The following is a 57003-nucleotide window of genomic DNA, read 5'->3' as shown; positions in this document are numbered from 1 at the left end:
GACCCAAGTCGATATACCTCAGTTGGTGGTGAGGCGAAGCCAGACGGGTCTCATTGTTCTTGAAAATGACCGCTGGAGCGCACCACTGGCGGATGAGTTTCAAGCCGCCATCGCTGATCGGCTGGAGCGTCGGTTAGGGACAGGCAATTTGGCCGGCTTGCCCAAGGACAAACAACGTCCGATTCTTTCGGTTCAGATTGACGTACAGCGTTTCGATTCATTGCCAGGGCAATATGTTTTGCTGGATGCCATGTGGTCGCTGCGACTGCGTGGGGGAGGGGATCAGCCTGCACGCACACTGACGTGCAACAACAAATTGAGTCAGCCCGCCGGCCTGGCGTTGAACAACTTGGTATTGGCGCACCAGAAAGTGCTTGATCAGTTGGCTGAAGTTATTGCGAAGAAGGCTATCGATTGGGCGGCAAAAAATACGCTCAGTGAGTCGGCGCAGAAGTGCAGTTAAGCGCCATATCTGCGGGGGGGCTTTAAGCCGTTTCGGAGAGACGAGCTCCTGAGATGACCGCGTCTTGGGGGTGGTCCTTCAAAGATACCGTTTTGGCTGCCCATGATTGGCATGCGCGCCAGCTGATTATTATGATTTGGAGCAGGGCGACTTAAATTTTCTCCCATTGAGACGGGGATTCTTAATGCGCTGGTGAACATCGGTGACGAGGGTTTCTGCGCCGCCACAACGCCGCGCCGGATATTAATTTCAAACGCTTGGAGCGTGCGGATTAGGAACGTGTATTGGCCCGGACGGTAACTTTATAAGAACGCTCAGGAGTTGTTGCATGTCGTTAGCTACCTTGATTCACCGGGCCAGTTTGCCTAATCCTCAAGTGACCACACAGCAAGCTCTCGAGATACTCGAGGTTTACTACGACCTCAGCGGTACCTTGCATGTTCTGGGCAGTCAGCAGGATCTCAATTATTGTCTCGACACAGGTAAAGAGCGTTATGTCCTGAAAATTTGTCGAGGCGATTACGCGAAGCTGGAATTGCAAGCCCAGAACGAGGCCCTCATGCACTTGGCCGGGCATCCGGACCTGCGTGCACCGAGAGTGATCCCCGCCGCAGGTGGCGAGGAACTGCTGACTTTGAATATCGCCGGTCAGTTAATGCATGTGCGCGTGCTCGAATACATAGAAGGGCATCCGCTGGCAGACCTCAAGCACATTGGCAGCGAAGTGGTGGCCGAATTTGGTCGGCTCTGTGGGCACATGAACCTGGCCCTGGCAATGTTTCAGCATCCGGGATTGGAGCGCACCTTGCAGTGGGACCCGCGACACGCGAGTGCGCTAATCAGCAATTTGCTTCCTATCGTTGCCGACGCAAGTCTGCGCATACGGATAGCCGACGCCGCGCAAGAGGCCGACCGGCGCTTACAGCCGTTGATCGAAGCTCTTCCTATGCAGGCGATCCATTCGGATATTACGGATGACAATGTGGTTTGGCAGCGCGATGCCCACCGGCTTTGGCAGGTACAAGGGGTCATCGATTTTGGTGATGTGGTGCATAGTTGGCGCGTAACTGACCTGTCAGTCACTTGCGCCTCTTTGCTGCATCATGCCAAAGGCGATCCTTTCTATATTCTGCCCGCGATTAGGGCATTTCATGCCGTCAACCCGCTTAGCCACGCAGAGCTTTTAGCGCTCTGGCCGTTGATCGTTGCTCGCGCGGCGGTACTCTTGCTCAGCACTAAACAGCAGATCAGCGTCGATCCGGCTAACCAGTACAGTCGCGATAGTCTTGAGACAGAACTGGAAATCTTCCGCGTTGCCACCTCCGTGTCCTTTGAGCTGATGGAGGCGGCCATTCTCACTGCCGTCGGAGAGTCGTTGCCCGCTATTGCCAGCGAAGACTTCGCGCCCCTGCTGCCTGATCTGGCAAACAAGGCGTTCGCGATCGTTGATCTCGGTGTGCTGAGTCCTCACTTTGAGGCGGGTAATTGGGAGCAAGAGGGAATAGATGAGCGTCTGTTGGTCGAGACGGCTGCGATTCATGGTTTGGCTGCCAGTCGCTATGGCCAGTACCGATTGTCTCGCACGCGTCCAGACAGCGAGGTCGAGCCGGCAACCTGTCCGTTGCACTTGCAACTCCAGGTGCCGCTGGGTACTGCCGTCGAAGCGCCGTTTACTGGGGTGCTGGACATTGGCTTCGACGGAGTCCTTTACCTGAGCAGTGGGCAGTTAAGCTTGCGCCTTTGGGGAGTCAAGCCTCTGCAACCACTGGGTGCCGAGCTGGTCAAAGGCCGGCCGCTGGGTGAGGTGGTCGCTGGCCTGACAGTGCAAATGTGCCGGGTTGCACAGACCACCCCACCGTTATTTTGTACGCCCTCCCGGGCTTCTGCCTGGCAGGCTATTTGCCCTTCGCCGGCGCGAATGCTGCGCTTGGTTTGTGATCCCGAAGAAGCAGTGAACCCGCAAGACATGCTGGTTCGCCGCGACGCCAGCTCTGCTCGCATGCAAAAGTGCTACTACGCCGATCCGCCGCAAATCGAGCGCGGATGGCGCAATCACCTGATCGATATGCAGGGTCGTTCCTACCTGGATATGGTTAACAACGTTGCTGTTCTGGGGCACGGCCATCCACGAATGACTGCCGAAGTCAGTCGCCAGTTGTCGCTGCTAAATACCAACTCGCGCTTCCACTACGCTGCGATTACTGAGTTCTCCGAACGGCTTTTGGCGTTGGCTCCGGATTCGATGGATCGGGTGTTCTTGGTCAATAGCGGTACGGAGGCCGTCGATCTGGCGATTCGGCTGGCTTGGGCCTACAGCGGTGGACGCGATGTGGTAAGTCTGCTGGAGGCATATCACGGCTGGTCGGTGGCCGCTGATGCTGTGTCGACCTCAATCGCCGACAACCCCAAGGCTATTAATAGCCGGCCAGACTGGGTGCATCCAGTTGCCGCACCGAACACCTTCCGTGGCAAATTCCGTGGCCCTGAAAGTACACCGGATTACGTTCGTTGCGTAGAAGACAAGTTGGCCGATATTGCTGCTCAGAAACGTCAATTGGCAGGATTCATCTGCGAGCCGGTCTATGGCAACGCCGGTGGCATTTCCCTGCCGCCTGGCTATTTGGCCCAGGTCTATGAAAAAGTGCGCCAGCAAGGCGGTCTGTGCATCGCTGATGAGGTGCAAGTGGGCTATGGGCGAAGGGGGGATTCCTTCTGGGGCTTCGAAGAGCAGGGCGTTGTGCCGGATATCATCACAATGGCCAAGGGAATGGGCAATGGTCACCCATTGGGCGCAGTAATCACTCGCCGAGAAATCGCTGACGCGCTAGAAACACAAGGTGATTTTTTCTCCTCGGCGGGCGGTAGTCCGGTCAGTTGCCGAGTTGGGATCACCGTGCTGGACGTGATGAAAGAAGAAAAGCTGATCGAGAATGCTCGGGTTACGGGGGGGTATTTTAAGGCCCGCCTTGAAGCATTGATTGATCGTTTTCCATTGGTGGGGGCAGTGCACGGTTTGGGCTTCTATTTGGGGCTCGAATTGATCCGTAACCGCGAAACCCTAGAGCCGGCTACAGAGGAGACTGCGGCGCTGTGCGATCGCTTGCGCGAACTAGGCATATTTATGCAGCCGACTGGCGATCATTCAAACATCCTCAAGATTAAACCGCCGATGATTACCAACCGTTCGAGTGTGGATTTTTTTGTCGACATGCTAACCAGGGTTTTAGAGGAAGAACTCTGATCTGAGTTCTGACATGGTAAAATGAAGGGGGCTTTTGCTCACCTTCATTTTGTGCCATTTGTTGCGGATTCTTGATCAGTCGATATCACGAACCTTCATCACCGGATACCGTGAATTACCAGTTTCACTACGGCGGTCATGTGCGCCACACGAGTGTCAATGCAAAAATCACCAGACTGAACCTCCGAGCGGAATCTGGAGATGGCGTATGAATTAAGAACGCCAGCGACAAAGACGACATCAGTGCCTTGGTTTATTAGATTTTTTTCCTTTAGCGAGACTAGAACTTCAATAATCAGGCTAATGATTTTTTCGTTGAGTTTTGTTAACTGTAGCGGGGGTGAAATGCTCCATGCAGGTAGCACCTCTCGCCATACGTTTACTGGCAGAACCTCGCACTCATAGAGAGCTATCAGTCTGTCTACTTCGACTAGAGCCGTTACTGGGTCGTCCCAAAGCGCCTTTTTATTTCCGATTTGTACAAATGCTTGCTGGTCTGCGGCATCAATGACCTCAAGTAAAATATCGCTTTTGGTTTTGAAGTAGTTAAATACTGTAGCTGGTGAGACTTTCGCATCGGCGGCTATGGCGCCCACTGTTGTTCCCGCATAGCCATGGACTGCAAATAATTTAAGTGCCGACGAGCATATTGCCTTCCGACGACTTTCTTTATGCAGTTCTCTAAGTCCAGCCATAAATGCCTTCCAGTTATATCAATGTGAGACAAGCAGCCGCCCAATTCTAACAGGTCCGCTGAAACGCGTGAATTGTACCGTTCAGGAGACGCAGTAAGCCCGCAGCGCAACCGCGATCAGCCTTCAGCATTCATAAGATATTTTTAGGCGAGTATCCAAAAAACAACCTAGTCAGACGGTAATTTATTGATTCTAAACGTGTTTTAATGACATAAAATTAGAGTTGACTCTAAATATAGAGTGGTGTCAAATTTGTGCTGCCGTAGCAACAGCGCTCTTGGGATGCTACGGCGGGCGGCGTCGGCACCAGCTCGCACCTGGGCTGCCTTGCAGCAGGACTACAATCGGTGCACAAGACGCCGAAGCATGTTTAACAATTATTTCTGCCGTAACGAAACCACTCAACATGGGCGCGTCAGATGAAAAAAATAATGAAATATCTTCCTGCGTTATCATTTACTATTGGGATCTGCGTTGCGCAGCATAGCTATGCCGCTGGAAGTAAGTTGGCGGTATACAACTGGACTGAGTACTTGCCAAAGTCAGTGGTTTCGAGTTTCGAGAAAGAAACCGGTATCAGTGTCCAATATGACGTTTTTGACACAGCAGAGACGCTCGAAGCTAAACTCCTTACAGGAAACTCAGGGTACGATCTTGCATTCCCTTCCCATGACCGGGTACCGACGCTTGTCAAGGCCGGGGCGATACTTGAGATTGATCATTCGAAATTATCCAACTGGAAAAATCTCGATCCGGAGTTCCTCAAAAATCTGGCCAAGACTGACCCGGGTAACGCACATGCCGTGCCATACCTGTGGGGTACTACGTTGATTGGCTACAATAAAGATAAAGTACAAGCTGCCTTTAAAGGGGGGCCAATCCCGAATTCCTGGTCGCTTGTCTTTGATCCCCAGTACGCAAGCAAGGTCAAGGATTGCGGTGTAGCATTCATTGATGCGCCATCCGAAGTTTTTTCCATAGCCTTGCGCTATCTGGGCCTCGACCCAAACGCCACTGATCAGCCGAGTTTGGAAAAGGCCCGTGACCTGTTAATGCAGGCGAGACCTAACATTACGTATTTTCACTCTGCTCGCTGGTTGCAGGACCTCGCCAATGGCGATATTTGCGTCGTAGTTGGTTATTCCGGTGGGGTGGCAATGGCGAGAGATCTTGCTCAGTCGAACGGCAGTAAGGTCCAAATCGGATTGATCATGCCTGACGAAGGAGCATTGGCGTGGTCGGACGATATGGTTATTCCGAAAGGGGCGAAAAATATCGAGGAGGCCTATAAGTTTATTGACTATATACAGCGCCCAGACATCATTGCTCAGATCTCTAATGTAATCGGTTATCCCAACGCTAACCCAGCCTCCAGTGGAATGATTGATCCCGCCAGGCTAGCGGATGAAGCACTCTTCATTCCTGAGCCAAAGCGGGAGAAGTTATTTTTTCAGAACGTTCAAGCGTTCAGTGTGGAGCGCATGAAAACTCGTTATTGGAACACTGTGAAATCCGGTCAGTGATTACCGTGCACCCGGCTCCTTGTTCTATCGGTCATACGAGGTGTTGAACGTCGCTCGGCTCTGTGCTTCAAGGTTGTCGGGCGCATTAAATACTATAGGTACGATTTCTAGTCAAGAGTTCGGTTGTATTGGATTTTTATCCGTCTAATTTGAGAATCGCGCCTTCCATTAAAATGCGCGAAAAGGGAATTTACATGTCTGAAAACAAGGCTGTCACTCATGCTTACTTGGAAGCAAAGCGCGCTCGCGCGCTGCATGCTGATCGTTGGGACGTAATGAATGGATTTCCTCCCACCTTGGATAAGCTTGTCACTCATCAAAATTTTATGGCGCCGCCAAATAATCGCTGGGGCTTCAAACATCTCGAGAAGTTGACGCGAAGTACAACGGTTTCCAGAGGGGGCGGTTCCATCAGCCCGTTAATTAACACGTTGCAAGATCTGTCTGGAGTTGTTTTTAAAAGTAAAAGCGGCAGCACAGTCACAGTGAAAGAGCACTTGGCAGCAACGTTTACCGATGGCTTCATTGTCCTGAAAAATGGGGCGTGTTTGTACGAAGCATATTTTGATAATTTTCTGCCCGCCGATCGGCATATTATGTTCTCCGTGACCAAGTCGATTGTCGGTTTGTTGGCAGAGGATTTTGTTGCAAGCAAAGTTCTGGATGAGCTATTGACGGTGGGGGAGTATGTTCCGGAGCTTGCGGCCAGTGCGTTTGGCGACGCCACAATTCGTCAGGTTATGAATATGGTTGTCGGGGTGAACTACCACGAGAGCTATGAAGATCCGAACAATATTACGGCCCAGTATGCTTACGCTAGCGGTCTCTGGTCTCGGCCAGAAGGTAGTGATCATTCGGATAATATTTGTGACTATCTTAAAAAGTTGGAAAAGAAAGGTGAGCATGGTGTGTGTTTTGACTACATTACACCCTGCACCGAGGTGCTAGCGTGGGTTGTCGAGCGCGCCAGCGGTCGGTCCATCGCGGCGCATGTAGAGGAAATTTGGTCGCAATTGGGCTGTGAGCGGGATGCGTATTTCGTCAATGACGCTCAGGGTAGAGTGTGTTCGGGCGGCGGTTTTAATGCGACGCTCCGGGACATGGCCCGATTTGCATTGATGGTTTCGCAGAAAGGCGAATGGAAAGGGAAGCAACTCGTTTCATCTGCCGCTGTGGACCGCCTATTTGAGGGGGCTGATCCCGAACATTATGCTCGCAATGAAGAATATTCTTCATGGACGCCGGGGGCTTCTTATCGGAGTCAATGGTACGTGTACTCAGGCCAGTCGATCATGGCTGTAGGTATACATGGACAGATAATATATATAAATCGACTGAGCAATATCGTCATTGTGAAGCAATCATCCTCGCCTACCGCTGAGACACCGCTGAGTACAGACACTGTAGTGATGCTTCAGACGTTGGCTGATGTGCTGAGTTGAGCCCAAGGTGATGGGCTGGCTTTCCGGGCACTGAGGTTTCTGTCTTCCAATTTCTGCGAGCTTACATGATGAAATTTTCTGCTCACGAGTATCCCTATTCCTCACAACGGCAGTGTGTGTTCGCCCGGAATGGAATGGTTGCAGCCTCGCAACCACAGGCAGCGCAGGCAGGGATCGAAATGTTGCGCAGAGGCGGGAATGCTATCGATGCAGCTATTGCAACCGCTGCGGCATTGACGGTGGTTGAACCCACCGGTTGCGGTCTGGGGGGCGATGCTTTCGCATTGGTATGGGTCAAGAATCAGCTCTATGGGCTCGATGGCAGTGGTCATGCACCGGCGGTGCTTAGCATAGATGTTCTGGCCAGTGCTCACTCCACCATGCCGCAATACGGCTGGGAGCCTGTAACGGTGCCGGGGTGCCCATCTGCTTGGGCAGAACTATCCCGTCGTTTCGGCCGGCTGCCTTTTGCCGAACTGTTACAGCCTGCTATTCATTTGGCTAGAGACGGTTTCCCGGTGTCACCATTAGTCGCTTATCAATGGCGACTCGCCCTGCAGGAAATTATTCAGCATCGTCAGCCTGTTTTGGAAAACTGGTTCAGCACTTTCTTGATTGATGGGCGTTCACCCGAGGCTGGTGAGATGTTTCATAACCCCGCCCAGGCTCGAACGCTTGCCGAGCTGGCGACAACGCAGTGCGAAAGCTTTTACCGTGGCTCCCTGGCTGCCCGCCTGGCAGCGCACTCTGTGGACACCGGTGGTTACCTTCGTGCGAGCGATCTACATAACTACCGCGCCGAGTGGGTAGAGCCGATCAGCGTCAACTATCGAGGGGTTGATGTGTGGGAAATTCCACCAAGTGGTCAAGGCCTTATTGCGTTGATGGCGCTTAAGATTCTAGAGGGCTTCGAATTTTGTCAGCGTGATTGTCAAACTACTTGGCACCACCAGCTGGAAGCAATGAAGCTTGCCTACAGCGATGGCTTTCACTACATCACTGACCCCAAGCATATGCGCGTCACGATGGAGAAGCTGTTGAGTTCCGACTACCTTGATCGGCGTCGAGCGCAGATCGGTCACCGAGCTCTCCCGCCATTGCAGGGGGATCCGCATGCCAGTGGCACGGTGTATCTCGCCACCGCCGACGGCGAGGGTAATATGGTCTCGTTTATTCAGAGCAACTACCACGGTTTTGGCTCTGGGGTTGTTCTGCCTGACAGTGGTATTGCTCTACAAAATCGTGGCGCGGAATTTAGCCTCGATGTTGATCACGCCAACGCCCTGGTTCCGGGTAAAAAAACGTTCCACACCATTATTCCAGGATTTCTGACCAAAAACGGAGAGGCGCTCGGCCCCTTTGGAGTAATGGGGGGGTATATGCAGCCGCAGGGTCATGTGCAGATGGTTATGAACCTCGTGGACTTCGGTCTCAATCCTCAGGCTGCTTTGGATGCTCCGCGTTGGCAATGGTTGGGCCAAATGAAGGTTGGTATAGAGCAAACTGTACCACGTGATCTCGCGTGTTCATTGGCGAGCCGTGGCCATGAGGTAGAAGTGGCTTGCGACCTGACCGATTACGGACGTGGTCAAATCATCTTGCGTGATCCACGAAGCGGTGTTCTTTGTGGAGGCACAGAGCCTCGAGCTGATTCGCACATAGCTATTTACTGAAGGTCGGCATTTATCATCGGGCAGAATCTTAATGTGATCCGGTAAGCCATCGGGGTAAATGGGCTCCTAATTAAGGCGGTCGGAGCGCCGTTTCCGAAGAGGTTTATTGCATCGTTCCGTCTGTGGAAGTACCGGTCATTGCCTTAGCGTCAGCCTATGAGTTTCGGAGTAAAAACGTATGACATTTCACACGACGAATCGGTCGCTGGCTAACGCTCAGCCTCATCCTGTCTGGCAGGAAACAAAAATACCTGCGACCGCCGCACCACGGCTCACGGGCGAAGTGAAGTGTGATATTGCGATTGTGGGTGGCGGGTTTGTCGGGTTGTGGACTGCGTTGATGGCCCGTCAACGCAGGCCTGAAGCAGCTATCGTGGTGCTTGAGGCCGGCCGCTGCGGTAGCGAGGCGAGCGGACGCAATGGCGGATTCTGTGCTCCGAGTATTTCCCACGGTGTTTCCAATGCGCTGAAACGCTGGCCCAAGGAAGCAGAGCAATTGGTGCGACTGGGTAAAGAGAACCTTGTGGAATTTGAAAGGGATCTTCGGCGTTTCGGCATGGACGTAGAATTTGAGCGCTCCGGAAAATTGACTGTCGCCAGTCAGCCCTGGCAGGTTGAAGGGCTAAGGTCGATGAAGCGTAACTACGAGCGTTTTGGTATTTCTTGCGAATATCTGGATGGTGAGAGGCTGAAGTCACTCCTCGATTCGCCGGCCTATGTTGCAGGTATGTTCGAGCCCAATTATGCCTTGCTGAACCCGGTCAAGATGGTCTCGGAACTGCGACGCGTATGCCTTGCGCAAGGTGTGCAGTTGTTCGAGCATTCGCCAGTGACCGCCTTACGCCAAGACGGTCTTCATCAGGTGCTGGAAACCGGTCTGGGCGCAGTCAAAGCAGCAAAAGTTGCGCTCGCCACTAACATCGCGCCGCCATTGTTGGGATCGCTGAGGTCCAAGGTTATTCCCGTTTTTGACTACGCCCTGGCGACCCGCCCTCTCGACGATGCTCAGTTGCGCGCCATCGGTTGGAGCGGGCGCTACGGTATCGCCGACTGTGGTAACCAGTTTCATTACCTGCGCAAAACCGAGGACAACCGCATTCTCTGGGGCGGTTACGACGCTATCTATCACTTCGCAAGCCGACGGGATGAGGCGTTGACGCAACGTCCGGAAAGTTTCGCGGCATTGGCTCGGCAATTTCAAGCGACTTTCCCGGCGTTGGCTGATATCACGTTCAGCCATGCCTGGGGCGGCATCATCGACACCTCCGCGCGCACCACCTTCTTCTGCGGAACATCGTCTAATGGGCGCGTTGCTTATGCCCAGGGGTTCACCGGGCAGGGCGTGTCCGCCAGTCGTTTCGCGGCATTGACCATGCTTGATCTGCTCGAGGGCAAATCAACCGAGCGCACAAAGCTGGCAATGACCTCAACGGCTCCTTTCCCGTTTCCACCCGAGCCCTTGCGCTACGTGGGCGTGTCGCTGGCGCAGCGCTCGTTGGCCCGTGAAGACATCACTGGGCACCGCGACTGGTTGCTCAAAGGCTTCGATGCGCTAGGCATCGGTTTTGATTCTTAAGTAGGAGTGAGCATAGTAATGAATAAACCCGAATGCGTTATCGATTTCGCTAACCCGGACTTACCGTTTGTTGAGTCGGAAACCAGCGATCCGGACCTGGTCGACATCCCGTATCGCAGCCGGATCTGGGAGCATTTTGCAGACCCGCAGAAAAAGGCCGCCGCCGGTATCTGGGAGGCCCCCGAGCACCTGGAGCGCTGTGAATGTGACTTTGACGAGCTCTGTCACTTGCTCGAAGGAAGCGTTCGTCTGACTGACAGCAACGGCGTCAGCCAGGACTTCAATGCCGGCGCCACGTTCGTGGTTGCCGCTGGGTTCAAGGGAACTTGGGAGAACCTGACACCGGTCCGGAAGGTGTTCGTGGTCCTGGAAGGCTAAGTAAGGGAGGGCAGCGCCATGATCGCTCGTGCGGAAATGTCAGTGCCGCGAGTCGCCTGCATGTTTTCGCTGAACGTTTTGAGGCGCTGTTTCATCGATTGATCGCTCAGCAGCTGTTCGAGGGCGGCGGGTAGTGCGGGCAGTGGTTCGGCAAAGCGCGGCAAGTAGCGACCGACACCGACTTCCTCGGCGCGTGCGGCGTTGTCGTGGCCGTCCCAGCAGTAAGGAATGATCAATGACGGCAAGCCGAAGTACAGCGCTTCGCAGAAACTGTTGTTGCCGCCGTGGTGGATGAACAACTGACATTCCTTGAGCACGGCCGGCTGTGGAAACCAGCTGTCCAGGTACACGTTGTCCGGGACGGTGGTGTACATGTCCCGATAGGCGCCAACATTGATGAGGAAGCGATAGGGCAGATGTTCGATGGTACCGATCAGGCGCTTCATCATGTCGGTGTCGGCGGCTCCGAGGCTGCCGAAACTGACGTAGATCAGAGGCGCGTCGTTGTGCCGTGGGAAGTCGGGAACGATGTAAGGCGCCTCGCGACGTACACAACCGTCGAGGTATACATAGCGCTGAGGATCCAGCGGCGACTGGCGTTCATAGCGCACCGGCGTTGGCGACAGTAGCAGGTTGAGCCACGGTGAGTCGATGAGGAACTGGCCGGTTGGGCAGGGCGCGGTGCCGTTGTTCGCGAGAAACTGCGAAAAGCGTGCATGGGCCGGTGCGACGGCTTTGCGGTAATGCTCGGCAAAGCGTTCGCGGGCCTCTTTGTCGCCAGCCAGGCAGCCTGACAAGTACGGCGGTACGGCGGCATCCGGCAATTCGGTTTCAGCGCACGAAACCATCCGCACCCACGGGCATCCAGCGTTGGTGATGGCGGGGAACATGACCACGTTGTCGAGGACGATGACGTCCGGTTTAAGGCGGTCGAGTAACTGTCGCAGCGGTTTTTCGGCTTCGATAGCAGTATCGATAATGGCTTCCCAGGCTGGTGCCACATAGCTGTCGATCTGCGCAAATGGCGTCTGGTCGAAGTAAGGAATATTGCGCTCGATGAAGCGCTCCCAATAATGCTGGTGCTCCGCTGCCGACAGTGGACTGGCCTGCGGAATCGGATATTCGTCAAAGCCGTATTCGGCGAAGAGTCCTTGAAAATATTCGTGGCAGATGAATACCGGCTTGGCTCCCAGCTCACGCAGTGATTGGGCGATTCCAATGCAGTTCAAGGCCGCGCCGAAACTGGCTTCCGGAAACAAGGCGATCAGTTTTTGTGTGTACATGGCGAAGAAAGTCCATGGCGGGTAAAGCCCACCGTGCCTGAGATGATTGGATGCTGTCTTATTTTATGAAAAAAATCATCTTGTTTGTCGATCCATTTTAGCGGCGCCCAAGCAGTTGGCCCTGCGGGATCCCGCGGTTAGCGGTTTGTGGGCGCTGGGCGGCGCTAAGGCGTAGGTGCAGACGCAGCAGGTCGGCGGCGATCTCCAGCTGTCCGCGTTCGATGTGGGCAATGACTTGCAGGTGCTCGCGTAGTGCCTCTTGCAGGCGGTGCACGCTGACGGTCGGCAGCAGATTCGGCAGGCGCCGAAGGCTCTGATGTTGGAGCAAGGCGTCGCCGATAAATCGATTGCCGCAGCTCTGGCCTATCAGTTCATGAAGGCTGATGTCCAACTCGCGAAATTGCTGAATGTCGAAGTGTTCAACCGGGCTTGAAAGCAATGTTTGCATGGCGCTCCGCAGCAGTGCCAAGCGTTGCGGGTCGGCATTGAAGTGCGGGCTGAGCAAGGCTTCCGGTTCCAGGATCAGGCGGAACTTGAGGCTTTCTTCCAGGGCGGCGATGCTGTTTAACGAAGGACGAAACAGCCAGGATTGGCCGGGGCCGCGCTCTATCGCCTGGCTTTCGCTGAGTTGCAGCAGGGCTTTCTGCGCTGCGGGCCGGCCGACGTCGTAACGACGCATCAGTTCGCTGATGCTGATGCTGTCCCCAAGGCGTCCGGCCATGCGGTCGCGCAGTATCGAAGTCGCTAGTTCTTCTTCCTCGGCCTGTGGCAGTGCGGCGTTGAAAGCCTGGCCGGGTGGTGCTGCCAGCAGTCGATAACCTTTACCAGTCTCGTGGCTCAGCAGGTTTTGTTCCAGCAGCACTTTCAGCGCGCCACGAATCAGCGTGCGTGAAACTTGGAACGTGCGCGACAGCGCTTGCTCGGCGACCGGATCGCCGGCCTTTAGCCCGGTTTCCTGAGTGTGCTCCAGAATCCGCCGGGCGAGCTCCAGGTGATTGGTGCGAGGTTTTTTCTCGGGTGCTGTGCTCAAGCGTCTTGTCTCGTTTTGTTCGCTTTGGACTCTGGCGCCCATCTTAAGCCATTCACTGCTAAACCGTCAGGCATGAAAATAAGCGTTGACATTCCTTCTTGCTGGTCCTAATTTCTAAAAAAAAACATACGGAACCGTTTCTCTTTTGCCGTACTGCCTTCGAACACAAAAATAATCAATCGTCGGGTGAGTATTATGAGAAAGCTGAAAGGCCTTATGTGTCTGGGATTGAGCGTTTCCCTGGCGATTGCTTCGCAGGCTGCAAGTGCAAAAGACATGGTGATTTCGATCTGGGACGGCTACATGGCCCCGGATGCGCTGGACAAGTTCAAAGCGGCCAGCGGCGTTGACGTCGACAAGGCGTTGCATGCGACCAACGAAGAGATCATGGGCAAGCTCATGGCATCTGGCGGTGAAGGCTATGACGTGGTGTTCGTCTCTTCTCCGTTCGCCGAAGTCCTGCACAAGCAGGGGCTGCTGGCGGATATCGATCCGGTCAAAGTTCCCAACCTGAAAAACCTCTACCCCGAAGCGACCCAGCTGGAATATGACCCGGGCAACCATTTCTCGGTGCCGTACACCTGGGGCACGACCGGGATCTGCTACCGCTCCGACAAGGTCACGCCGGCACCGGTGAGCTGGAACGAATTGCTCAACCCGAGCGATGCGCTCAAGGGCAAGGTGACGATGCTCGCCACCGACCGCTGGATGCTCGGCGCCGGGTTCCTGGCCAAGGGCTGGTCGGTCAACGACAGCGATCCCAAGCAGATCGCCGCCGTCCGCGACCAGTTGATCGCCACCAAGAAACGCATCCTCGCCTTCGACGACACCACCTTCTACTCCAAGCTCGCTTCCGGCGAATCGCTGATGGCGCACGCCTGGGATGGCTGGTGTAACTACGGCACCCAGGCCAATGCGGCGATCAAGTTCGTGGTGCCCAAGGAAGGTTCCGACCTGTGGGTCGACACCATGGTCGTGCTCAAGAGCTCCAAGCACCAGGAGCAGGCGTTGCAGTTCATCAACTTCATGCTCGCCAAGGAAAACCACGTCTGGGTCGCGGAAAACATCCTCTACAAAATCCCCAACCAGGCTGCAATGGCCGGTTTGTCCGCTGACCTGCTCAAGCAATATCCCAACCTCACGATCGCCCCGAGCGAGCTGTTGAAGATGGAGCAGTTGCGCGATCTGGGCGGCATCACGCAAAAAGCCTACACCCGGGCTGTCACCGAAATCATGGCGGCGCAGAACTGAGCCTCACATCACGTAGGCCGCATTGATCACGAGGCATGCCCTGCATGCCTCGCCACGCTCGCAAGCCGCCTCCGTTCCGGGGCGGGAGGATATGGGTAATGAGTGCTTTGCATGCTGACAGGCGGCTGTCGGCCTGGCTTCTTGCGCCCGGCTTTGGCTGGTTGCTGATCTTTCTGGTGGTGCCGTGCGTGCTGGTGCTGGTCTACAGCTTCGTCGAGCGCGGCGCCTACGGCGGGATCGACTGGCTGTTCACCTGGGAAAACTACCAGCGCGCGTTCGATCCGCTGTACCTCGGTATTTTGCTCAAGTCGGCGAAAATCGCCGGGCTGGCGACGCTGTTCGCGGTGCTGATCGGCTACCCGGCCGCCTACGCCATTGCCCGTGCGCCTCGACGTCATCAGGCGGTGTTCCTGTTTCTGGTGATGCTGCCGTTCTGGAGCAACTACCTGATCCGCACCTACGCCTGGATCGTCCTGCTCAACCGCGAAGGCCTGATCAACCGCATGCTGCAGCTGTTCGGCTACAGCGGCGATCCGATCAACCTGCTGTACACCGAAGCGTCAGTGGTGCTGGGGCTGGTCTACAACTACATCCCGTTTGTGATCCTGGCGATTTTCTCCTCGCTGTCGCGCATCAACAACGAACTGTGGGACGCGTCGAAAGACCTCGGGGCCTCGGGCTGGATGACCTTCCGCCGCATCATCCTGCCGCTGAGCGTGCCCGGTGTCGCGGCCGGCGCGGTGTTTGTCTTCGTCCTGAGCATCGGCAACTTCATCACCGCCGACCTGTTGGGCGGCAAGCAGGTGCAGATGGTCGGCAACCTGATCTATTCGCAGTTTCTCACCGCGCGGGACTGGCCGTTCGGCGCGGCACTGAGTTTCTTCCTGATCGCGATCATGCTGATCCTGTTGTTCGTCCAGGCCCTGGTGGCCCGCCGTGCAGAAGGGGGCCGGGCATGAGTCAGCCTCGTTCCATAAGCGGCACCGCCCTCAATACGCACCTGTGGCTGGTGTACGCCTTCCTGTATGTGCCGATCCTGGTGCTGATCCTGCTGTCGTTCAACAAGTCCGGCCTGCCGACCGCCTGGGGCGGCGTGTCGTTGAAATGGTACGTGGCGCTGGCCCACAACTCGGCGATCCTGTCGGCGGCCCTTAACACCCTGATCGTGGCGCTGGCGGCGACCTTCATTGCCTGCGTGCTAGGTACGTTCCTGGCGCTGGGCATCGAGTTGCGCCGCAAGGGCAATGACAAGGGGCAGGTGGTGGACACGTTGCTGATGGCACCGATGATCATCCCCGACATCGTCCTGGCAATTGCGCTGCTGAGTTTCTTCAACCTGCTCAAGGTCGCGTTGGGCCTGCACTCGATCATCATCAGCCACGCCGTGTTCAACATCGCCTTCGTCTGCGCGGTGGTGCGCACGCGGCTCAAGCACTTCGACTACTCGATTCTCGAGGCCTCGATCGACCTGGGGGCGAGCGCGTTCACCACGTTTCGTCGAGTCCTGCTGCCGGCGATTTTCCCCGGCGTGCTGGCGGGTGGTTTGCTCTCGTTCACCTTGTCGGTGGACGAATTCATCATTGCGTTTTTCAACTCCGGTTCCGGCCAGGCGTCCACGACGTTGCCGATGCAGATCTACGCCATGATCCGTTTTGGCGTCACTCCGGAAATCAATGCCCTGGCGACGCTGGTGATGCTGGTCAGCATCACTGCGCTGCTGGCTTCGCAGCGTCTCAACAAGGCTCCTCACACCTATGAATAATTCATCTGCGGTACTGATCCTGGACAAGGTCAGCAAGTCCTATGGCAACGCACCGGTGGTTGACGAGGTGTCGCTGAACATCCGCGAGAACGAGTTCTTTGCGCTGCTGGGGCCGTCCGGCTGCGGCAAGACCACGCTGTTGCGCATGCTCGCCGGCTTCGAAACACCCAGCGCCGGCTGCATTTACCTGGATGGCAAAGACATCTCGCCGCTGCCGGCCAACAAGCGTCCGTTGAACCTGATGTTCCAGTCCTATGCGCTGTTTCCCAACATGACCGTGCGCAAGAACATCGCCTACGGGCTGGAAATGGAGCGCTTGCCCGAGGCGGAGATCCGTCTTCGGGTCGATGAAGTGTTGAGCACCGCGCAGCTCGGTGAGCTGGCCGAGCGCAAGCCCGATCAGCTCTCCGGTGGCCAGCGCCAACGTGTTGCGCTGGCGCGGGCGCTGGTCAAGCGTCCGCGGGTGTTGCTGCTCGATGAGCCGTTGGGTGCACTCGACAAAAAACTCCGGGAAAAGATGCAGCTCGAACTCAAGCGCCTGCAACTCGAGAGCGGCATCACCTTCATCATCGTCACCCACGACCAGGAAGAAGCGCTGGTGATGTCGGACCGTATGGCGGTGCTCGATGGCGGCAAGGTCTGTCAATGCGGCAGCCCCACCGAACTCTACGAAAACCCCAACAGCCGTTTTGTCGCCAACTTCATCGGCGTCAGCAATCTGTTTGAAGGCGTGCGTTCAGGTCAGCACACGGTCCGCGTCAATGGTCAGGAGCTGGCTGTCGAGACCGACGCGCCACTGGTTCCAGATCAGAAGGTCGCCGTCGTCGTGCGTCCGGAGCGTTTACAGGTGCTGGCGGAGGAGGACGATTGTGGCAATCAGGTCACCGGCATCATCGTCGAAATCGCCTATCACGGCCTCGACACCAACGTGCATGTGCAGACGGCGCTCAGCGAGAAAGCGTTGATTGTCCGGGTACCGTCCTCGCAATTCGATTTTGCTCATTTTGCTATCGGTATGAGCGTCCGGCTCGGCTGGCAGGCTCGCCACGCCCGTGTTTTGACGCGTTGAACAATTAAAAGGACCAGGCAGGAGTGCCGCTCGATGAAACAGAAAGTGATCGCCTTTTTTCCGGAAGCCACCTATGGCCCGGCACTTAACTCAGTCGGTATTGCCCAGGCGTGTGAGGCCCTCGGCCACAAGGCCGTATTTCTCACCGACCCTGGCATGACTGGTGTATACGCCGGTTACGGTTTCGAAGAACACGTGGTCAACATGTCGGCACCCATGCCGGCAGAAGAAATGGCTCGTTACTGGGTCGACTTCATCAATAGCCATATCCCGAATTTTCGAAAATCCCCGCTGGATCAAATCGACAACTACGTTAAGGAGTGCTGGGCTGCCATTGTCGACACCGCGAAATGGGCGCAAAAGGAATTGCCAGCAGTGCTGGAAAGGGTTCAACCCGATCTGATTTGCGTCGACAACGTGATCCTGTTTCCAGCGATCAAACAATATGGCAAACCGTGGGTGCGGATCATCTCGTGTTCGGAAAATGAAATCGAAGACCCGGATATTCCGCCGCATCTGTCAGGCATGAGCATTCACGACAAAGCCGGTCACGCGCGGTTTCGCCAGCGCTTTGAGGAAGTTATCCGGCCGATACACGAAGACTTCAACCAATTCCTGCAAACCCATGGCGAGCAGCCGTATCCGCTTGGCACGTTCTTCGAAGCTTCGCCTTACATGAACCTGTTGCTGTACCCGGACGCAGTCAAGTTCGAGCGTCGTCATCCATTGCCGGCCGAGCGCTTCCACTATTTGCAAGGGTGTGTGCGTCAGGATACGCCCTTCGAGATCCCCGAGTTTCGCGCCAACAATGACAAACCGTTGCTCTACGTCAGTTTCGGTAGCCTAGGATCGGGCGATGTCGATCTACTCCAGCGTCTGATCACCGCCGTTGGCAAGCTGCCTTACCGCGCACTGTTCAATGTGGGGGAGCATGTCGATGAATACCCGGACCTGCCGGACAACGTGCTGATCTCCAATTGGTTCCCACAGCCTTCGGTGATTGCCCAGGTCGATGCGGTGATCCACCACGGCGGCAACAACAGCTTTACCGAGTGCTTGTTTTTCGGCAAGCCGGCAATTGTCATGGCCTACGTCTGGGACGGTCACGACAACGCCATGCGCGCCGAAGAAAGCGGTCACGGGTTCAAGCTAGATCGCTACGAATGGAGCGAAGCACAGCTCGCGGAAAAGCTCGCGGCGTGTCTCAACGACGAGGCAATGCGCCAACGTCTTCTGCGCACCAGCGCGCAGATGCAATCGCGCAAAGGTCCGGCGGACGCGGCCACTATTCTCGACAAGGTGCTAAACAATGCCTGAGCAAAGCACCACGGCGGGTATGACGCCGTACCTCTTAGCTGTCAGCAGCCGTACCGATTTGGTGGACTGGGGCGTGCAAAGCGACGCCGTCGAAGGTGCCTCGCACTCCAGCGGACGACTGTTGTTCAAAGGTCCGAATAACAGTCCAGAAACCGGCCTATGGGTCTGCACGCCCGGTCGCTGGCGGCTGTCTATCCCGCGTGACGAGCTGTGCCATTTCATCGCAGGCAATGCCACTTACCGCAACGACGATGGTGAAGTGATCGAAGTTCGCCCCAACACCCTGGTGTTGTTCCCGGCCGGCTGGACCGGCGAATGCCATGTTCGGGAAACCCTGCGCAACGTTTATATGCTGACCTGAACCTGACTTTTTTGGAGAGCAATAATGACTACCCCGTTTTTGTACGACCCGCTGAGCATTACTGACGTCAAGGATTGGGGCGTGATCCCGACCATGCTCGAAGGCGAATCCCGTGTCTCTGGCGTGGTGCTGCACAAAGGCCCCGAAGGCCAATCCGAGTGCGGTGTGTGGATCTGCACCCCGGGTAAATGGTTTTGCCACGTCACCAGCGATGAGTTTTGCCATTTCCTCGAAGGCCGCTGCACGTACGTCCACGAGTCCGGAGAAGTGATTGAGATCAAACCCGACACGGCGGCCTTTTTTCGCAAGGATTGGAAAGGCGAATGCACCGTCCATGAGACGGTGAAAAAGGTTTACATGATCCGGTGAGAGCCATGACTGAAACACGTGCGTTATCGCCAACTCGAGAGGATCAACGCACAGCCTTTCTGGCAGGTGCTGGTTTCGCCGGTGCGCAGCTGGTGGCGTTGCCGGTGGATGCCTCGACCCGACGCTATTTTCGCTTGAGCGGTGTGGGACTCTTGTTGATGGATTCGCCCCCGGACAGCGAACCGATCGGTCCGTTTGTACAGATTGCCCGTCACTTGTACGGGCTGGGGCTTTCCGCGCCAGCCGTTGTGCAGGTCGATGAAGGGGCGGGATTGGCACTGATCGAGGATTTCGGTCAGGACACCTATACCCGGTTACTCGCGGCCGGGCATCCCGAATCGCTGCTGTATCACTTGGCCGTCGATGCGTTGGTGGCGTTGCATCGCGCGCCGCCGTTGGCCGAAATGGCGCCATATGATTCCCGGCAACTGAGCGAAGAGTGCGCGCTGCTGATCGACTGGTACATCCCGCTGCTGATTGGCAAGGACGCGGCGCTCGATCTGCGTGATTCGTTTTTGACGCTGTTCGCCGAGGCTTGTGGTGACGTCGCGTTACGTCGCGAAGCTTTAGTTTTACGCGACTTTCACGTCGACAACCTGATGTTGCTCGACGGCCGCAAAGGCGTTGCCGCCTGTGGACTGCTGGATTTTCAGGACGCACTGACCGGTTCAGCGGCCTACGACTTGATGTCGCTGCTTGAAGACGCTCGCCGCGACGTGCCCGAAGCCTTGCGCATGGCGCTGTTGACGTACTACCTGACGCAACGTCCGGAGCTCAATGCTCCGCGTTTTCTGAAGGACTACCGACGGCTGGCCGCCCAGCGTCACGCCAAGGTGCTGGGCATTTTTGTACGCCTGGCGGGCCGCGATGGCAAACACGGTTACCTGGCGCATTTGCCGCGCACCCTGGGTTTGTTTGTTCGTGCGCTGGACGCTGAGGCCTATGCTCCGCTGCGCGATTGGTTCAACCGTCACGTACCGGGGTGGCGCGAGGATCTTCCTCCCGCGACCTTGGCGATGTTGTGCGAAACCCCCTATCGATTGGTTCAAGGATCATCCCATGGCCACGTTTAATACTGATACTGCCCTGCGTTTCATCAGTCCCGAGTACCTGCCCCTTACGAATGTCCGTGACCGCGAAGTGCTTGACCCGGCGACGTTACAATCTGTGGGGCTGGTCGGCCTGTGCGGCGAAGCCGACGTGCAAGCCGCCGTGGATGCCGCCACCACGGCGCAAAAACAGTGGCGACTGGTCGACGCGAAAAGCCGGGCGGTGCGCTTACATCAGTTGGCCAACGCAATCGAGCAGGACGTCGCCTGCAATCGCGAAGTCGCGCGGTTGATGACTCTGGAAATGGGCAAGCCGTTTCCTGAGGCCATGGGCGAATTGGCGAACTGCGCGCCGATCTTTCGCTATTACGCGGAAATGGCCCGGGACGACGCGGGCAAGGTCGCCGGTACTACGCAGATCGGCTCGTTCCAGCATGTACGTTATGAGCCGTATGGCGTCAGCGTGCACATCATGCCGTTCAATTTTCCGATCCTATTGATGTGCTGGACGGTCGCAGCATCGCTGGCGGCGGGTAACGCCTGTATCGTCAAACCGGCCGAAGCTACAACCCTTTGCACGCTCAAGTTCATGGAGCATTTCACCTCAATGTTACCGGGCCTGGTGTCTTGCGTGCCGGGCGACGCGGTGACTGCACAGCTGCTGGTGAAGTCGACCGGGACTCACGCCGTTGCATTTACCGGCAGCGTCGCGGCGGGTAAGGCGGTGGCGGTGGCGTGTGCAGGGCAGATGAAACCATGCGTCATCGAGGCCGGTGGCAGCGATCCGCTGATCATCTCCAGGCATGCACCGCTAGACGTCGCGGCTGCAGGCGCAGTGACTGCTGCCTTCCACCTGAGCGGGCAGATTTGCACCTCGGCAGAACGCTTTTACGTGGTCGATGAGATCCACGATGAGTTCGTCGAGAAGTTCGCCCAACGTACTCGCGCCTTGCGCATCGGTCATGGTCTGGAGCATACGGAAATCGGGCCGCTGGTCAGTGAGGTTGCACGCAACAAGGTCATGCGTCTGGTCGACGACGCCTTGGCCAAGGGCGCGACACTGGTGTGTGGCGGACGGGTTCCGCCGCAGCACAGTGTGGGCTGGTTCTATGAGCCAACCATCCTCACCGGTGTGACGGGTGACATGGCGATTCTTCAGGAAGAGTGTTTTGGCCCCGTCGCGGCGATCTGCCGTGTTAGCGATTTCGACGAAGCGGTACGATTGGCCAATGACTCGCCGTTCGGTCTTGGCGCGTCGCTGTTTTCCACCGACCTTGCCGAGGCGATGGAAGCTGCCGAGCGTCTCGAAGCCGGGATGGTCTGGGTCAACAACCCACTGATCGACAACGATGCGCTGCCGTTTGGTGGCTGGAAAATGTCGGGCCTGGGACGTGAACTCGGGCGGCAGGGCCTTGAAGCGTTCCGGCGTTCGAAAATGGTCATCATTGATCACCAGCCAAAGATTCAGAGCTGGTGGTATCCGTATGCTGACGACATGTTCTATCAAGAGCAGGCTTAAGTCCCTGCTGCACTCAGGAGGGTTGTGATGAACGACGACATTTCCTGGCCAACCCTTGCGGTGATTCTGGCAGCCGGGCTGGGCACTCGTATGCGTTCGCTGCTGCCGAAAGTCATGCACCTGGTGGGTAACCGGCCGTTGCTCGGTCATGTACTGGCCGCGGTCGAGGCCGCAGATATCGATCAATGTGCCGTGGTGTTGGGTGCAGGCAATCGTGCGGTTGCCGATTATTTGAAGCAGGTAGCGCCGTCTACGCGGGCGTTTATCCAACATGAACAGTTAGGCACGGCGCACGCCTTGTTCGCCGCTCGCGCCGCGTTGCAGTCCCATGAACAAGGTTGCGTGTTGGTGCTGTTTGGCGATTCACCGTTGATCAGTCCGCAAACGTTGTTGCAGCTACGTCAGGCACTGATCGACGGTGCGGCGGTTGCCGTTGCCGGGTTTCACACTGAAAGTCCCGGGCCTTATGGACGACTGCTGGTGGAAGAGGGGTGTTTGCTGGCGATCCGCGAAGCCAAGGACGCCAGCCCGCAAGAGTTGGAAGTCGGCTTCTGCAATGGCGGTGTCATGGGCTTGCGTGCCGACACCTGTCTCTGGTTGCTGGAACGCATCGGCAATCAAAATGCGCAAGGCGAGTACTACCTCACCGACGCCGTGGCCGTGGCCAACAGCGTCGGGCTGCAAGTGACGGCGGTGGAGGTGGCTGAGGACGATGTGCTCGGGGTTAATGATCGCGAGCAGTTGCATGCTGCAGAACAGCTTTTTCAGCAGCGTCGACGCCTGGCGTTCATGCAGTCGGGCGTCAGCCTGATGGCGGCAGATACGGTGTTCTTCAGTGCCGATACGCAACTGGCCAAGGACGTATGCATCGAACCTTGTGTGGTGTTTGGACCGGGAGTGAGCGTGGGTAGCGGGGTGCGGGTCGACGCGTTCAGGCGCCTGGAAAATATTCGGCTGGAGCAGCCGCAGAATGAAGGAGTGTGCTATGGGTGATTACCAACGGTTGTACATCGGCGGCGAGTGGATCGTGCCGGTACAGGGTGGAGTTTTCGAGACAATTGATCCGAGCGATGAATCCATTCTGGCGCAGGTCGCCGCCGCTACGTCGGAAGATATCGACCTGGCTGTTTGTGCCGCACGCAAGGCCTTCGACGAAGGTGATTGGCCGCGCTGGACAGGCGCGCAGCGAGCACAAGTCCTTCGGCGAATCGCTGACGGTATCCGGACGCGTCAGGATGCATTGGCCGCCATCGAAGTTCGCGACAATGGCAAGCCGCTTCCGGAAGCGCTGTGGGACATCGCTGACACGGCTGGATGCTTCGACTTCTATGCAGGGCTCGCTGAAAGTTCTGCCCTGCATCACGAACAGGCGATCAGCCTGTCTGATGGGCGCTTCGACTCGTCGGTTATCAAAGAGCCGGTGGGTGTGGTCGCGGCAATCATTCCGTGGAATTTTCCAATGCTGATGGCATCGTGGAAGGTCGCTCCGGCACTGGCGGCTGGTTGCACCGTTGTGCTAAAGCCCTCGGAGCTCACACCGCTGACAGCCCTTGAGCTAGCGCGCATTGCCGATCAGGCAGGCTTGCCTGCAGGGGTATTGAATGTTGTCACAGGACTGGGACGTGAGGCTGGCGCACCGCTGGCCGAACACCCGGACGTGGACAAGATCGCCTTCACTGGCAGCGTCCCGACCGGGCGCAAGATCATGCAAGCGGCAGCGGCCGAGATCAAAAATATTAGCCTGGAGCTGGGCGGTAAATCGCCCTTCGTAATCTTCGCTGACAGTGACCTCGACGCGGCCGTGGAATGGATTCTGTTCGGGATATTTTGGAACCAGGGCCAGGTCTGTTCGGCCACCTCGCGTGTATTGGTGGAGCGTGCGTTATACCCAGCGCTCCTGGAACGCTTGATAGCTGTGACTGAGGAAATCCAGATTGGCCAAGGTTTTACTGAAGGTGTGAAGCTCGGGCCGCTGGTCAGTCAAGGACAGCTGGATAAAGTACTCGAAGCTGTTGCGGCGGGTCAGCAAGAGGGCGCGCGATTGGTTTCGGGGGGCACGCGTCCGGCCCACCTGGAGAAGGGTTACTACTTCACCCCGGCCATTTTCGCCGATGTACCGGAACAGAGTTCGATTTGGCGCGAGGAGATTTTCGGCCCGGTGGTGTGCCTGCGTACGTTCGACACCGAGGCCGAGGCGATTCGTCTGGCGAATGACTCGCCGTTCGGCCTGGCAGCGGCAGTCATGTCGCGTGATATTCCACGCTGTGAACGGGTCGCTCGACGCTTTCGCGCAGGGATCGTCTGGGTCAACTGCTCGCAACCGACCTTTGTCGAGGCTCCCTGGGGCGGTTACAAGCAGAGCGGTATTGGGCGCGAGCTGGGTGAGTGGGGGTACAACAATTATCTTGAAACCAAGCAGATCACTCGATACGACGGCGGACGCTGGGGCTGGTATCTGGACTCTGCTGGTTAATGGATTCGGATGTAGCTCGTGGACCCGATGAAGGTATCGGGACCGAAACACGCTAGATGACCCTTACTGATGCCCCATCGTCGTAAGGTTCATCGCTTTTTAGCGAGTCGCTTCGTCTTTCTTCAGGATGAGTTCCTTGCCATAGGCTATGTTGACCCACCAACCAAATCCTGCGGCAGTGAAAAACATGATGAAGCTATAAATGGCGGCAGGAATGGCCATTGTCGAGTTGTTCAGCAGGCTCGGGCTAAGCGCCAGGGCAATGGCCAAGGTGCCGTTGTGAATACCGATTTCCATGCCTATGGCCACGGCTTGACGCTGGGGTACTTGGAGTAAGCGCGGAACCCAATAGCCGATGCCGAGACTGAGCAGGTTGAACACCAGGGCCGCCAACCCGACGACCGGAGCGTAATCCAGGAAGGTTTTCCAATCCTTGATAAGCACCAAGATAACAGTGCCGACGAGAAACAGTGCGGAGGCGATTTTCATCGGGCGCTCCATGCGTGCGGCGAAGCGCGGTGCCAGTTTGTTTATAAGCATGCCCAGAGCAACCGGCACCAGTACGATGGCAAAAACTTGCAGCACTTTGGCAAATTGCAGAGGAATGGCCTGGTCGGCCTCCATGAAATACAGCAGTGACATATTGACCAGAAACGGCATGGTGAGAATCGCTATCACCGAGTTGACTGCAGTGAGGGTGACGTTCAAGGCCACGTCACCGTGTGCAAGATGGCTGTAGAGGTTGGCGGAGGTTCCGCCGGGAGAGGCCGCCAGCAACATCAAGCCGACGGCAAGGGCAGGCGCCAGGTTGAAACCCTTGGCGATGAGAAAGCAAAGAAAAGGCAGCAGGAGCAACTGGCAGGACAAACCAATCAACACCGGTTTTGGGTACTTCACCACACGGGCGAAATCCGATGGGGTCAGCGACAGGCCTAAGCCCAGCATGATGATTCCAAGGGCTATAGGGAGAAACGCGGATAGCAAGGGGGTTGCGGTCATTATTGTTGTACTCGCAGGAAGGACACTCACTAAAAGTTTGCGTCAACAAGGCCGTGTTTAATTGTGATGGATAATGAGCTAGCGGTCAGATCAATGTGTGTCCTCAGGTCTGGTAAATGTGCGCGAAGGAGTTGGAAGCACGAGTGGGCAAACTCAGGCGTCGTAGCCCGGCATCTGTTGGTCCAGTTTGCGCAGCAGAGCCGGCCAGGCCAACGAGCCGCCCAGGCCGCCTGTGGAACGCATCGCGCCGTTGATCATCTGCTGGGCATTATCGAGAATGGGCTGGGGAATCCTGGTCAAAGTGGCGCTGGTGCTTTGGGCCATCAATTGGATTTCACAGGCACGCTGCAGGATAAACATCCTTAGGAAGGTGTCCGCGATGCTCGCGCCACATGTCAACAACCCATGGTTACGCAGGATCATGAAGTCGGTATTACCCAGATCAGCCTGCAGACGCGCTTTTTCGTCCTCACGCAGGGCAACGCCTTCATAGTCGTGGTAACTGAGACTGGCAAGAACGAACACCGATTGTTGCGACAGCGGCAGTAAGCCAGCTTCTTGTGTCGACAGAGCTACCCCAGCCGCGGTATGGGTATGCACCACACAAGTGACGTCGTGGCGAACCTCGTGGACGGCGCTGTGAATCGTGTAGCCCGCCGGGTTGATCTCAAATGGGCTGTCCATCAGCTTGGTTCCCGCCAGATCCACTTTCACCAGACTCGAGGCAGTAATTTCGTGGAACATGAGACCGAAGGGGTTGATCAGAAAATCCTCCGAACCCGGGACTTTAGCGGAGATATGAGTAAACACCAGATCGTCCCAGCCATGCAGGGCGATCAAGCGATAACAGGCGGCCAAATCGACACGGGTTTGCCATTCAACGGCGGATACCCTGTCTTTCATACTAGGCAATTGATTGATACTCACGGTATTGACCTTTTTTTAGTTGGAGTGCCTCCCTATTCTAGAGAAAAAAATAGAAACAGAATTCGCCTTAACAGCCAGATTGATTGCCTTGCCGGTTATATTGCGGGCGCTATTAGCGGTGTTGTCCTGAGTGTAGGCGCTGATGTCGAACGGCTGCACCTGAATTGAGCTGGAGTCAGCAGATGAGTGAGCGCACCACGTCTTCCAGTTGGGCCAGTACCATTGTTCAGGCTATGGAAATGGGCGGCGTCAATTGCGTTGAGCTTTTCAGGCGCCTCGGTATGTCGTACCTGGCTTTGAGTGATCCCGATGCGCGTTTCGCACAGGATGATATGACGCGTTTATGGCAACTGGCGGTCGAAACGTCCGGCAACCCCGCTATCGGCTTGAACATGGCTAAAGTGGTCCGCCCTTCCTCTCTGCATGTCGTTGGTTATGCTCTGATGTCCAGCTGCAATTTGCAGGAGGGTATTTCCAGTCTTGTACGCTATCAACGCATTATCGGCGAGGGAGCTGATTTCAGCTTTCATCCCAAGCTTGATGGCTATGAATTGACACTGGCCATTCACGGTGATCGTCTGCCGTCGGCTAAAGAAAGTGCAGAAGGCGCGCTGGCGTATTTTCTGGCGTTCTGCAACTGGTTGGCATGCCGTCCACTAAAGCCAAGGCTGATCAGTTTTCGGGGAGCGCCACCGCGATCTTTGGAGCCCTACCGCGAAACGTTCAACGGGCCGCTTCAATTCAATGCCGAGCACTACGCGGTGTTGTTCGACCGTATCGACATGGATACTCCGTTGCCGATGGCCAATGATGCGCTGGCACACCTGCACGAGCGCTTTGCCAGTGACTATATGGCACGTTTTTCGGAAGGTCAGGTCACCCACCAGGTGCGTCAGATTCTTTGTCGTTCGCTGCCCCAGGGCGAACCCAAGCGCGAGGAGGTTGCTCAAGCCCTGCTGCTCTCTGAACGTACCCTTCAACGCCGGCTGAAAGAGGAAGGCACCAGCTTTCATCGAGTGCTGGATGACACTCGGCGCGAGCTGGCCAGCCAATACCTGATCCAACCAAAGCTCCCCTTGCAAGAGATTTCCTATCTTCTTGGATTTTCGGCCCCCAGCAACTTCTTCCGTGCGTTCCGTCGTTGGTTCGGTACCACGCCTAAAGAGTATCGGGCAGGTCAGTAGGGAGCAGGTCGAAAAAAACAAAAGAACTCAGGACGAAACGGCCGATTTTTCCATCCTGTAAAGCGATTGTTTCGGCCGGGCAAAAACTCGACGGAGCATGGGTTCGAAAAACTCCAGTGGAAGTGTTTCGCCCTCGGGATCGAAAGCGGCGGCGTCGTAGCGTGCGCAGAATTCGATGGTTTTTTGGTACTGCGGCTGATCCTTGAATTGTTCGCGCAGAAATCGATCCATGCCCAAGTGGTGGAAGAAGTAATACCCCTGGAAAATCCCGTGCTTTTCGATCATCCAGTGATTCTGCTCACTGACGAAGGGCTTGAGGATGGCTGCCGCGATATCGGCATGATTATAAGTGCCTAAGGTATCGCCGATGTCGTGAAGTAGCGCGCAAACTACAAACTCTTCGTCCTCACCGGCACGGTAGGCGAGGGTGGCGGTTTGCAGCGAATGGGTCAGGCGATCTACCGGAAAGCCACCGAAATCACCATCCAGCAGTTTGAGGTGGGTCAGGATGCGATCAGGCAGTTCTGCTGCAAAGCCCGGGAAGTGTTTGGCGATGATGGCCCAATCTTCGGCAGTGCCGTCATCCATGTGGGTGAAACTGGCTTGATGACTCATCATGTCTCCTAATTACGGGAGTGAATGCGACTTCTTTGGCCTGAAGGCGCTGAGTCGCTGTCGATGAGTGTGTGTGGGAATGCTGGTGCGCTCAATGGCAGGCGCCGCCAGCTTGGTATCCTTGCTGACCTGGTGGCTCGGTAGCTAAGGCCATTGTCAGGCTATGCGACAAGACTCAGTCAGTCTTCCATGGGTAACTGAAACCTGGCTCGATAAGCGCCTGGCGTGAATCCAACGCGCTGACGAAACAGACGCGAAAACGAGCTGATATCACTGTAACCAACATAGTAAGCGATTCGCTCGGTGCTCAGGTCGCCGGCCTCCAGCAACGCTCGCGCCATATCGATTCGAAGGTTCTGTAGATAGGTCAGCGGTGACTGCTCAAGCACTTTATTGAAGCGGCGTATCAATGTGCGTTCGCTGACGGCCAACTCTTGCGCCAGGTCAGTCATGCGCACCTGGTCGACCAAGTGCTCCTGAAGCCACTTTTGCGCGCGTTGAATCAAGGGATCATTGTGGGTCCTGTCGGCGATAAGCGGCTGAAAAGGTGTCTGCGTCGTTTGGGTCAGATCGATCAGCATGCTGCGGGCGCACTGCCTAGCTATGCTCTCTCCAGCGAACTTGTTAAGCACGTGAACCGCCTGCAACAAAAAAGTGGCATGTGCGCCACCGCAGACGAGGCGTTCAGATTCCGTCACCGCCGGGCGCATTTGCAGGTCAACCTTCGGGAACCGGCTGCGGAAATGCCCCTCCAGCCACCAAGTGGTCGTTGCAACTTGGTTGTCAAGCAAACCCGTCTCGGCAAGCAAGAAGGTACCCGTGCAATTGGCGCAGAGCCATGCGCCATTTCGCCATTGCCTAACCAGCCAGTCACACACATCTATCTGTTTTTCCAAGAAGCTCTGGAAATGCTGCCAGCCGCGATAATGCAGGCTGGGAATAAAGACCAAATCATAATTCTGGTCCTTCGGCAGCGCCCGCATGCCAAGCTCAAGGCCATTGCTTGTACGTACGGGCCGGCCGTTCTGCGATATGAAGTGCCATTCAAAAAGAACCGCTGACGGCATCCCCTGTTTTGACATGTGCGCGTTAGCGACCTGAAGCATGTCAGCAAAACCTCCGACTACGGAGGCGTAGGAATCATCAAAGCCCAGAATTGCAACAACCGTCATAGAGGAGCCTTTTGGAAGGAATGGCGATATTCGCATATTTACCGTCGTTTTTGCCTATTACGCCATCCCATCAGATTGCCTACCGTTCATCACGTTGTTTCCCAGGGTGCAGAAGAGATAACCATGACCCATATTTCCAACGTACCGGTTAATGCGGCTGTTACGCGACACCAGGATCGCCTTTACCACGACCTGAATATCCCGCAAGAAATTCTGGCTATCCGTCAGGAAATTCGTCGCTTCGCTGATGAACATGTCGCCCCGCTGGCTTACATAATTGGTCACACCGAGGAATCCGTTGCAGCTTTCCCGCGCGAACTGTTCGCCAAGATGGCCAAGGCAGGCTTATTCGGTATTCCCTTTGCCGCTGATGTTGGCGGGCGAGGGCTCAAATATCCCACCGCAGCGACTGCCGTAATGATCGAGGAGTTGGCCTACCATTCGAACTCGGTGGCCGCCATCGTGGACGTGCACTGCATTCTCGCGGGTAATGCGCTGAACCACGGGTCGGACTCGATCAAACAACGCTATCTCAGGCCTTTGCTCAGCGGCGACAAGATCGGGAGTTTCGCGACTACCGAGCCGGATGCCAGTACCGACTTGAGCGTTGAAGCCATGGGCACCCACGCTACGCGCACCGAAGATGGCTACATCGTCAACGGCCGCAAGCGTTTCATTTCCAACGCCCCAGTTGCCGACTTTGTTGTACTGCTCTGTGTCGATGGGGCGCGCATGACCGAGTTGGTGGTCGGGTTGAATTGGCCAGGTGTTCGTGTTGGCGAACCCGACAAGAAAATGGGCAACCATGGTCAACTGACGGCGGATATCTACTTCGACAACGTCAAAGTGCCCATGACGAACGTCGTTGGCCAGCCCGGTGAAGGTCTCAAGATAGCGTTGCAAACACTGACGTTCGGGCGCATCGGGATTGCCGCGAGTGGGACCGGCATGGCTCAGGCATTGTTTGATCACAGTATCGCGCGGCTCAAGACGCGCCGGGCGTTTGGCAAAGCCATCGCGCAGTTCCAACACTGGCAGTTCAAGATGGCCGAGCGCGCCACTGAAATCGAGAACGCCCGCAACCTGTATCTCAAGGCGGCGTTGCGCATGGACGAAGGGCTCGCTTTTCCGGAGCCCGAGGCCGCGATGGCCAAATGGTACGGCACCAACCTTGCCGGTGAATTCGCCCGCGACGCGGTACAGATCTTTGGTGGCTACGGCTTTATGCGCGAGCTCGCGGCAGATGGTTCGCACTACCGTGTCGAAGAGATCTATCGCGACTGCAAGATCGCCGAAATCTATGAGGGAACCAATGAGATTCAGAAGCTAGTCATTGCACGCGCAATCTTCGGTAAAGGCATCACCGGCTGATGGGCTGACCAACCCGAGCCCAATGGAGAACTGTCCAATGCACATCCTCATTATCCACGCGCACAACGAGCCGCAATCGTTCAATGCGGCCATGAAAGATCTGGCTGTCGAAGAACTACGGGAGCAGGGGCACTCTGTCGAAGTGTCTGACCTGTATGCCATGAGCTGGAATCCGATCGCCAGCGCGGCTGACTTTGGCAGCCGCGTAAATTCAGAGTACCTGACGTATGCCTTGGAACAGCGTCACAATTGCTCGCAACGCACACTGGCGCCGGATATCCAGGCGGAGCTGGACAAGTTGCTGAAGGCCGATATGGTGATCTTCAACTTCCCAATCTATTGGTTCTCGATGCCGGCGATCATGAAAGGCTGGATAGACCGGGTATTGGTTTCTGGCGTCTGCTATGGCGGAAAGCGCTTTTACGACCAGGGAGGCCTGGCTGGCAAGAAGGCCATGCTCGCCATTACTGTCGGCGGTCAACCACACATGTTGGTGAGCGGCGGCGTGCACGGTGAACTCAACGACATGCTCCGGCCTATCCTGCGTGGAACGTTGGCCTATACCGGGATGACTGTGCTTCCGACCTTTGTTGCCTATCACGTACCGTACATTTCCCAGGAAGCACGTGTCACTCAGTTAGCGATGTATCGACAGCACCTGCGTTCGCTGGACACACTGCAGGCGCTTTCATTCGTCTCACTCAATGAGTTCGATGAGAAATTGCACCCGATTTCCGCTCCGGATTCTTAGCAGACACCACGTTTGCCTTCCTCCTTGGTGACTTTGTATCGGCTCGTGTCGGTTCGGTTGAGGTAAGAAGGTAACTGCCCCAAGTTGAACTTCTGCTCAAAAAAACATATGTGACTGACTCCATTGTGCTTTTTAAGCAAAAATTGTCATTTTCGAACCTACCAATTGCACTTTATCTGCCCTTAAAGTGCGCGGTTTTCTCACTATCGGTATACCTATGAATCTCTGGTTTCGTCTTCTGCTTCTGCTGTTTCGTAGACCCTGGCGTAAACCGGTCGACGGGCTGGCAACGACTGTCATCCGCATGCGAGTTTGGCCGCTTGATCTCGACTTCAACCGACACGTCACTAATGGTCGGTATTTCACCTTGGCTGATGTAGGACGCATGGACTACGTCCTGCGTAGCGGCGCATTTCGGGTCGCGCTGCGTAACAGGGCATTTCCTATCGTTGGAGACACGTGGGGTAAGTTTCGTAGAGAACTCAAGCTGTTTGAAGCTTTCGAGATTCACACCAGAATGCTCGGCTGGGACGAAAAATGGAGCTTCGTCGAGCATCGCTTTGTCAGCAAAAAGCGAGTGGTTGGCGTGGTCGTGATGCGAGGTCTGTTCCGCTCTGCGGAAGGCACGATTCCACCTGATGACTTCGTCCGAGAGATGGGTTTAGCCGAGCACTCACCAGCAATGCCCAAATGGCTGACAGATTGGTCGAAAAGTTGCGAAGACATGAGTCGACAGCTTCGAAGTGAAGAAGGCCTATCTGACTCGATTCGTAGCTAGCATGGTGGGGCGTCTCCAGTATGGGGGCGAGTGTTCGAACCACTCCTCTCCGACTCTATTTTTTTCAACAGAATCAGCTTATTTCTGTCGATCGATCTGAGTCCTCGCTCGGCGGACGTGAAGCTTTCCCGTGATGGGGCAAAAATCACCACCCGGGCAGCCACCTTGTCGCGGCGTAACCGCGTCACGCAAACGTGACCTGAGCCTGGAGTGCGAACGCGCATCACGGTTCGAGGTGCGGCCTCATCAGGTCCTCGAACCACTCGATGAATGCCCCGAGCCGACGCGTTCTTTGGCGCCGGTGCGGATATAGCAAGGAAACCGGCATGGCTGCTGCACGAAACGCGGGCATGACCTCGATCAGTTCCCCGCTGTCCAACAGGTGCTTTACGTCGAAGCGGGGTATCTGAATCAGGCCGAGCCCGGCACGGCAACAGGCAATGTAGCTCTCGGCATTGTTGACGACGACCCGGCTAGGTACGTTACTGGTCTGCTCCTGCCCATCGGCAGGAGGGTGTTCCCAGGGTAACTCCCGCCCCGTGGTGGGAGAGGCGTAGCCAACCGCCCAGTGCCCGGAGGCAAGGTCCCTCGGCTGCTCCGGCACGCCGTGTTCATGCAGGTAGGCTTTGCTGGCGCAGTTGATCAAGGCGATAGCCCCTAGCGGCCGCACCGCCAGGCTGCTGTCCTGCAGGGTCCCCACACGTACCGCGCAGTCGACGCCTTCCTGCACCAGGTCGATGGCGCGATCGGCAGAGCCGAGTGCCAACTGCAGTCGAGGATAGCGGCGCAGCAGACCCGGCAACGCCGGCGCGATTAGGCGTCGCGCAATGCGACTGGGCGCATCGATCCTGAGCTGGCCAGCCACTTGCCGCTGGCTGCTTTGGAACAATTGCTCGACATCCTCGGCGTCCGCCAGCAATGGACGCAAGCGCTCGAGCAATTGTGTGCCATCAGCTGTCAGATGGACCTGGCGCGTCGTGCGGTTCAGCAGGCGGGCGCCGATCTTTTCCTCCAGTTGCTGGATCGCGGCGGAAACGCTGGCGCGAGGCAATTCCAGCGCATGGGCGGCTTTGATGAAACTGCCCATTTCGGCTACCCGCACGAAGACGCGGTATTGATCGAGTTTGTCCATGTCTGCATTCAACCTTGGGAGCGGTGCCAATCCCGGACGCGGAATCGGCATCCGTGGGACGGTAGGATGATCACCCCGCGAACCCTCCCTGATCCAGAAAGATTTGCTCCGCCCTCGTGGTCTGGCGCAACAGTAGCGGATTGCGGTGCGGAAAACGGCCGAAACGGCGGATGATGTCGCGATGGCCCTCGGCATGGGAGCGGGCGGTCGGCCCCAGCCGGGTGTTGAGTGCCACGGACACGTCCTGATCGGCGATGTCTTCCGAATGCGCGAAGGGCAGGCAGAAGAACAAACGCAGTTCCGGATCAACCGCGTCCATGTACCGTTGCGAATGCGCGATGCGTGCGAAGTGCCGCGCCAGTGGGTCGGTCGCGTACATGTGGCCAGTGCCGCGGAAAGCATTTCGCGGGAATTGGTCGAGCAGGATCATCAGCGCCAGCGCAGCTTCCGGTTCACCGATCCAGTGGTCGACCTCGCGTCGGGCCGCCGCCAGGTGCAGGTCCAGAAAGCGTTCGCGAAAGTGCTGATCCAAGGCCGGGTGCTTGTCAAACCATCGCTCTGCGCCGACTTCCCGCCAGAATTGGACCACGTCGGTCGTGCGTTCGCCGGTATTCAGCGGCATCGCCGGGTGTCGAGAAGGGATTATCGCCATCGCATCAGCCCTTCGGTTGCGCATTGCCCTGAATCAGGGTTTTGCCGGCATAGATGCCGCCCGACACCTCCATGGCCAGGCGCTCGGCGTCCGTGCGGCGCACCTGGGCCGCGAGTGCTTCGGACGTCTCGGGCGTCGCGCCGAGCGCCATCGAGGCTTCGCGGCCAAAAGCCATGGCCGATTCGAAGGTGACGCGGACCTGGTAGTCCACATCGGCCTTGATCAGTTCGATGGCGTGTTCGCGGTCGTGAGCGCGGGCAAGCACCCGGGCATGGGGGAACGCCACCTTGGCCTGTTCGACGATCCGCGTGGCGGCCCGCGCATCGTCCACGCACACCAGGATGGCGCGGGCATGGTGCGCGCCGGCGGCATGCAATACATCGGCGCGCGTGCCGTCGCCGTAGTACACCTTGAAGCCGAAGTCACTGGCGTCCCGCGCCACTTGGGGGTCATGGTCGATGATGGAAATGTCGGCCCCCAGCGCCAATACATGCTGGCTCGCGATCTGGCCGAAGCGACCGAAACCGACGATGAGCACGCTGCCGGCCAGTGCGTCGGGCGCCTGCGCCCCCTCCATGGAAACTCCTGTCCTCGGCCCCCATCGCCGGTGTGCGATCACCGCCATCGGGGTCAGCGCCATGGACAGCACGATAATGGCCGTCATGTTGGCGTTGACTGTCGGATCGATCACGCGGTTGGCCAGCGCGGCAGCGAAGAGCACAAAGGCGAACTCGCCGCCCTGGGCCATCAGCACGGCGCGATCCAGGGCGTCGGCGTGCGAACTTTTCGCCAACCGTGCCACGCCGTAGATGCACGTGCTCTTGATCACCATCATCGCGAGCACGCCAGCCACGATGATGGGCCAGTTACGCCCCACCGCAGCCAGGTCCAGTGACATGCCCACGCCAAGGAAGAACAGGCCCAGCAGCAAGCCGCGGAAGGGTTCGATGTCGGCCTCGAGTTGATGGCGAAACGTCGATTCGGACAGCAGCACGCCAGCCAGAAAGGCCCCCATGGCCATGGACAGACCACCCAGTTGCATGAGCAGTGCCGCGCCCAGTACCACGAGCAGGGCGGCGGCGGTCATCACCTCGCGGGCTTTGGCGTTGGCCAGGATGCGAAATAACGGGTTGAGCAGCCAGATGCCTGCCCCAACCAGTGCCGCCAGCGCGCCGGCCGCGACGGCGATGCCAATCCAGCGTGATCCGGCCGCCGGCGCGGATGGATCAATGGGGGCGATGAACGCCACCAGCGCCAATAGCGGCACGATCAACAGGTCCTCGAACAGCAGGATGGCCACTATCTTCTGGCCACGCGGGGCCGCGATGTCGCCGCGTTCGCCCAGCAGTTGCATGACGATCGCGGTGGAGGTGAGCACAAAGCCCATGCCGCTGACGAAGGACACCGCCAGCGAGAAACCGAAAGCCACGCCCACTCCGGTCAGCAGCAGGCCGCAGACCAGGATCTGCAAACTACCCAGGCCGAAGATGTCGCGCCGCATGCTCCACAGATGGGAGGGCCGCATCTCTAGGCCGATGACGAAAAGGAACATCACGACCCCGAGTTCGGCGGTGTGCAGGATGGTCTGCGGGTCGCTGAAAAGCCCCAGCCCGAACGGGCCGATCGCCAGCCCCGCTGCCAGATAGCCCAGCACCGAACCCAGGCCCAGACGCTTGAACAGCGGCACGGCCAGCACCGCCGCACCCAGCAAGGTTAAGACCTTGGTCAGGTCACCCGCACTGCCTTCGATCGACATGTCTCGGTCCTCAAAGTCAGGTGCGTGCGAACTGCCAGGCCGCAATAGCGGCCGCGATGGCAGGCAGCGCAAAGACCAGCAGCAGGATTGGAAACTCCTCGCGCGCGCTGTAGCCTGCATGGCTGACGCCCACCCACATGTTCACACCCGCCACCAGCAGCCACACCGGCACGAATACCTTTGCCGCCAGCGCCATGCCTAAGGCGCTCGCGCCCCAGAGCCAGCCGAACAGGACGAAGACGCCCAAAAGAACCAACCCACCGCCTATTACCATCAGCACATGCATTTCCATTTTCCTCGTCCGTTGATGGGCTTCAATCCGGGCGCCTTCTCCCTCAACCCGTCAATCGACCGGCGAAATAATTCCGCCATTGATGAAGCTGGTGGTGCCCGTCATCCAGCGAGCTTCCGGTGAGACGAGGAATAGGCCGAGTGCCTTACTTGGTGGTGTAGCCGCCATTGATGAGAATCGTCTGGCCGGTGATCCACCAACCGTCGCTCACCAGGTGGCGAATGAAGGGCACCACATCCTCAATGTCGGTCAGGCCGGTTTTGCTGGACGACGAGAGCGCGGCAGCCGTCTTGTGGTACGCCACGGCATCGGCGCCTTCGGCCGGGTAGAAGAACGGCGTGTCCATCGGGCCGGGGCCGACCGCAGTCACTGAGATGCCCCGCGCACCCAACTCCTTGGACGCTGCGCGAGTGTAATGTTCGACCGGTGCCTTAGTGCCTGCATAGGCGGCGTAGAACGGTGTGAATGCGCCCAGCAGCGAGGTGACCACGGTGCAGATCTTGCCGTTGTCGTTCAGGTTCTTGCCGGCTTCCTTGAGGAAGAAGAAGGCGGTCTTGGAATTGACCGCCGTCATCTCGTCGTATTCGGCCTCAGTTATCTCGGCCATGGGTTTCTTGAGCACCTTGCCGACGGTGTTGATAGCGATGTCTGGCTTGCCTACAGCGCTGATGGCGTCGGCAAACAGCTTCTCGACGGCACCCGCTGTGGTGAGATCCGCCTGCAACGCCACTGCTTGCGCGCCGCTGGCCTGAATGGCCGCGACGGTCGCATCGGCATCGGTTTTGGAGGAAGTGCTGTTGTAATGGATGGCGATGGCCTTGGCGCCCTGCGCGGCCAGGTCGCGAGCGATCAGACCGCCGAGGTTTTTGGCTCCGCCGGCGATCAGTACTACCTTGCCCTTGATGGAATGGTCTGCCATGGGAAATCTCCTGCACGGGTGGAAGGAGTTTCAGCATAGGCCCCCATATGCGTTGGATAAATCAGGCTTGGCTGGATGGATTATCCATAGAATCAGTCCAATCCAACGCTCTTCCAAACACAACCTAGGCCTCCGTCGACGGCTGTACCGGCAAGTATCTTGACCCACCGCAATGTTTTAATGAGGGTTTCTGTAGGCTGGTTCGCTGCTAAAGCGCAGCCTCGAGTTTACGACCCAATACACGATTGTACTCGGCTTTGGCGGTCTGCTCGGTAAACTCTCCCGACCATTTCGAGACCACTACCGTCGCCACGCTATTGCCGATGGTGTTGCAGGTGGCGATGGCCATGGACATAAAGCGATACACCCCGAACAGCAATGCCAGGCCTTCCACTGGCAGCACACCAATGGCCGTCACCGTGGCAGCAAACACCACGAAGCTGCCACCGGACACCGCCGCCGCACCTTTTGAAGTCACCAGCATGATGGCAATGGTTCCCAGTTGTTGCTCCCAGCTCATCGGTACGCCATAGGCATTGGCGATGAACAGCACGCAAAGCGACATGTAGATGGACGTGCCATCAAGGTTGAAGGCATAACCGGTGGGCAAGATCAGACCGACGCTTTGCTTCGAGCAACCGAATTTTTCCAGCTTTTGAAGCAGGCGCGGCAGGGCGCTTTCCGAAGACGCCGTGCCCAGTACGATGAAAATCTCATCCTTGATGTACCTGAGAAATCGCCACAGGCTGAAGCCTGAGATGCGGCAGACCGCACCCAGCACCACGAAGATGAAAAACGCGACGCAGACGTAGAACATCAGCACCAAGTTTGCCAGCGACATCAGCACGGCGCTGCCATTGCTGCCGACGGCGTACGCCACTGAGCCGAAGGCGCCCAGCGGTGCGAACTTCATAATCAGGTTGATGAACTCGAAGAAGCATTCGGAGACCCGGCTCAAACCGTCCTCGATCACGCTGCGGCGTTCAGGCTTGAGGGCCAGCAGGGCAAAACCGAACAGTACCGAGATTACCAGCACTTGCAGCAACTGCCCGCCGGCGAAGGCACCGACGAAGTTGTCCGGGAAAATCCCGTAGATGAAATCCATCGTCGAGGCCGGGGCGTGACCCTTCGCGACGGCTGCACTGGCAGCGGCAGCCGTGGCGCTGCTTGGATGGGCGTCGTGCATGCCCGAGCCGATGTTCAGCAGATTGCCCCACAGCAGGCCGATGGCTAGGGCAAGGGTGGACACGATTTCAAAGTAAATCAGCGCACGCAAGCCCACCTTGCCGACGCGCTTGATGTCGCCGGCCGAGGCGATGCCATGGACGACGGTGAAAAACACCAGGGGGGCAACGGCGGTCTTGATCAGCTTGAGGAAGATGTCGCCAAGGATTTTGAATTTTGTAGCCAGTTCCGGGGCTAGGAACCCGAAGGCGATACCGAGCACCATGGCGGCGATGACTTGAAAAGTGAGGTCTTTGTAGAGCGGCTTTTTGTTGACAATGGTCATGTCTGCGATCTCGTTGTTCTTATTGGCGAGTAAAATGCAGAAGGGGCTCGACCAGCGACGAGCCCCGTGAAGTCAGCGCTTGACGGAACCCTCGCGAGCCAGCGCGATATCCACCATCCGGGGGGCAAGACCCAGATAGTTGGACGGGTCGGTCAGGCGCTTGAGTTCCTCGACATCCAGTTGCGCCGTCGCTTCGCCTTGAGCGAGCAACGCATCGAGCAGGCTGGTGCCTTCATCGTTCGCCATGCGGCAGGCGGCATACACCACGTCATGCGCCACCTGGCGACCCAGTGCCGGCGCCAGGCCCATCATCACGGCTTCGGCGACGATCAGGCCCCGGGTCATGTCGAGGTTCTTGCGCATGCGTTCGGGGCGAACTTCCAGGCCGGCGAGCATGAATGTCGCCTGGCCGAGAGAGGCGGCACTCAAGGCGAACGCTTCAGGAATGGCAATCCATTCAGCCTGCCAAGGGCCGGTGGAGCGTTCGAAGTCCTGGATCATGGCATCAAGCATCAGGCCCGCGTGCTGACGCACACCTTTGGCAGCGGCGTACATCAATTCGCAGGAAATCGGGTTGCGCTTCTGCGGCATGGTGCTGCTGGCGCCCCGTCCCTTGACGAACGGTTCGTACACTTCACCGAGCTCGCTGGTCATCATCATCATGACGTCCAGGGCGATCTTGCCAAGCGAGCCTGTGACCAGCCCGAGGAAATTCAGGGTCTCGGCCAGGCCATCTCGGGCTACATGCCAGGTGGCTTGTGGCACGCCCAGGCCGAGTTCGGCCATCAGTGCTTCCTGGACTTCAAGGCCCTTGTCACCCAATGACGCCAGCGTGCCCGCCGCGCCAGCGAACTGGCCGATTTCTACCCGTGGGCGCAGTTCCACCAAACGCTCGGCGTGACGGTCGAACATGCTCAGCCACACCGCACATTTGTAGCCAAAAGTAATGGGCAAGGCATGTTGCAGGTGGGTACGCCCTGCCATCGGCGTGTCCCGATACCGCTGGGCGAGATCGGCCAGCAAGCCACGTACCGCCTGGATGTCGCGTTCGACCAACGCCAGCGCTGCGCGTACCTGCAGAACAACGGCGGTGTCCATGATGTCCTGGGTGGTGGCCCCCCAGTGGACATAACGACCGGCTTCGCCACAGGTTTTCGACAGTTGTTCAACCAGGGGCAGGATCGGGTAACCGACAATTTCGGTTTCGCGCTGTATCAGCGTCAGGTCGAGGGAATCATAGGTCGCAAGTTCGGCGATCTGTTCGGCGGCCTGGCTTGGGATGACCCCGCAGCGTGCCTCGGCACGGGCCAGTGCCACTTCCACTTCGATGTAGCGTTCGATCAGGGCTTTGTCGGAAAACACACCGCGCATCTCGGCGGTGCCGAACATGTCGCGAAAGAGGGCGGAGTCGAAGACAGTGCTGGACATGGGGTAATCCTGATATGTTTGTTATTTATCGGACATATTAATTATGTCCGTACATAATTCTTACGTCCTCACTGATACACTGTCAACTCGGTGAACGCTTGAGACTGATGAAAGGTATGAACCAGACGCGCTATGCGGTCGTTGCAAAAGACCTGATGGAAGGAATCTCCAGCGGGAAATTTCCGGTAGGGAGCCTGCTGCCCACAGAGTTCGAATTATGCGAGCTGTATGACGTGAGCCGGCATACGGTGCGTGCCGCCATCACCCAATTGCAGAACCAGGGGCTGGTCTCGCGGCGCAAACGGGTGGGCACCCGAGTCGAGTCCGCCACCCCCAAGGGCGGCTATTCGCAGTCGCTGGCGTCGGTTTCAGACCTGGTTCATCTGGCCGAAACCCAAGTGCGCAGTATTCAGAGCGTGCAGCACTTCGTGGCCGACATTGCGCTGGCCAAGCGATTGGGGCTGGAGCCCGGCGAACATTACTTTTGCGTATCCAGCATTCGAGTCGACCAGGAAAACCTACGGGCACCGTTATGCTGGACCGACGTGTATGCCCAGGACATTTATTCAGAAGTCATTGAACTGGCCGAACAGCATCCTGACGAGCTGATTGCCGCATTGATCGAGCAGCATTTCGGTCGACACATCGACGTGGTTGACCAGCAGGTCCGTGCGGTATTGCTGTCGCCCGAGATTTCGAAAAGCCTCAATGCTGAGGCGGGCTCCCCGGGGCTGAACATTCTTCGTCAGTACCGTGACGAGGAGGGAGCCGTGATGGTGGTGTCGGAAACCACCCATCCTCAGGACAGATTCACCCTGGTGACACAGATGCGCAGGGAAAAGAATTTGGTCTCGCGGAAATAGAAATGGGTGACTGCTTTTGGCTTCGGATTCAAACGGTCGAAGTAGCATGGAGAGAGGTCTAGATACGTTGAGCTTGGCGCATAGCGATTAAGGATTTATTGGAGTCCAGCTAGAAGACGTTGCATCGAGTGTTGAGGTATGCAGCCAATCGTCAATGACGGAAGTTTTATCGATTGGCTATAGATAGAATCCAACAGCGTAGATTGGATCATTCGTAGCTGGCTATTGATACGGGCAGAAAACAAGTCCAGAATTGAGTCTTTTCCTGCCCCGGCAAGAAAATAAACCCCTTATATTTCAATGAGTCGGACGCCAGATACGAGTCTCGTTTCCCGCTCCATATTCACAAAAACGCCGCTCAACAGAGCGGCGTTTTTGTATGCGCGCGATTTGTGGTTGTGTCATCTGTCATAAAGAAAAAGGCCCGCCGAAGCGATTCGGCGGGCCTTTTTGCGTTTTGCGTCTGCTTACCAGGACAGCATCAGTCGGCCAGCAAACAGAATAAGCACCACGCCCATGGTGCGCTCGAACCAATGGCCCATGCGCATGAACAGCAGGCGAACCCGATTGCTTGAGAAGAACAGCGCGACCACGACAAACCACAGCGCATTCACAAAGCACATCCACAGCCCGTAAAAGGCCTGGATCTGCAGGGGCGTGCTGGCGCTGATGATCGTGGTGAAGATGGCCAGGAAAAACAGCGTGGCCTTGGGGTTGGTTGCATTGGTCAGAAAACCGGTGCTGAAAGCTTTGAACAGGGTTTGTTCGACCACGGGTTCATCCGCAGCTTTTTCACCTTCAACGGCCGATTTGGGTTTGCTGCGCAACAGGCTGACGCCCAGATACAGGATATAGGCACCGCCAATCACCTTGGCGACGGTCAGCAACCACGGGGTGGTGTGCATCAATGCCCCGACACCCAACAACGTGTAGAGCACGTGCACGGAAATCCCCGCGCCGATACCCAGCGCCGTGCAGATCCCTACCAATCGGCCGAACCGTACGCTTTGGCGAATGGTGACTGCGAAGTCCGGGCCGGGAGCAACCACAGCCAGAAAGTGAATGGTTGCCAGCGCCAGAAACTCGCCCAGATAATTCGAATACATCTCAGCTCCAATAGGTCAGGGGTGAAGCATTGCCGCGATAGCCGACAAAAAAGGAAAGGCTCAAGCGCGGATCGGCCACGCCCGGGGTCACCGAGTGCATGCGCCGCGAATTGAACATGATGAAATCGCCGGGTTGCGGTCGGACTTCCAGCGCGGGTGGGCCGAGCAGTGCCGGTTCGATGCCGTAACTGTCACCGCGCATCTCGTCGAATTGATCCGGGGTGATGTCGTCGTCCCACATCTGCAACGCACCGCCCTCGGTCGGCATGTTCAGGTAGACATTGCAGGCGAACTGCGCCTCCAGGCTGCGGGCCTGGAAACTGTCCGGAGCGTCCTTGGCGAAGATGTCGTGATGGGCGAGGAAGCACACCCCGGGCTTCACCACGCGCGAAAGGCCGACATACATTTTCCGGCCGTAGAGGTTTTCCAGGTGCGCGCCGGCCGGCCAGGATTCGTCGAGCATGCAGCGCAAGGTGTCGATCGGTGAGGAGTAGGGCGCGCAGCGATTGCGCAGTTCAGCGATGTTGCTGGTGGCGCGTTCGAAGTAGTCCTCAATCAGCAGCGGCTGGTTTTCCGCCTCGTAAAACGCCATGCCGATGCGGCCGATACTCGGTGCGTTGATGTAACCCTCGAAGCCTGGAGCGAGAATCTTGTCGCCAATCTGAATGGCCAGCGGCTCAGGCAAAAAGCCTTTGACGCGGATGGCGAGGACTTCTTCGTTGGCCAGTTTTTTTATGCACGTCTCATCGAGACGCTCGACGTCTAGCATCATTTTTTTAGGTCCATCTATCGATAGTCAACGGAACCTGCGAATGCGGTTCCCCGGCGTCGGGCGCTGCCTGAAGCAGCGCCCGAAATGCTCAATCCACGTTGTAGTGGACGGATAACGTGCCTTTCTTCTGCGAAAGGGACGCGATCGTGACTGTGCCCAGATCCTTCAGGCTGCGTACGTGGGTGCCACCGCAGCCATAGGCGGGCAGTTCACCAAAACCGATTTCCCGCGCACCTTCGCGTAGCGAGGTCAGGCGGGGCAGGTCGTGCTCGATCCACTGGTCGATCCCGTGTTGAACGGTCTCTGCATCGACTTCCTGCGCGGTGTCGCCGGGTTTGAATTGCACTCGGCCTTCATCCGGCCAGTGATGGGCTTTGATCGGCATCCAGCCCAGCGCCTGGACGAAATGCCCGATCAGGTGCCCGGCCGAATGCATGCGTGTATTGAATTGGCGGCGCTGTTCGTCGATGCGGATGCAGGTCATGCCGAGCTTTACCGGTCGGTCGACAAAATGAATGATCCGGTCCGGTTCCTGCACTACACGCAGTACCTGGCTTTCGCCGATCCAGCCGGTATCACACGGCTGACCACCGCCCTGCGGGTGAAACAGCGTGGCGCGCAAGACCACGGCGAATTCGTTCTCTTGGGGCGTGCAGTCGAGGACTTCCACATTGGCCTTGAGGTCATCACTATGGAAAAAGAGGCGAAGCGTCATATTCCATGCCCTTATTAAAGTTTCTTTTTTTATTATATGAATCGTGCAATAACGTGATAATCCGTTCAAACATCAAAGGACTTGTGCGCTGTGAGCATCAATCTGCCGCTACCGCTGCTTGGTGAAATGGCGATTTTCGTCAAGGTCGTCGAGACCGGAAGCTTCTCTGAAGCGGCTCGGCAGTTGGGTTCATCGCCGTCAGCGGTGAGTCGCAGTATTTCGCGGCTGGAAAAAGCACTGGCCACGCGACTCTTGCAGCGCACCACGCGCAAGCTGCGCTTGAGTGACGGCGGCGAGGAGGTATTCAAGCGCTGTCAGGAAATGGTCAGCGCGGCCAAGTCGGTGATGGAAATCAGCGGCCAGTTCACCCATGAAGCGGAAGGACTGGTGCGCGTCAGCGTGCCGAAAGCGGTGGGGCGCTTCGTGATTCATCCGCACATGCCCGAGTTCCTGCGGCGTTATCCCAAGGTCGATGTCGAGTTGTTGCTGGAGGATCGCCAGGTCGATTTGATCGACGACCATGTCGATCTGGCCATTCGTATTACGGATCGACCACCGGCCGGGCTGGCCGGCAGGCAGTTACTGACCATCGACCATTTGCTCTGTGCCACGCCGCAGTACCTGGCCGAGCACGGCATACCGACTCACCCGCATGATCTGCTCAATCACAGTTGTATTTATCTTGGGGAAACCCCGAGTGATGCGCGCTGGAAATTCAAGAAGGGCAGTAAGGCGGTGACGGTAGGTGTCCGCGGTCGGTATGCCGCCAATCACACCGGTGTGCGGCTGGGCGCGGTGTTGCAGCACATCGGCATCGGCAGCCTGCCGTATTTCACCGCCCGTTACGCGCTTGAGCAAAAGTTGGTGGTGCAGGTGTTGCCGGACTGGACGTTCCTCGCGTCCTATCACGGCGGACTGTGGTTACTGCACTCGCCGACGCGCTATCTGCCACCCAAGTTGCGGGTGTTCATCGACTATCTGGTGGAGTGCCTGGAGAAAGAGCCGACCTTGAGCAAACCGGGCAAATCAGTGGGGGAAAGCAACGCGGCGATGGCGTATGAATTGCCCGAAAGCGAAGGGTTGTTGTAGCGCAAAGCAAAAGATCGCAACCTTCGGCAGTTCCTACAGGGGATTGTGTGAGTCCACTGTAGGAGCTGCCGAAGGCTGCGATCTTTTGATCTTCAACCCACTGTTAAATCAGTGCTTGCTGTCCTGAGCGGACATCGCCAGCAGTTGTTTTTCCTGGTTCCAGTCGAACGGTTCATCGTTCTGTTCGGCTTCGTAGCGACGTTCTTCCAGTGACTGATACAGGTCGATCTCTTCATCGGACAAGTAATGCAGGCAGTCGCCGGCGAAGAACCACAACAGATCGCGCGGGATCAGGTGGGCGATTTGCGGATAACGGGTAATCACTTGAGTCAGGATGTCCTGGCCCAGGTACTGGCTTTCGATCGGATCGATCGGCAGCGATGCCAGCAGTTCGTCGAAGCGCTCCAGGAACAAGGCATGGCTTTCTTCGGGAACCTGTTCGGCCTCACCTACGGCGACCAGGATACTGCGCAGGTGGTCGAGCAAAACAAGATGATCGGCAACGACGTTGGACACGAGATAAGTCCTCAAGAGCAAAACGGGCGCGGGAGTATAAAGCTCCCGCGCCCTCTTGGACATGGTTGTCAGGATCAGCGGACTTTGCCCTCTGCCAGTTTCAGTTCCTCTTTGTCGAAGTCATCCACGTCGATCACCTTGCGTCGTGCGGCTTCGGCATCGCGCAGGCTCTGTGCTTCTCCCGGTTGCAACACCCCGGCCTCCAGCGCCGCATCGATGGCGTGCTCACCTGCGACCGGTTTGACCTGACCGCTTTTCAGCGACGTGTGCAGTTTTTTGTGCAGTGGCTGCGCGGCATTCAGCAAATCACTGGCGTGTTGCAGCGCGCCGACTGCATCGTCTGCCGACTGCGGGCGATAGCAACCGGCAAGCAACTCTTCCAGCGCCGGATCACCTTTGGCGCGACCAATCACGCCTGCCACTTCGGCACCGAGTTTGTCCGAAGGGCCTTTGTGACGACGACCGAACGGGAACACGATGGCTCGCAGCAGGCAACCGAATACCTTGTTCGGGAAGTTGCGCAGCAATTCATCCAGCGCCCGTTCCGATTGGCCGAGGCTTTCTTCCATCGCCCATCTGAACAGCGGCTCCATGTACGCCGGCGAATCCAGATCGTGATAACGCTTGAGCGCGGCCGAGGCCAGATACAGGTTGCTCAACACATCACCCAAACGTGCCGACAGACGCTCGCGACGTTTCAGTTCGCCGCCCAGCAGCATCATGCTGAAGTCGGCGAGCATGGCGAACGCCGCTGCCTGACGGTTCAGTGCGCGGAAGTAGCCTTGGCTGATCTTGTCGCCCGGCGCGTGTTCGAAGTGGCCGAAACCGAGGTTCAACACCAGCGTGCTGGCGGCATTGCTCACGGCGAAACCGATGTGTTTGAGCAGCAAACCATCGAACTCTTTCAGCGCCTGATCCTTGTCCTCACGACCGGCGAGGGCCATCTCCTTCAGGACGAATGGATGGCAACGAATCGCGCCCTGACCAAAGATCATCAGGTTGCGCGAGAGGATGTTCGCACCTTCGACAGTGATGAAGATCGGCGCGCCGTTCCAGCTACGCCCGAGGTAGTTGTTCGGGCCCATGATGATCGCCTTGCCACCGTGCACATCCATGGCGTGGCTGATGCATTCGCGGCCGCGCTCGGTGAGGTGATACTTGAGGATCGCCGAGAGCACCGAGGGTTTTTCGCCCAGATCCACTGCGTTGGCAGTGAGCATGCGCGCCGCGTCCATCATCCACGCGTTGCCGCCGATGCGCGCCATGGCTTCCTGAATACCTTCGAAAGCCGACAGCGGTACATTGAACTGCTCGCGAATCTGCGCGTACTGACCGGTGACCAGGCTGGTGAATTTGGCCGCACCAGTGCCGACCGCCGGCAACGAGATCGAACGGCCGACCGACAGGCAGTTCATCAGCATCATCCAGCCCTTGCCGAGCATCTCCTGACCGCCGATGAGGAAGTCCAGAGGGATAAACACATCTTTGCCCGAGTTCGGGCCGTTCATGAACGCCGCGCCTAGTGGCAGGTGACGACGACCGATTTCCACGCCTGCGGTGTCGGTCGGAATCAGCGCGAGGCTGATGCCAAGGTCTTCCTTGTCGCCCAGCAGATGCTCCGGGTCGTAGGCCTTGAAAGCCAGGCCGAGGAGGGTCGCGACCGGGCCGAGGGTGATGTAGCGTTTTTCCCAGTTCAGGCGCAGGCCGATGACTTCCTGACCTTCCCATTGACCTTTGCAGATGATCCCGGTGTCGGGCATCGCACCGGCATCTGACCCGGCGAGCGGACCGGTGAGGGCGAAGCACGGGATGTCATCGCCCCGAGCCAGGCGCGGCAGGTAGTGATTGCGTTGTTCGTCGGTGCCGTAATGCAGCAACAGTTCGGCCGGGCCGAGGGAGTTCGGCACCATCACGGTGGAGGCGAGGTCACCGCTACGCGTAGCGAGTTTCATCGCCACCTGCGAGTGGGCGTAAGCCGAGAAGCCTTTGCCGCCAAATTCTTTCGGGATGATCAGGGCGAAGAAACCGTGTTCCTTGATGTGCGCCCAGGCTTCGGGTGGCAGGTCCATCGACTGGCCGATCTGCCAGTCAGTGACCATCGCGCAGAGTTCCTCGGTCGGGCCGTCGATGAACGCCTGTTCTTCCTCGCTCAATTGCGCCTTGGGATAGGCCAGCAGTTTGTCCCAGTCCGGGCGGCCGCTGAACAGCTCACCGTCCCACCACACTGTGCCGGCGTCGATTGCGTCGCGTTCGGTCTGCGACATGGGTGGCAGGGTTTTCTGGAACCAGTTGAACAACGGCGCAGTGAAATGCTTGCGACGCAGATCAGGCAGCAGCAGCGGAGCAGCGACCACCGCGAGCAGCACCCAGAACACCAGCAACAGCCAGCCCGGCGCATGACTGAAAATACCCATCGCCAGCAGGTAGACGGCCACGATGCCCAACGCAGGCAGAGGTGAAATACGCCGGTGGGCGAGATACGCCACACCAACGATCAAAACCAGTATCCACAACAACAGCATATTCAGTCCTCCGTGAACCAAGGCAAATCGACCCTCCAGAGCTTAGACGGCATCTGTAAAACCGGGTGGTCAGACCAAGGTGATTGAAATCGTGGGAAACCCCGGATGGTTTTCGTAGGTTCGGTGGGCAACACGTGTGGGAAATCGTTCGCTGATCCCGCGTCTTTGCGTCCAAGTTTGGCCGAAACGTCGTTATCTCTGTGCTGACGCTGTCGCTAGACTCGGGGTTCACCCAGGAGATTGTCGTCATGCGCGAGTATCTGAGTCCCGGCCGCTTCATCGATAGTGACCACCCGGCAGTGGTGGAGTTCGCCGAACAACATCGGGGTGCCAGCCGCGATCCGCTCGAGCGGGCGATCAATCTTTATTACGCGGTACGTGAGGCGGTGCGCTACAACCCCTACACCTTCAGTCGCGATCCGCAGACCTTGCGTGGCAGCTATGCGCTGACGACGGGGGAGAGTTATTGCGTGCCCAAAGCCACGCTGCTTGCCGGTTGTGCCCGGCATTGCGGGATCCCGGCGCGTATCGGTCTGGCCGACGTAAAAAATCACTTATCGACGCCACGTCTGCTTGAGTTGCTGAAAAGCGACATGTTCGCCATGCACGGGTACACCGAACTGTTCCTCAATGGACGCTGGGTCAAAGCCACGCCGGCGTTCAATCAGAAGCTTTGCGAATTGTTCAACGTAGCACCGCTGGAGTTCGACGGTATCAACGACAGCGTTTTCCACCCATTCAATCGCGACGGCGCGCAGCTCATGGAGTATCTGGTCGATCACGGCCAATTCGCCGATGTCCCGGAAACGTTCTTCTTCGAACATTTGCAAAAGTGCTATCCGCATCTATTCACTGATCAGCAGCCGCAACGGCTGGGCGATATGCAGAGTGATTTGAGCCGTACCTGATCCGGCGTATGCTGCCTGCCCACTCATTTGAAAAGAGGCGCTCATGCTGAAGATCTGGGGACGGAAAAACTCATCGAATGTCAGGAAGCCATTGTGGGCGGCTGAAGAGCTTGGCCTGGCCTACGAGGCAATCGATGCCGGTGGCACATTCGGCGTAGTCGACACACCCGAGTACCGGGCGATGAACCCGAATGGCCGGGTGCCGGTGATCGAAGACGACGGTTTCGTGCTGTGGGAGTCCAACGCCATCGTCCGCTATCTGCTGGCTAAGCATGCGCCCGACAGCAACTGGTATTCGGCAGATCCGCGAGTTCGCGCCATCGCCGACAAATGGATGGACTGGACCACGTCGAGTTTTGCCGGCCCGTTCCGCACGGTTTTCTGGGGCGTGTTGCGCACCCCGGCGAACAAGCAGGACTGGGCTGCGATCAACGCTGCGATCAAGGAATGCAATGAGTTGCTGAGCATGGCCGACCATGCCTTGGCCAGTCAGCCTTATCTCTCTGGACAAGACATCGGCATGGGCGATATCCCATTGGGCAGTTTCATTTATGCCTGGTTCGAGATGCCCATCGAACGCGCACCACAAGCGCATCTGCAAGCTTGGTACGAGCGCTTGAAGCAGCGTCCGCCCTACCAGAAAGCCGTCATGACCGCGTTGACTTAATACCTACTATCGACACACTTGACTGTACTTGTACGGCGGCGGCAAGCACCATTGCGCACTTGCGCTGCGGTTCGATCCTTCGCCGCCGTCTCCTTTTTCCCTTCAATGGTGCGTAAATCAGATATGAGTTCCGCTCTGTCCATCCGGCAGCTAACCAAAACCTACGGCAACGGGTTCCAGGCCTTGAGTGGTATCGATCTGGACGTTGCCGAAGGTGATTTTTTCGCCTTGCTCGGCCCCAACGGTGCTGGCAAATCCACGACCATCGGCATTCTCTCGACCCTGGTGAACAAGACCAGCGGCACAGTGAATATCTTTGGTCATGACCTGGACAAAAATCCTGCGCAGCTCAAGCGCTCGATCGGCGTGGTGCCCCAGGAATTCAACTTCAATCAGTTTGAAAAGACTTTCGACATCGTCGTGACCCAGGCCGGTTACTACGGCATTCCGGCGAAGATCGCCAAGGAACGCGCCGAGCAGTACCTGACCCAGCTCGGCCTGTGGGACAAACGTGACGTGCCGTCGCGTTCGCTGTCCGGTGGCATGAAGCGGCGCTTGATGATCGCCCGTGCGCTGGTGCACGAACCACGTCTGCTGATCCTCGATGAACCGACCGCAGGCGTCGATATCGAGTTGCGCCGTTCGATGTGGACGTTCCTCACCGAGCTGAACCAGAAAGGCATCACCATCATCCTCACCACGCACTATCTGGAGGAGGCTGAGCAGTTGTGCCGCAACATCGGCATCATCGACCACGGCACCATCGTCGAGAACACCAGCATGAAACAATTGCTGGGCCAGTTGCACGTGGAGACCTTCCTGCTGGACCTGAAAAACGACTTGAACGCCGCGCCGCAATTGCTCGGCTACCCTGCCCGGTTGATCGACAGCCATACCCTGGAAGTCCAGGTCGACAAATCCATGGGCATCACGGCGTTGTTCACCCAGTTGGCGCAGCAGAACATCGAAGTGCTGAGCTTGCGTAACAAAACCAATCGCCTCGAGGAGCTGTTCGTGTCCCTGGTGGAGAAAAATCTGTCGAAGGTGGCGGTATGAGTTCCGAATTCCGTCCCAACCTCGTCGCCCTGCAGACCATTGTTTACCGCGAGGTCAAACGCTTCACGCGGATCTGGCCGCAGACGCTGCTGCCGCCGGCGATCACCATGGTTCTGTATTTCGTGATCTTCGGTAACCTGATCGGTCGGCAGATCGGCGACATGGGTGGCTTCACTTACATGGAGTACATCGTGCCGGGGCTGATCATGATGTCGGTGATCACTAACTCCTACGGCAACGTGGTCTCGAGTTTCTTCGGCAGCAAGTTCCAGCGCTCCATCGAAGAGCTGATGGTGTCGCCGGTGTCGCCGCACACGATTCTGATCGGTTTCACCATTGGCGGCGTGTTGCGTGGTCTGATGGTTGGCGTGATCGTGACCATTCTGTCGCTGTTCTTCACCCATTTGCAGGTGCATCACTTAGGCGTGACCATTTTGGTGGTGGTACTGACGGCGACGATTTTCTCGCTGCTGGGCTTCATCAACGCAGTGTTTGCGCGCAACTTCGATGATATTTCGATCATCCCGACCTTTGTGCTGACTCCGCTGACGTACCTGGGCGGGGTGTTTTACTCGATCACCTTGCTGCCGCCGTTCTGGCAGACCGTGTCGTTGGCCAACCCGGTGCTGCACATGGTCAACGCCTTCCGTTACGGCATTCTGGGTGTGTCGGATATCAAGATCGGCATCGCGATCACCTTTATGCTGGTGGCGACGGTGGTGCTGTATCTCGGTTGTGCTCGGTTGCTGGTAAGCGGGCGCGGGATGCGTACCTGACTCCAGACCGAGTCGTGGCCATCGCGAGCAGGCTCACTCCTACAGGGGAACGCATTCCAATGTAGGAGTGAACCTGCTTGCGATGGGGCCAATCCAGACGCCACAAATCAGAACGGCCTCCCACTGCGGAGGCCGTTTTGCGTTCAGCGCATGCGACTCTTCTTACGCCGCGCCCATTGCCGCGCCACCCACCAACGCCAATACATCATCACAATGCAGTAGGCGAGGGCACCGAGTACCAGTCCGACTACCACCGAGCCGAGCAGAAACGGCTGCCACAACGTCGACAACTCGCCGCTGATCCACTCCCAGGTCAGCTCGTCCGGTAGATGTCGGGCGGGCACATCCATCAAAAACGCCCCGGCCTGATAGGTGCAGAAGAACACCGCCGGCATGGTGATCGGATTGGTCAGCCAGACCAGGCTGACCGCAATCGGCATGTTGCCGCGCACCGTGACGGCGAGGGCGGCGGCCACCAGCATCTGCGCCGGGATTGGCAGGAACGCGGCGAACAGGCCAACCGCCATCGCCCGGGCGACCGAGTGACGATTGAGGTGCCAGAGGTTCGGGTCATGCAGCAACTTGCCGAGAAAGCGTAAGGATTTGTGTTCCCTGATGCTCGTCGGGTCGGGCATATAACGTTTGAATAAGCGCCGGGGCATAAGGCTTCTCGGTCGGTTAAGGCGGCAAGTATGTCTGGATTCTACGAAGCGCCTATTCAGACTTTGTGACAATTGTTGACGACGCGTGTAACTGACAACCGCTATGCCTAAGTGCGGGACTCTCAAGGACGGGCTTATGCGCACAGGGATGATGGCGCTCGCAGTCGGTCTGCTGGTCGCGGTTTTTATGCCGGCATTACCGCCGGTCTGGTTGATGCTGTTGTTGCCGGTCGTGGCTTTGATGCTGCTGCCGTTTCGCAGCTATCCGCTGGCGTTTTTGCTGTTTGGCTTCACGTGGGCCAGCGTCGGTGCGCAATGGGCGTTGAATGATCGTTTGCCGGCCGGGCTGGATGGCGAAACCCGGTGGGTTGAAGGGCGGGTCGTCGGTTTGCCGCAGAACAGCGACGGCGTGGTGCGCTTCGAATTGGCTGATGCGCACTCGCGTCATGAAAAACTGCCATCGCTGATGCGGCTTGCCTGGTACGCCGGGCCGCAGGTCAACAGCGGCGAGCGTTGGCGCTTGGCGGTCAAGCTCAAGCGTCCCAGTGGATTGCGCAATCCCGAGGCCTTCGACTACGAGGCTTGGCTGCTGGCGCAACGCATTGGCGCCACCGGCACAATCAAGGACGGCCAGCGCTTGAGCGAAGCGCGCTGGGCCTGGCGTGACAGTATTCGCCAGCGTTTGCTGAGCGTGGATGCGCAGGGGCGAAATGGCGCATTGGCGGCGTTAGTGCTGGGTGACGGCTCGGGGCTCAGTCGCGAGGACTGGCAGACTCTGCAGGACACCGGCACCGTGCACTTGCTGGTGATTTCCGGTCAGCACATCGGTTTGCTGGCGGCGATGATGTATGGGCTGGTCGCCGGCATGGCGCGATATGGCCTGTGGCCGCTGCGCTGGCCGTGGCTGCCGTGGGCATGTGGTCTGGGGTTCGCGGCAGCGCTCGGTTATGGCCTGCTTGCCGGGTTCGACGTGCCGGTGCAGCGCGCCTGCGTGATGGTCGGGCTGGTGCTGTTGTGGCGCCTGCGCTTTCGTCATCTTGGCGCAGGATGGCCGTTGTTGCTGGCGTTCAACGCTGTGCTGTTGCTGGACCCGCTCGCCAGTTTGCGTCCGGGTCTGTGGCTCTCGTTTGCGGCGGTGGCGGTGTTGATCTTTACCTTTGGCGGCCGCTTGGGTGCGTGGCGCTGGTGGCAGACCTGGACGCGGGCGCAGTGGTTGATCGCGATCGGCTTATGTCCGGTGTTGCTGGCGCTGAATCTGCCGATCAGCCTCAGCGGGCCGCTGGCCAATTTGCTTGCAGTGCCTTGGGTCAGTCTTGCGGTGTTACCGCCGGCGCTGCTTGGAACCGTGTTGCTGCCTGTTCCTTTTGTCGGCGCCGGCCTGCTGTGGCTGGCCGGCGGTTTGATCGATGGGTTGTTTCACGCGCTGGCGACGATTGCCGGGCATTGGCCGGCATGGATCGCACCCTCGATACCCGCTTGGGTCTGGGTCATTGGCAGCCTCGGCGCCGGGTTGTTGCTATTGCCGCGCGGCGTGCCGCTGCGTCCATTGGGCTGGCCGTTGTTGCTGCTGCTGGTCGTGCCGCCACGCGATCAGATAGATGAAGGATTGGCCGATATCTGGCAGCTTGATGTCGGCCAAGGCTTGGCCATCCTGATCCGGACCCGCCATCACGCGTTGCTCTACGATGCGGGGCCGCGCTTTGGTGAGTTCGATCTCGGCGAGCGTGTGGTGCTGCCTTCATTGCGCAAACTGAGCGTGGAAAAACTCGATTTGATGCTGCTCAGCCATGCCGACGCCGATCACGCCGGCGGCGCTTTGGCGATCAGCCGGGGTTTGACTGTCGATCAGGTAATCAGCGGTGACCCGGCGGGGCTGCCCGCGCAATTGAACGCCGAAGCCTGTGCAAGTGGCCAGCAATGGCAATGGGACGGCGTACGTTTTCAACTCTGGCAGTGGGCGGACGCTGACGACAGCAATCAGCGTTCCTGCGTATTGCAGATCGAGGCCAATGGCGAGCGCCTGCTGCTGACCGGCGACATCGACAGCCATGCCGAACGCGTGCTGCTCGACGGTCCACTGGCCGTGCCGACGCAATGGCTGCAATCGCCCCATCATGGCAGCCGCAGTTCATCGTCAATGGCGCTGCTCAACGTCTTGAAACCCGAGTCCGTGCTGATCTCTCGAGGTCATGGCAACTCTTTTGGCCATCCGCACCCGACCGTGCTGGCGCGTTATCGCAAACTGGGCCTGCACATTTACGACAGTGCCGAGCAGGGCGCCATTCATCTGCAACTGGGCACCTTCAGGGCGCCACGCACGATGCGTCATCAGCGGCGTTTCTGGCGTGATCCGCCCGCACTGGCCCGCTGATCGGGACGTGGGTTGATGGGGCGTCACGGTCGTCGGGGCGGCGGGTCTTAATCGTGGATCGGTATGGTAAAGTGGCGCACTTTTTCGAGGGGACTGTCACTGTGTGGGAATTAGTCAAATCCGGCGGCTGGATGATGTTGCCGATCATTCTGAGCTCCATCGCGGCCATGGCGATTGTCGCCGAACGCCTGTGGACCCTGCGCGCCAGTCGCGTTACCCCCGAGCATCTGCTGGGCCAGGTCTGGGTCTGGATCAAGGACAAGCAGCTCAATAAAGAAAAACTCAAGGAATTGCGCGCCAATTCGCCGCTGGGGGAAATCCTCGCGGCGGGCCTGGCCAACTCCAAACATGGTCGCGAGATCATGAAAGAGTGCATCGAAGAGGCCGCCGCCCGGGTCATTCATGAACTCGAGCGCTACATCAATGCTCTCGGCACTATCGCAGCCATGGCGCCATTACTGGGTCTGCTTGGCACCGTGCTGGGCATGATCGATATCTTCAGCGCGTTCACTGGCTCCGGTATGACCACCAATGCCTCGGTGCTGGCAGGCGGTATCTCCAAGGCATTGATCACCACCGCTGCGGGCCTGATGGTCGGTATTCCGGCGGTGTTCTTCCATCGGTTCCTGCAACGCCGTATCGATGAATTGGTGGTGGGCATGGAGCAGGAAGCGATCAAGCTGGTTGAAGTGGTACAGGGCGACCGTGACGTTGACCTGGCCGAGGGCCGCGCGTGAAGTTCCGTCGCAAACCCCGGGAAACCGTGGACATCAACCTCGCTTCGCTGATCGACGTGGTGTTCATTCTGCTGCTGTTTTTCGTCGTGACCACCACGTTCACTCGCGAAACCCAGTTGCGTGTTGACCTGCCGGAAGCGGTCAGCGGCTCCCCGGCCGAAGACCAGCAAGTCAAGCAGATCGACGTGGCCATCAGCGCCGAAGGCGTGTTTTCGGTGAACAACAAGATTCTGCCGAAGAACGACCTGGCGACCCTGATGGAAGCCATGCAGAAAGAGTCCAACGGCGATACCAACATGCCGTTGTCGATCAGTGCCGATGGCAAGACTCAGCATCAATCCGTGATCACTGCCATGGACGCGGCCGGCAAGCTCGGTTTCAGCCATCTGCGCATGACCACGGTCGAGGCGGCGCCCAAATCCTGATGAGCCTGTCCGATCGTTTGCTCGCCGCGTGGTATCAGGGGCACCCGGCCCTGACGCTGTTGCGGCCGCTGGAAATGCTCTATCGCCGCGTGGTGGTGGGTAAGCGCCAGCGCTTTCTTGCCGGTGAAGGTCAGATCTACCAGCCATCGGTGCCGTTGATCGTGGTCGGCAACATCACCGTCGGTGGCACCGGCAAGACGCCGATGATTCTCTGGTTGATCGAACATTGCCGGCGCAGCGGTTTGCGCGTCGGCGTGGTCAGTCGTGGTTACGGCGCCAAACCACCGCAACTGCCGTGGCGCGTTGCGGCCGAGCAAACCGCTGACATCGCCGGTGACGAACCGTTGCTGATCGTCCAGCGCACCGGCGTGCCGCTGATGATCGACCCCGATCGCAGCGCAGCGGTCAAAGCCTTGCTCGCCAGTGAACCACTGGATCTGATCCTCTCCGACGACGGTATGCAGCATTATCGTCTGGCGCGGGATCTGGAGCTGGTGCTGATCGACGCCGCCCGTGGTTTGGGCAACAAACGCTGCTTGCCGGCAGGGCCGTTGCGTGAGCCGATCGAGCGCCTGCAAAGTGTCGACGGCGTGCTGTTCAATGGTGCCACCGAGGATCGCGATGACGGTTTCGCTTTCCGTCTGCAACCGACCGCGCTGGTCAATCTGCGCAGCGGCGAGCGCAAGTCGCTCGATCATTTTCCACCCGGCCAGGCCGTGCACGCGGTCGCCGGGATCGGCAATCCGCAACGTTTCTTCAATACCCTCGAAGCGCTAGACTGGCGAGCAGTCCCCCATGCGTTTGCCGACCACGCCGAATACAGCGTGCAGGCGTTGAATTTCACACCGTCATTGCCGTTGGTGATGACCGAAAAGGACGCGGTGAAGTGCCGTGCCTTTGCGGCTGACGACTGGTGGTATCTGGCGGTCGATGCGCTGCCGTCGCCGGCCTTTGTGGCCTGGTTCGACACGCAGCTGATGCGCCTGTTGCCGGATCGTCTTTTGCCTTAACTCTTTACTCAGGGAATGTTCATGGACACCAAATTGCTCGATATCCTCGCGTGCCCGATCTGCAAAGGCCCGCTCAAGCTCAGCGCCGACAAAACTGAACTGATCAGCAAGGGCGCCGGTCTGGCGTACCCGATCCGCGATGGCATCCCGGTCATGCTCGAAAGCGAAGCCCGCACCCTGACCACCGACGAGCGTCTGGATAAATGACCACTGCCTTCACCGTTGTCATCCCGTCGCGTTTCGCCTCGACCCGCCTGCCCGGCAAACCGCTGCTCGACATCGCCGGCAAGCCGATGATCCAGCACGTCTGGGAACAGGCGAGCAAAAGCAGCGCCAGCCGTGTGGTCGTCGCGACTGACGATGCGCGCATCGTCGAGGCCTGCAAGGCTTTTGGTGCCGAAGTGGTGCTGACCCGTGAAGATCACAACTCCGGCACCGATCGTCTGGCCGAAGTCTCGGCGAAACTGGGTCTTGAACCCGACGCGATCGTGGTCAACGTGCAGGGTGACGAGCCGCTGATTCCGCCGAGCGTGATCGATCAGGTCGCCGCCAATCTGGCTGCCCACACCGAAGCGCGCATGGCCACGCTGGCCGAGCCGATCGAAGACGTAGATACCCTGTTCAATCCGAACGTGGTCAAGGTCGTCAGCGATCTCAACGGTTTGGCGCTGACCTTCAGCCGTGCGACTTTGCCATGGGCGCGCGATGCGTTTGCCAAGAGCCGCGAGCAATTGCCGGAGGGCGTGCCATACCGTCGCCATATCGGCATCTATGCCTACCGCGCCGGTTTCCTTCAGGACTTCGTCAGTTGGGGCCCGTGCTGGCTGGAAAACACTGAATCCCTCGAG

54 protein-coding genes (2 of these 54 running past the window's edge) are annotated in these 57003 nt (G+C 57.8%); 34 read left to right on the top strand and 20 right to left on the bottom strand.

The annotated features are described in order from the left end of the window. Both J0G10_RS22555 and J0G10_RS22550 read left to right on the top strand, forming a co-directional pair. Positions 1-463 carry the 3' portion of a PqiC family protein gene (locus tag J0G10_RS22555; RefSeq protein WP_220556751.1) on the top strand. 158 nt of this gene lie to the left of the window's left edge, so 463 of the gene's 621 nt are visible here — the last part of the coding sequence; the start codon falls outside the window, past its left edge; it ends in the stop codon at positions 461-463. 328 nt (positions 464-791) lie between these two features. Next, positions 792-3704, top strand: coding sequence for an aminotransferase (locus J0G10_RS22550; RefSeq protein WP_220556750.1), 2913 nt, complete (start codon positions 792-794; stop codon positions 3702-3704). A 98-nt stretch (positions 3705-3802) separates the two neighbouring features. On the opposite strand, the gene J0G10_RS22545 is transcribed toward J0G10_RS22550, so the two are convergent. Beyond that, positions 3803-4399 (bottom strand): TetR/AcrR family transcriptional regulator, encoded by a 597-nt coding sequence (locus tag J0G10_RS22545; RefSeq protein ID WP_220556749.1) that lies wholly within the window; start codon positions 4397-4399, stop codon positions 3803-3805. Positions 4400-4818: 419 nt separating this feature from the next. Between J0G10_RS22545 and J0G10_RS22540 the strand changes: the two genes are divergently transcribed. The 5 genes from J0G10_RS22540 (at position 4819) to J0G10_RS22520 (ending at position 10991) form a co-directional block, all read left to right on the top strand. Further along, on the top strand, positions 4819-5922 hold the full coding sequence (locus J0G10_RS22540; protein WP_220556748.1) for a polyamine ABC transporter substrate-binding protein: 1104 nt from the start codon (positions 4819-4821) through the stop codon (positions 5920-5922). 194 nt (positions 5923-6116) lie between these two features. Next, on the top strand, positions 6117-7364 hold the full coding sequence (locus J0G10_RS22535) for a serine hydrolase domain-containing protein (RefSeq protein WP_220556747.1): 1248 nt from the start codon (positions 6117-6119) through the stop codon (positions 7362-7364). Positions 7365-7429: 65 nt separating this feature from the next. Beyond that, on the top strand, positions 7430-9037 hold the full coding sequence (locus J0G10_RS22530; protein WP_220556746.1) for a gamma-glutamyltransferase family protein: 1608 nt from the start codon (positions 7430-7432) through the stop codon (positions 9035-9037). A gap of 178 nt (positions 9038-9215) precedes the next feature. Continuing rightward, the gene (locus J0G10_RS22525) at positions 9216-10613 is read left to right on the top strand and encodes an NAD(P)/FAD-dependent oxidoreductase (RefSeq protein WP_220556745.1); all 1398 of its coding nucleotides are present in this window, start codon (positions 9216-9218) and stop codon (positions 10611-10613) included. 18 nt (positions 10614-10631) lie between these two features. Beyond that, positions 10632-10991 carry a cupin domain-containing protein gene (locus J0G10_RS22520; RefSeq protein ID WP_220556744.1) on the top strand — a complete coding sequence of 120 codons (360 nt, stop codon included), beginning with the start codon at positions 10632-10634 and terminating at the stop codon, positions 10989-10991. On the opposite strand, the gene J0G10_RS22515 is transcribed toward J0G10_RS22520, so the two are convergent. Together J0G10_RS22515 and J0G10_RS22510 are read right to left on the bottom strand one after the other, a co-directional pair. After that, positions 10988-12274, bottom strand: coding sequence for a nucleotide disphospho-sugar-binding domain-containing protein (locus J0G10_RS22515; protein WP_220556743.1), 1287 nt, complete (start codon positions 12272-12274; stop codon positions 10988-10990). The genes J0G10_RS22520 and J0G10_RS22515 overlap by 4 nt on opposite strands. Positions 12275-12371: 97 nt before the next feature. Beyond that, on the bottom strand, positions 12372-13304 hold the full coding sequence (locus J0G10_RS22510; RefSeq protein WP_220556742.1) for a GntR family transcriptional regulator: 933 nt from the start codon (positions 13302-13304) through the stop codon (positions 12372-12374). 195 nt (positions 13305-13499) lie between these two features. Here J0G10_RS22510 and J0G10_RS22505 point away from each other — a divergent pair, with 195 nt between their 5' ends. The 11 genes from J0G10_RS22505 (at position 13500) to J0G10_RS22455 (ending at position 24474) form a co-directional block, all read left to right on the top strand. Continuing rightward, positions 13500-14555, top strand: coding sequence for a polyamine ABC transporter substrate-binding protein (locus J0G10_RS22505; protein WP_220556741.1), 1056 nt, complete (start codon positions 13500-13502; stop codon positions 14553-14555). Between the two features lie 98 nt (positions 14556-14653). Beyond that, the gene (locus J0G10_RS22500) at positions 14654-15514 is read left to right on the top strand and encodes an ABC transporter permease (protein ID WP_220556740.1); all 861 of its coding nucleotides are present in this window, start codon (positions 14654-14656) and stop codon (positions 15512-15514) included. Continuing rightward, on the top strand, positions 15511-16317 hold the full coding sequence (locus J0G10_RS22495; RefSeq protein WP_220556739.1) for an ABC transporter permease: 807 nt from the start codon (positions 15511-15513) through the stop codon (positions 16315-16317). The genes J0G10_RS22500 and J0G10_RS22495 overlap by 4 nt, the downstream gene beginning before the upstream one ends. Then, positions 16310-17386, top strand: coding sequence for an ABC transporter ATP-binding protein (locus J0G10_RS22490; RefSeq protein WP_220556738.1), 1077 nt, complete (start codon positions 16310-16312; stop codon positions 17384-17386). Before J0G10_RS22495 ends, J0G10_RS22490 begins: the two co-directional genes overlap by 8 nt. A 33-nt stretch (positions 17387-17419) precedes the next feature. Continuing rightward, the gene (locus tag J0G10_RS22485) at positions 17420-18703 is read left to right on the top strand and encodes a nucleotide disphospho-sugar-binding domain-containing protein (RefSeq protein WP_220556737.1); all 1284 of its coding nucleotides are present in this window, start codon (positions 17420-17422) and stop codon (positions 18701-18703) included. Continuing rightward, entirely contained in the window at positions 18696-19064 is a 369-nt protein-coding gene (locus J0G10_RS22480) for a cupin domain-containing protein (RefSeq protein WP_220556736.1), read from the top strand. Before J0G10_RS22485 ends, J0G10_RS22480 begins: the two co-directional genes overlap by 8 nt. 24 nt (positions 19065-19088) lie before the next feature. After that, on the top strand, positions 19089-19433 hold the full coding sequence (locus tag J0G10_RS22475) for a cupin domain-containing protein (protein WP_220556735.1): 345 nt from the start codon (positions 19089-19091) through the stop codon (positions 19431-19433). Between the two features lie 5 nt (positions 19434-19438). Next, complete coding sequence (locus J0G10_RS22470; protein WP_220556734.1) at positions 19439-20506, top strand: aminoglycoside phosphotransferase family protein; 1068 nt, start codon at positions 19439-19441, stop codon at positions 20504-20506. Further along, positions 20493-22001 (top strand): aldehyde dehydrogenase family protein, encoded by a 1509-nt coding sequence (locus J0G10_RS22465; RefSeq protein ID WP_220556733.1) that lies wholly within the window; start codon positions 20493-20495, stop codon positions 21999-22001. The genes J0G10_RS22470 and J0G10_RS22465 overlap by 14 nt, the downstream gene beginning before the upstream one ends. A gap of 27 nt (positions 22002-22028) precedes the next feature. Continuing rightward, entirely contained in the window at positions 22029-22994 is a 966-nt protein-coding gene (locus tag J0G10_RS22460; RefSeq protein WP_220556732.1) for an NTP transferase domain-containing protein, read from the top strand. Beyond that, positions 22987-24474: an aldehyde dehydrogenase family protein gene (locus J0G10_RS22455; protein WP_220556731.1), complete on the top strand. Its 1488-nt coding sequence runs from the start codon at positions 22987-22989 to the stop codon at positions 24472-24474. Before J0G10_RS22460 ends, J0G10_RS22455 begins: the two co-directional genes overlap by 8 nt. Positions 24475-24573: 99 nt before the next feature. On the opposite strand, the gene J0G10_RS22450 is transcribed toward J0G10_RS22455, so the two are convergent. Further along, positions 24574-25473, bottom strand: coding sequence for a bile acid:sodium symporter family protein (locus J0G10_RS22450; protein ID WP_220556730.1), 900 nt, complete (start codon positions 25471-25473; stop codon positions 24574-24576). A 153-nt stretch (positions 25474-25626) separates the two neighbouring features. Beyond that, positions 25627-26376, bottom strand: a complete 750-nt coding sequence (locus tag J0G10_RS22445) for a class II aldolase/adducin family protein (RefSeq protein ID WP_220558887.1) — start codon at positions 26374-26376, stop codon at positions 25627-25629. A gap of 206 nt (positions 26377-26582) precedes the next feature. On the opposite strand from J0G10_RS22445, the gene J0G10_RS22440 reads away from it, so the two are divergent. Further along, entirely contained in the window at positions 26583-27584 is a 1002-nt protein-coding gene (locus J0G10_RS22440) for an AraC family transcriptional regulator (RefSeq protein ID WP_220556729.1), read from the top strand. A 27-nt stretch (positions 27585-27611) separates the two neighbouring features. Here J0G10_RS22440 and J0G10_RS22435 read toward each other — a convergent pair whose 3' ends face one another. Then, a complete protein-coding gene (locus tag J0G10_RS22435; protein WP_220556728.1) occupies positions 27612-28199 on the bottom strand; it encodes an HD domain-containing protein in 588 nt (195 codons plus the stop codon). 179 nt (positions 28200-28378) lie between these two features. After that, positions 28379-29371 carry a GlxA family transcriptional regulator gene (locus J0G10_RS22430; RefSeq protein ID WP_220556727.1) on the bottom strand — a complete coding sequence of 331 codons (993 nt, stop codon included), beginning with the start codon at positions 29369-29371 and terminating at the stop codon, positions 28379-28381. A 123-nt stretch (positions 29372-29494) separates the two neighbouring features. Here J0G10_RS22430 and J0G10_RS22425 point away from each other — a divergent pair, with 123 nt between their 5' ends. The 3 genes from J0G10_RS22425 (at position 29495) to J0G10_RS22415 (ending at position 32271) form a co-directional block, all read left to right on the top strand. Beyond that, entirely contained in the window at positions 29495-30742 is a 1248-nt protein-coding gene (locus J0G10_RS22425) for an acyl-CoA dehydrogenase family protein (RefSeq protein WP_220556726.1), read from the top strand. Positions 30743-30779: 37 nt separating this feature from the next. Next, positions 30780-31493: an NAD(P)H-dependent oxidoreductase gene (locus J0G10_RS22420; protein ID WP_220556725.1), complete on the top strand. Its 714-nt coding sequence runs from the start codon at positions 30780-30782 to the stop codon at positions 31491-31493. Between the two features lie 217 nt (positions 31494-31710). Next, positions 31711-32271, top strand: a complete 561-nt coding sequence (locus tag J0G10_RS22415) for an acyl-CoA thioesterase (RefSeq protein WP_220556724.1) — start codon at positions 31711-31713, stop codon at positions 32269-32271. Between the two features lie 223 nt (positions 32272-32494). Here J0G10_RS22415 and J0G10_RS22410 read toward each other — a convergent pair whose 3' ends face one another. From J0G10_RS22410 to J0G10_RS22380, 7 genes are all read right to left on the bottom strand, one after another. Continuing rightward, on the bottom strand, positions 32495-33403 hold the full coding sequence (locus J0G10_RS22410; RefSeq protein ID WP_220556723.1) for a LysR family transcriptional regulator: 909 nt from the start codon (positions 33401-33403) through the stop codon (positions 32495-32497). Between the two features lie 70 nt (positions 33404-33473). Next, entirely contained in the window at positions 33474-34025 is a 552-nt protein-coding gene (locus tag J0G10_RS22405) for a DUF924 family protein (RefSeq protein WP_220556722.1), read from the bottom strand. Between the two features lie 34 nt (positions 34026-34059). Continuing rightward, the gene (locus J0G10_RS22400) at positions 34060-35811 is read right to left on the bottom strand and encodes a monovalent cation:proton antiporter-2 (CPA2) family protein (RefSeq protein WP_220556721.1); all 1752 of its coding nucleotides are present in this window, start codon (positions 35809-35811) and stop codon (positions 34060-34062) included. A gap of 16 nt (positions 35812-35827) precedes the next feature. After that, positions 35828-36097, bottom strand: coding sequence for a hypothetical protein (locus tag J0G10_RS22395; protein ID WP_220556720.1), 270 nt, complete (start codon positions 36095-36097; stop codon positions 35828-35830). Positions 36098-36248: 151 nt separating this feature from the next. Next, positions 36249-37022 carry an SDR family oxidoreductase gene (locus tag J0G10_RS22390; protein ID WP_220556719.1) on the bottom strand — a complete coding sequence of 258 codons (774 nt, stop codon included), beginning with the start codon at positions 37020-37022 and terminating at the stop codon, positions 36249-36251. 208 nt (positions 37023-37230) lie between these two features. After that, complete coding sequence (locus J0G10_RS22385; protein WP_220556718.1) at positions 37231-38532, bottom strand: cation:dicarboxylate symporter family transporter; 1302 nt, start codon at positions 38530-38532, stop codon at positions 37231-37233. A 72-nt stretch (positions 38533-38604) separates the two neighbouring features. Beyond that, entirely contained in the window at positions 38605-39960 is a 1356-nt protein-coding gene (locus J0G10_RS22380) for a class-II fumarase/aspartase family protein (RefSeq protein ID WP_220556717.1), read from the bottom strand. A gap of 116 nt (positions 39961-40076) precedes the next feature. Here J0G10_RS22380 and J0G10_RS22375 point away from each other — a divergent pair, with 116 nt between their 5' ends. Beyond that, positions 40077-40823 (top strand): GntR family transcriptional regulator, encoded by a 747-nt coding sequence (locus tag J0G10_RS22375; RefSeq protein WP_220556716.1) that lies wholly within the window; start codon positions 40077-40079, stop codon positions 40821-40823. 467 nt (positions 40824-41290) lie between these two features. Here J0G10_RS22375 and J0G10_RS22370 read toward each other — a convergent pair whose 3' ends face one another. The 3 genes from J0G10_RS22370 to J0G10_RS22360 all read right to left on the bottom strand — a co-directional run bounded on the left by J0G10_RS22370 (position 41291) and on the right by J0G10_RS22360 (position 43416). Next, positions 41291-41929: a LysE family translocator gene (locus tag J0G10_RS22370; protein ID WP_095048634.1), complete on the bottom strand. Its 639-nt coding sequence runs from the start codon at positions 41927-41929 to the stop codon at positions 41291-41293. Between the two features lies 1 nt (position 41930). Beyond that, positions 41931-42701, bottom strand: a complete 771-nt coding sequence (locus J0G10_RS22365; RefSeq protein ID WP_095125212.1) for a 2OG-Fe(II) oxygenase — start codon at positions 42699-42701, stop codon at positions 41931-41933. 88 nt (positions 42702-42789) lie between these two features. Further along, positions 42790-43416, bottom strand: a complete 627-nt coding sequence (locus J0G10_RS22360; RefSeq protein WP_095048632.1) for an alanyl-tRNA editing protein — start codon at positions 43414-43416, stop codon at positions 42790-42792. 90 nt (positions 43417-43506) lie between these two features. Between J0G10_RS22360 and J0G10_RS22355 the strand changes: the two genes are divergently transcribed. Beyond that, positions 43507-44505, top strand: coding sequence for a LysR family transcriptional regulator (locus J0G10_RS22355; protein WP_095048631.1), 999 nt, complete (start codon positions 43507-43509; stop codon positions 44503-44505). Between the two features lie 108 nt (positions 44506-44613). Here the strand turns inward: J0G10_RS22355 and J0G10_RS22350 are convergent, their stop codons facing one another. Beyond that, positions 44614-45021 (bottom strand): PA2817 family protein, encoded by a 408-nt coding sequence (locus J0G10_RS22350; RefSeq protein ID WP_095048630.1) that lies wholly within the window; start codon positions 45019-45021, stop codon positions 44614-44616. 74 nt (positions 45022-45095) lie between these two features. After that, a complete protein-coding gene (locus tag J0G10_RS22345; protein WP_093435481.1) occupies positions 45096-47543 on the bottom strand; it encodes an acyl-CoA dehydrogenase in 2448 nt (815 codons plus the stop codon). A 248-nt stretch (positions 47544-47791) separates the two neighbouring features. Here J0G10_RS22345 and J0G10_RS22340 point away from each other — a divergent pair, with 248 nt between their 5' ends. The 4 genes from J0G10_RS22340 (at position 47792) to J0G10_RS22325 (ending at position 50950) form a co-directional block, all read left to right on the top strand. Continuing rightward, positions 47792-48451 (top strand): transglutaminase-like domain-containing protein, encoded by a 660-nt coding sequence (locus J0G10_RS22340; protein ID WP_093435478.1) that lies wholly within the window; start codon positions 47792-47794, stop codon positions 48449-48451. A gap of 43 nt (positions 48452-48494) precedes the next feature. Beyond that, positions 48495-49118 carry a glutathione S-transferase family protein gene (locus J0G10_RS22335; RefSeq protein ID WP_220556715.1) on the top strand — a complete coding sequence of 208 codons (624 nt, stop codon included), beginning with the start codon at positions 48495-48497 and terminating at the stop codon, positions 49116-49118. 123 nt (positions 49119-49241) lie between these two features. Further along, positions 49242-50174 (top strand): ABC transporter ATP-binding protein, encoded by a 933-nt coding sequence (locus J0G10_RS22330; protein ID WP_093435472.1) that lies wholly within the window; start codon positions 49242-49244, stop codon positions 50172-50174. Next, a complete protein-coding gene (locus J0G10_RS22325) occupies positions 50171-50950 on the top strand; it encodes an ABC transporter permease (RefSeq protein ID WP_008087860.1) in 780 nt (259 codons plus the stop codon). Before J0G10_RS22330 ends, J0G10_RS22325 begins: the two co-directional genes overlap by 4 nt. Positions 50951-51093: 143 nt before the next feature. On the opposite strand, the gene J0G10_RS22320 is transcribed toward J0G10_RS22325, so the two are convergent. Further along, complete coding sequence (locus tag J0G10_RS22320) at positions 51094-51612, bottom strand: DUF2062 domain-containing protein (protein ID WP_095048627.1); 519 nt, start codon at positions 51610-51612, stop codon at positions 51094-51096. Between the two features lie 136 nt (positions 51613-51748). On the opposite strand from J0G10_RS22320, the gene J0G10_RS22315 reads away from it, so the two are divergent. The 6 genes from J0G10_RS22315 to kdsB form a co-directional block, all read left to right on the top strand. Then, on the top strand, positions 51749-53983 hold the full coding sequence (locus J0G10_RS22315; RefSeq protein ID WP_095125210.1) for a DNA internalization-related competence protein ComEC/Rec2: 2235 nt from the start codon (positions 51749-51751) through the stop codon (positions 53981-53983). A gap of 101 nt (positions 53984-54084) precedes the next feature. Beyond that, positions 54085-54720: a MotA/TolQ/ExbB proton channel family protein gene (locus J0G10_RS22310; RefSeq protein ID WP_042560451.1), complete on the top strand. Its 636-nt coding sequence runs from the start codon at positions 54085-54087 to the stop codon at positions 54718-54720. Next, the gene (locus J0G10_RS22305; protein ID WP_093435463.1) at positions 54717-55145 is read left to right on the top strand and encodes an ExbD/TolR family protein; all 429 of its coding nucleotides are present in this window, start codon (positions 54717-54719) and stop codon (positions 55143-55145) included. Before J0G10_RS22310 ends, J0G10_RS22305 begins: the two co-directional genes overlap by 4 nt. Next, positions 55145-56155, top strand: coding sequence for a tetraacyldisaccharide 4'-kinase (gene lpxK / locus J0G10_RS22300; RefSeq protein ID WP_095048624.1), 1011 nt, complete (start codon positions 55145-55147; stop codon positions 56153-56155). Before J0G10_RS22305 ends, lpxK begins: the two co-directional genes overlap by 1 nt. Before the next feature lie 21 nt (positions 56156-56176). Then, positions 56177-56362 (top strand): Trm112 family protein, encoded by a 186-nt coding sequence (locus J0G10_RS22295; protein WP_003174668.1) that lies wholly within the window; start codon positions 56177-56179, stop codon positions 56360-56362. After that, positions 56359-57003 carry the 5' portion of a 3-deoxy-manno-octulosonate cytidylyltransferase gene (gene kdsB / locus J0G10_RS22290; RefSeq protein ID WP_220556714.1) on the top strand. The gene runs 120 nt beyond the window's last position, so only the first 645 of its 765 coding nucleotides appear in the window; the start codon lies at positions 56359-56361; the stop codon falls past the right edge of the window. Before J0G10_RS22295 ends, kdsB begins: the two co-directional genes overlap by 4 nt.

This window comes from Pseudomonas germanica (assembly GCF_019614655.1).
Taxonomy (GTDB): Bacteria; Pseudomonadota; Gammaproteobacteria; order Pseudomonadales; family Pseudomonadaceae; genus Aquipseudomonas; species Aquipseudomonas neuropathica.
This window is presented reverse-complemented; position numbering and strand designations above follow the sequence as displayed.

Coding starts and splice junctions, on each gene's coding strand:
- J0G10_RS22550 (WP_220556750.1), top strand. CDS start 792: ATGTCGTTAGCTACCTTGATTCACCGGGCCAGTTTGCCTAATCCTCAA.
- J0G10_RS22545 (WP_220556749.1), bottom strand. CDS start 4,399: ATGGCTGGACTTAGAGAACTGCATAAAGAAAGTCGTCGGAAGGCAATA.
- J0G10_RS22540 (WP_220556748.1), top strand. CDS start 4,819: ATGAAAAAAATAATGAAATATCTTCCTGCGTTATCATTTACTATTGGG.
- J0G10_RS22535 (WP_220556747.1), top strand. CDS start 6,117: ATGTCTGAAAACAAGGCTGTCACTCATGCTTACTTGGAAGCAAAGCGC.
- J0G10_RS22530 (WP_220556746.1), top strand. CDS start 7,430: ATGATGAAATTTTCTGCTCACGAGTATCCCTATTCCTCACAACGGCAG.
- J0G10_RS22525 (WP_220556745.1), top strand. CDS start 9,216: ATGACATTTCACACGACGAATCGGTCGCTGGCTAACGCTCAGCCTCAT.
- J0G10_RS22520 (WP_220556744.1), top strand. CDS start 10,632: ATGAATAAACCCGAATGCGTTATCGATTTCGCTAACCCGGACTTACCG.
- J0G10_RS22515 (WP_220556743.1), bottom strand. CDS start 12,274: ATGTACACACAAAAACTGATCGCCTTGTTTCCGGAAGCCAGTTTCGGC.
- J0G10_RS22505 (WP_220556741.1), top strand. CDS start 13,500: ATGAGAAAGCTGAAAGGCCTTATGTGTCTGGGATTGAGCGTTTCCCTG.
- J0G10_RS22500 (WP_220556740.1), top strand. CDS start 14,654: ATGAGTGCTTTGCATGCTGACAGGCGGCTGTCGGCCTGGCTTCTTGCG.
- J0G10_RS22495 (WP_220556739.1), top strand. CDS start 15,511: ATGAGTCAGCCTCGTTCCATAAGCGGCACCGCCCTCAATACGCACCTG.
- J0G10_RS22490 (WP_220556738.1), top strand. CDS start 16,310: ATGAATAATTCATCTGCGGTACTGATCCTGGACAAGGTCAGCAAGTCC.
- J0G10_RS22485 (WP_220556737.1), top strand. CDS start 17,420: ATGAAACAGAAAGTGATCGCCTTTTTTCCGGAAGCCACCTATGGCCCG.
- J0G10_RS22480 (WP_220556736.1), top strand. CDS start 18,696: ATGCCTGAGCAAAGCACCACGGCGGGTATGACGCCGTACCTCTTAGCT.
- J0G10_RS22475 (WP_220556735.1), top strand. CDS start 19,089: ATGACTACCCCGTTTTTGTACGACCCGCTGAGCATTACTGACGTCAAG.
- J0G10_RS22470 (WP_220556734.1), top strand. CDS start 19,439: ATGACTGAAACACGTGCGTTATCGCCAACTCGAGAGGATCAACGCACA.
- J0G10_RS22465 (WP_220556733.1), top strand. CDS start 20,493: ATGGCCACGTTTAATACTGATACTGCCCTGCGTTTCATCAGTCCCGAG.
- J0G10_RS22460 (WP_220556732.1), top strand. CDS start 22,029: ATGAACGACGACATTTCCTGGCCAACCCTTGCGGTGATTCTGGCAGCC.
- J0G10_RS22455 (WP_220556731.1), top strand. CDS start 22,987: ATGGGTGATTACCAACGGTTGTACATCGGCGGCGAGTGGATCGTGCCG.
- J0G10_RS22450 (WP_220556730.1), bottom strand. CDS start 25,473: ATGACCGCAACCCCCTTGCTATCCGCGTTTCTCCCTATAGCCCTTGGA.
- J0G10_RS22445 (WP_220558887.1), bottom strand. CDS start 26,376: ATGAAAGACAGGGTATCCGCCGTTGAATGGCAAACCCGTGTCGATTTG.
- J0G10_RS22440 (WP_220556729.1), top strand. CDS start 26,583: ATGAGTGAGCGCACCACGTCTTCCAGTTGGGCCAGTACCATTGTTCAG.
- J0G10_RS22435 (WP_220556728.1), bottom strand. CDS start 28,199: ATGAGTCATCAAGCCAGTTTCACCCACATGGATGACGGCACTGCCGAA.
- J0G10_RS22430 (WP_220556727.1), bottom strand. CDS start 29,371: ATGACGGTTGTTGCAATTCTGGGCTTTGATGATTCCTACGCCTCCGTA.
- J0G10_RS22425 (WP_220556726.1), top strand. CDS start 29,495: ATGACCCATATTTCCAACGTACCGGTTAATGCGGCTGTTACGCGACAC.
- J0G10_RS22420 (WP_220556725.1), top strand. CDS start 30,780: ATGCACATCCTCATTATCCACGCGCACAACGAGCCGCAATCGTTCAAT.
- J0G10_RS22415 (WP_220556724.1), top strand. CDS start 31,711: ATGAATCTCTGGTTTCGTCTTCTGCTTCTGCTGTTTCGTAGACCCTGG.
- J0G10_RS22410 (WP_220556723.1), bottom strand. CDS start 33,403: ATGGACAAACTCGATCAATACCGCGTCTTCGTGCGGGTAGCCGAAATG.
- J0G10_RS22405 (WP_220556722.1), bottom strand. CDS start 34,025: ATGCCGCTGAATACCGGCGAACGCACGACCGACGTGGTCCAATTCTGG.
- J0G10_RS22400 (WP_220556721.1), bottom strand. CDS start 35,811: ATGTCGATCGAAGGCAGTGCGGGTGACCTGACCAAGGTCTTAACCTTG.
- J0G10_RS22395 (WP_220556720.1), bottom strand. CDS start 36,097: ATGCATGTGCTGATGGTAATAGGCGGTGGGTTGGTTCTTTTGGGCGTC.
- J0G10_RS22390 (WP_220556719.1), bottom strand. CDS start 37,022: ATGGCAGACCATTCCATCAAGGGCAAGGTAGTACTGATCGCCGGCGGA.
- J0G10_RS22385 (WP_220556718.1), bottom strand. CDS start 38,532: ATGACCATTGTCAACAAAAAGCCGCTCTACAAAGACCTCACTTTTCAA.
- J0G10_RS22380 (WP_220556717.1), bottom strand. CDS start 39,960: ATGTCCAGCACTGTCTTCGACTCCGCCCTCTTTCGCGACATGTTCGGC.
- J0G10_RS22375 (WP_220556716.1), top strand. CDS start 40,077: ATGAACCAGACGCGCTATGCGGTCGTTGCAAAAGACCTGATGGAAGGA.
- J0G10_RS22370 (WP_095048634.1), bottom strand. CDS start 41,929: ATGTATTCGAATTATCTGGGCGAGTTTCTGGCGCTGGCAACCATTCAC.
- J0G10_RS22365 (WP_095125212.1), bottom strand. CDS start 42,701: ATGATGCTAGACGTCGAGCGTCTCGATGAGACGTGCATAAAAAAACTG.
- J0G10_RS22360 (WP_095048632.1), bottom strand. CDS start 43,416: ATGACGCTTCGCCTCTTTTTCCATAGTGATGACCTCAAGGCCAATGTG.
- J0G10_RS22345 (WP_093435481.1), bottom strand. CDS start 47,543: ATGCTGTTGTTGTGGATACTGGTTTTGATCGTTGGTGTGGCGTATCTC.
- J0G10_RS22340 (WP_093435478.1), top strand. CDS start 47,792: ATGCGCGAGTATCTGAGTCCCGGCCGCTTCATCGATAGTGACCACCCG.
- J0G10_RS22335 (WP_220556715.1), top strand. CDS start 48,495: ATGCTGAAGATCTGGGGACGGAAAAACTCATCGAATGTCAGGAAGCCA.
- J0G10_RS22330 (WP_093435472.1), top strand. CDS start 49,242: ATGAGTTCCGCTCTGTCCATCCGGCAGCTAACCAAAACCTACGGCAAC.
- J0G10_RS22325 (WP_008087860.1), top strand. CDS start 50,171: ATGAGTTCCGAATTCCGTCCCAACCTCGTCGCCCTGCAGACCATTGTT.
- J0G10_RS22320 (WP_095048627.1), bottom strand. CDS start 51,612: ATGCCCCGGCGCTTATTCAAACGTTATATGCCCGACCCGACGAGCATC.
- J0G10_RS22315 (WP_095125210.1), top strand. CDS start 51,749: ATGCGCACAGGGATGATGGCGCTCGCAGTCGGTCTGCTGGTCGCGGTT.
- lpxK (WP_095048624.1), top strand. CDS start 55,145: ATGAGCCTGTCCGATCGTTTGCTCGCCGCGTGGTATCAGGGGCACCCG.
- J0G10_RS22295 (WP_003174668.1), top strand. CDS start 56,177: ATGGACACCAAATTGCTCGATATCCTCGCGTGCCCGATCTGCAAAGGC.